Here is a 56876-nt window from a genome sequence, read left to right as displayed (position 1 = left end):
CATGAACACATCCTCTCAGTCGAGAGAACCCGTCCAAGATCCTTGATACACCTCAGCCTCCCCCCGCCCCCCACTGCGCAGTACCGGTGGGCATAGCAGCCCCGTCTGCATTCAAGTTCAAGATTCGACACCCCACATCGGTCCCAGAGGGCATACGAGTGTCTGATTAGGACACAATGCCGACGGCGTGCGAGAGGGGCAAGCTCCTCTACGGCTCGTCGTCGTAGTCATCATCACGACGGAGCCCGCGCTTGATCTCGACGTGCCTGCGAGCGAAACTGCGCACGTCCGGCTCGCTGGCCAGCATGTGAGCGGCGCAGTGGTGATTGCCCGTCTCGTGCGCCGCACTCACCAGGCGCGATGCCAGTTCGCCTCGGCTGGCTAGCGCAGCCCTAGTTTGCTCCTTGGCGCGTGCAAGAGCCGCCTTTAGCGCCGCTTCGGACCGCCGGACTGTGGCTAGCTCGTCTCGCAGCATCACCTCGTGCTCCTGCAAGCGAGAGAGTTGCTTTTCAGGAAGATTTCCCTGATGCGCACGGCACTGATCGCACAGAACGGGGACCGCGCCCGTGCTGTCCGATGCGATGTGCCACAAGCTACAACAATTGCAGTTGATGCGGATCTTGCCCCATGGCAGCCGCTCGTGCACAGCATCCTCATCGGGATTGGCATCAGGAATCTCGTTTCGCCAGCCCCAAAAACTCCCCGGAGGTCGCGGCGGCAGTGCCATCCCTCTGAGCCCTCCATTCAGCCCCGCGCGAAACACGCACAGCACAAAGACGGCTTTCCAGAGTAGCGCGCCGCCAAACGGGCGGCTATGGACCCACGCGACTCTCTAGATCAACGCCGGCAACCACCAGTCGCTCATACGCCTGCTGCCAGTCCGCGCACCGCTTGACCCCACACACCGGGCACACCCGCGACACCGGATCAATGCTGTGCGCGGCTAACACCCGCCGGTAGTACACGATCAGATCGTCAGACAACGGCGTAGGCACCTCGGCCGACGACCCGTTCACGCCCTACCGGTGGCGTGCGCGCGTCCTATCATGATCAGAACCCGGTGACAGCCGGGCTGCCGGCCTGGAGGCCGACCCACACCGGCTCGTTGCGCCAGTCGTCGAACATGATGCTGTCCCTGGGCATCTTGCCGCTCTTGAGGTGGGCCCGAACGTCACGGACATAGATCGCGTCGGTCTGTCCACTCTGGTCCGTAGTCGTCATCGGATTGATCAGACACTTCGCAAACTTGGCCATCGTGCCGCTTTCGGCCCACATAGCATCCAGCGCCCGTGTCGCGAGGTGGAGCAGCGCCAAGCCTGTCCACGGGTCGAAGTTGAGCGGCGAGTTGGCGTGAGCCGCGCCGTGTCCGGTGAAGTTCCGAAGAGCCACATACTCCTTCGTCGTCAGGACGCTCAGCGGCGTTGACTCCCGGCTGTTGAGGTCGAGCGCGTAGTCGAGCCCAGCTCTCAGCCGCGCGCCGGCCTGGCCGTGCCCGTCGCGATATCCGCCGACAGCGCGGCCGATCAGTTCCATTGCGGCTAGGACCTCGAATATCGCGCCGAGGTGGAGCTGACTGGCTCGCGCGAGGCCCGCCGTGGCGATCATCTCGCGCGCGAGCCCGATGGTGTAGTACGCCTTCGCCTCGAAGGCGCTGATTCCGTGCGCGCTGCCGATCGGGGTCCACTTAGGATCGTCGGTCGGGTCCAACGCCTGGACGTGCTGGCGAACGTAGTCAGTTCCGGTCACGGCTACCAGTTATACCGCGCGCGCGGCGCCCACCATCGACCAATTTCGGGAACAATCACATGCAGGACGTGGAGGCGTCGATCATTCAAGCGGAACCCCAGCCTTTCGCATGAGGTCCTTCGCGTACGCGGTCAGAAACAAGCCCAGCGAGCTATCAGCGACAGCACCGACCTTGCTCAGCACGCGCTTCAGCACCGACTTCACGACGCCCGCGTCGGGCTCCGCGCTCTCCAACTCGCCTTCGACGACATCGAGTTGACCGAGCAGGCGCGCCGAGTCAGCTTCATCCAACCCAAGCACCGGAAGCGCCTGCTTGATCGCTTTGATGAGCGACACCAGCTCATCACCCGCCACGCCCGTGCTCGTCGTCGCGGTCTGCGTGATCTCCCGGCTGTTCCACGCGACGTTGCTACCCGTCACGGGACCATGGAAGTTCACTGTGTTGTTTGCCGCTCCATGTTCAACATTGCGGACGTAGTCGGCCACCGACCCTCCAAACTGCTCCACACAGTCGACGCCTCGGTCGGTCAGGTGCAGACGCACGAGCGTGTTCAGTTGGCCTGTCCGTATCCCAGTGATCAAACGCTTGCGCGTGAGGTAGGGCAGTGCGGCGTCGATGTCGGCCGAGCCAAGCGCATCTCCTTCAAATTGAGCGTGCGGGCTGCTCAAAAGGCCGTCCACTGTCATCGCTCGATAGCCGGGCTGTGCGTATAGGAACTCCAGCACGGCCTTCCGTGCGGCAGCGTTGCGCAACGCCGGATTCTCGCGGCGCTTACGGATCTTCTCCACCTCCACGCGGCCAAGGTCCGTGATGGACACCCCGGACGTAGCGAGCCCGCCGAACGTCTCCATCAGTTCGACCAAGCCAAGTGAGTCCAGCGTCTTAAGGGCGCCCCGCCACAATTCCTCATCTGACGGGTCATAGTCGCTGCCGAGCACGTCACCTACATCGGGAATATCGCCGGGGTTCTCCGGTCTGTGGTCGTACAGCCGGTCCAGGATCAGCACCTGGCGGAGTTCCGCCTCGGTCACGTCCCACCTCCTATGACCGACCACGGTAGCGCAGCGTTACGACAAACTCGGCGCAGCTTGCTCGCTCGGTGCAACGCGGAGAGTCAGAATGTGGCCCCTGCCCCACGCGATGGACGCCAGCTCGTCGGCTGCGAGATCGGCGTCAGCGAAGTACACATTGTCCACGGTGGCCGATGCCAGCCGCTCGACCGGCTTGTGCGGCACGACCCGTACGCCTCATGTCCGCGAGCAACCCGCATCGGCCCCGGCGCGCGACTCCTGCCAGTCGGGCCAACCCTGGATAACGATGCGGATGTTTGCGGCCCGACTCGTCTCTCGGTCGCCCGACCGCGCGACCCGGCCGGCCATGATCCCATGGAATAGAGTCCCACTGGCAAGTTGTTGACGCGTCAGATACTTTTGATGGGTCACCACCCAGGAGGAAGCCATGCCAGCCGTCACCGCCGACACCTTGACGCTGCCGCGTACCCCGACGACCGACCCGGCCGTCGACCGGGACCGGCCCGTGGTCAGCGTCACTACCGCCCCCACCGGCTTCGAGGGCGAGGGCTTCCCGGTCCGCCGGGCGTTCGCGGGCGTCGACCTGCGCCTGCTCGACCCCTTCATCCACATGGACCAGATGGGCGAGGTGGAGTACGCGCCCGGCGAGCCGAAGGGCACCCCGTGGCACCCGCACCGCGGCTTCGAGACCGTCACGTACATGATCGACGGCGAGATGGCGCACTCGGACTCCAACGGTGGCGGTGGGCTGATCACCAACGGCGACACCCAGTGGATGACCGCGGGCAGTGGCCTGCTGCACATCGAGACGCCGCCGGAGGCGCTCGTCGCCAGCGGCGGCCTGTTCCACGGGTTCCAGCTGTGGGTCAACCTGCCGCGCTCGCTGAAGATGACCGCGCCGCGCTACCAGGATATCCGGGCCAGCAAGGTCTCGCTGCTCTCCTCGCCCGACGGCGGCACGCTGCTGCGCGTCATCGCCGGTGAGGTGGCCGGGCACCCCGGGCCGGGCGTGACCCACACGCCGATCTCGCTGGTGCACGCCACGCTGTTCCCCGGCGCGTCGCTGACGCTGCCGTGGCAGCCGGACTACAACGCGCTGGTCTACGTCATGTCCGGCAAGGGCAGCGTCGGCGCCAAGGGCCGGCCGATCCACATGGGACAGCTGGCGGTCTTCGGCGAGGGCGACACCATCACGGTGGCGGCCGACGCCGCGCAGGAGTCGCGCAGCCCGGGCATGGACATCCTCATCCTCGGCGGCAAGCCGATCCGCGAGCCGGTCGCCGCGTACGGGCCGTTCGTCATGAACACCCGCGCGGAGCTGCTGCAGGCGTACGAGGACTTCCAGGCCGGCCGGCTGGGCAGCATCCCGGCCGTGCACGGCGGCGGCCCGCAGGGCGAGATCGTCAACCCCTGACCTCCACGAATACGGCGGGAGCCGGTCGGGCACACCGACCGGTTCCCGCCGGCTACGCGGGAGTCCTCCTGGGTCTGCCGTTGCCGTTGCCGTTCCCGTTGCCATTGCCGTTCGTCGCGCCCGAGCCGCTGTTGCCGGCACCGCTGGTGGCGTTGTCGGCGCCGGAGTTCGCGCTGCTGGGTGGCGCCGGCATGCCGGTGGCGCCGGAACTGGCGGGTGCCTGCACGTCGCCGCTGCTCGTGGGCGGCGGAGCGTCGGGGGGCGGCGGTGTGCCGGACGGTCGCGGCGACGGGGGCACCGCGGCGCCCTGCAACTGGGCCGGGTTCAGCTCGGTGCCCTCTTCCGGCGGACGGAAGCTCATCATGATCAGTCGCAGGTAACTCTGGTCGTTGCGCCAGTCGACCTGACGGGTCACCCACGTGATCGCCGCGGTGCGGTCGCCCTCGAACCGGAAGGCGCGCACGAGACCGTGCAGGCGCTCGCCCGTACTGGATTCGAAGGTGAACTCAAGGTCGGCGGCCGCGTCGCGATAGCTGGCCACGCGCAGGCCTTCCCGCCGGTACCCGGGCAGTTCGGCGCTGAGGCTCGCCTCCCGCGTGCCCAGTGCCTCCAGCAGGTCGCCGGCCGGCCACGCCGTGTCCACGCCGACGACCCGGGCGCCGGAACGCTCCCGGAAGCACACGGTCGCGTCGCGCACCGCGTACGCCGAGCCGATCGGCGCGGCGATGCGCAGCCCGTTCGGCTCGCGGTGCCAGACCCAGCCGGGCGGCATCGCGTAGGTCTCCGCGACGGGCTCGGCGCCCTGCGCCGCCGCCGGCGGCCGGGTCGTGCGCGGCGCGGCGAACACCAGCCCGCACGGCCCGTTGTCCCAGACGGCCGGCGGGATGGGCGCCGCGGTGCTCGCCCCCGCCGGTCCGCCGCCGGGCCGGTCGCGGGTCTGCCAGGCCAGGGCGAGTACGGGCACCAGCAGCAGCGCGGCCGACAGGCTGGCCACCGCCGGCAACCGCCCCCGGCCGGAGCGCGGGTCCGGTGTGGCCCGCGACGGTTCGCTCTCCGGCGCGGACGTGGCGGCGCGCGGCGGCCGGACAGCGTCGAGGCCCTCCGGGTCAGAGGGCCGCACAGCGTCGAGGCCCTCCGGGTCGGAGGCGACGCCTTCCGGTCGCGCGACCCCCGCGCGGGCGCGCTGGAGCAGCGGCAGCCGGCGGCGCTTCGAGGAGCCGCCCGTGACGATGGCGCGCAGGCGGCGCTCGGCGTCGGCCGCGTCCATCCGGGCCCTGGGGTCGCGGCGCAGCAGGCCGGAGATGACCGGGCGCAGCGGGCCCGCGTTCGGGGCCGGGTCGGGCGGGTCGACCGCCAGCGCGGTCAGCGTCGCCATGGTCGTCGGTCGGGCGTACGGGGACCGGCCCTCGACCGCGGCGTGCAGCGTGGCGCCGAGCGACCACAGGTCCGTGCGCGCGTCGGAGGTCCCGTCGCGGGCGCGCTCGGGCGCGCAGTACAGCGCGGTGCCGACCACCAGGCCGGGTACGGTCAGCGCGCCCTCCGCGGACTCCAGGCGGGCGAGGCCGAAATCGGTGAGCACGACCCGCCCGTCCTCGGCGAGCAGCACGTTGCCGGGCTTCACGTCGCGGTGCAGCACCCCGGCGGCGTGCGCGGCCGTGAGGGCGCCGAGCATGGCGAGCCCGATCTCGGCGGCGCGGCGGGGATCGACCGGGCCCTCCGTGCGCAGCACGTCGTAGAGCGACCGGGACGGCACGTACTCCATGACGATCCACGGCCATGGCTCGGTGGGTACGACGTCGTAGATCTTCACGACGTTCGGATGGTTGAGGCGGGCCGCCGCGCGCGCCTCCCGCAACGTGCGGCGGCGCAGTTCGAGGGTCTCCTCGTCGGTCAGCCCGGGCGGTGGCACGACCTCCTTGACCGCGACGTCGCGGTGCAGCACCTCGTCGTGCGCGAGCCAGACCACGCCCATGCCGCCGCTGCCGAGCTGCCGCACGAGGCGGTAGCGTCCGGCGACCATACGCGGCGCGTCTGACATGTCCCCTACTGTGCCCCACTCTCCGCGCGATGTCTCCCGCAAGCCCGGCATCCTATTCATCATCGTTGATCCGGCGCAACGCGCACCGGATCGCGAAGTCGATCAGCGGGCGGGGGTCGCGAGACGCAGCGCGAGGGCCGGGCAGCGGCGGACCGCGCGCCGGGCGGAGCCCTCCAGCCACTCGGGGACGGCTGAGTCGGCGAACGCCGGGAAGCCGTTGCCGTCCAGGTGGATCAGCTCCGGCGCGACGGTCGCGCACAGGCCGTGGCCGTCACACCGGGCCCAGTCCACGGCGAGCTTGCGGCCGGCGAGGGCGCGGGGCACGGGCAGCACGCCGCGCACCAGGTTGCCGCACCCGCCACGGTGCAGGTGCGCCGCGACGTCGTCCGGGAAGGCGTCCAGTGTGGACAGGACGAACCTGGCCGTACCGTCGGGGTGGGCGCACGCGCCGCGGCCGTTGACCGCGGCGGCAACCCGGCGCACCGCGGCCATCGCGGCCTCGCCGCCCGTACCGTTGGCGAGCATGGCCAGGGCGTCGGCCAGGTCGGGCAGGCCGGTGCGGCAGGGACCGCACTGGCCCGCCGACTGGCCGGCGAGATACTGCGCGACCTGGGCCGCCTCGCCCAGCGGGCAGGAGCCCTCGCCCAGCGGCAGCACGATGCCGGCGCCCAGCGCGCCGCCGACCGCCTTCATGCCGGCCCGGGAGATCTCGGCGCGCAGGACGGCGTCCCGGCTGATCCACGCGCCGTGGTAGCCGCCGACGAGCACGCCGGGGCCGATCGTCGCGCCGCATAGCCGCAGCACGTCCATGAGCCGTACGCCCGTGGGGGTTTCGATGACGGCCGGGAACGCGGCCGCGCCGCCGACGGTGAGCAGGACCGTACCCGGCTCCTGCGAGGTGCCGACCGACGTGTAGCCCGCCGGACCGAGGCGCGCGGCGACGGCCAACTGGGCGAACGTCTCCGCGTTGGACAGCAGCGTCGGGCGGGAGTCCACGCCGCTCTCGGCGGCGAGCACCTTGCGACCCGGCGGGATCGGCGAGCGGCCGTTGACGCCGTTGACGAGGGCGCCGCTCTCCCCCGAGATGAACCGCTCCGGCTGGACGACCACCCGGGTGGGGATCGCCATGCGCCGCTCGCCGAGCGCCTGGCTCAGATAGTCGGCGCTGGCCTCGCCGTCGGCGACGCCGACCGTGATCGAGCGGGCGCCCAGGGCGTGCGCGGCGAGCAACGCGCCGTCGAGGATGAGGTGCGGCGCGCGGCTGAGCAGCATCCGGTCCTTCCAGCTGCCCGGCTCCCCCTCGGTGGCGTTGACGACCACGTGGCACTCGGTGCGCCGCCGGGCGGCCTGCTGCGCGACCGCGCGCAGCTTGGTGGCGAACGGGAAGCCCGCGCCGCCCCGGCCGGTCAGCTTGATGTCGGTGGCCAGCACCAGAAGGTCGTCGAGGCTCAGCGGCGGCAGCGGGCCGTGGACGGTGCGGTGCGTGTCGAAGTCCAGGCGCGGCAGCCGGTTGAGGCCGGCCGTCAGGCGCGCCGGCCCGACATTGCGTACGGGCGGGACGCTCATGACGCCGTCCCCATCAGTCCTTGCCCTTCATGTACGCCCAGAACGCCTCGTCGGAGATGCCCGACTCGTGACCCCGGCCGCGCCGGCGGCGCGACACCCGGCCGGCGCCGGCCGGGATGTTGGTCGCGGCCTGCGGCGCGCGGGGAGCTTGCCGGGGAACCACCGGCGCGGCGGGCGGTGGCTCGGGCACGCTCCGGGACGCGGGGGCCGATACGGGCCGGTTCGCCGGTGGCACCTGGGACCACTCGCCGGTCCGCGCCGCGCGGGCGAGGTCCGCACGGGCCGCCTGCGCGCCGCTCATCAACCCGGCGCCGCTGCGGGGCGCGGCGGCGCTGATGGGGGCGATGCGACTGACGGACCGCAGCCCGGTGCCGCTGGTCGGCCCGCCCGCGAACGCGGGCCCGCTCACCGGCGCGGCCGGCACCACGAACCCCGCACCGCTCCTCGGCGCGGCCTGCGCCGCGAACCCGGCGCCGCTACGGGGTGCCGCCTGCGGCGCGAACCCGGCCCCACTTCTCGGCGCCGCCTGCGCCGCGAACCCGGCGCCGCTTCTCGGCGCGGCCTGCGCCGGGCCCGCGCCGGCGCGGACGGTCGGGAAGGACCCCGAGGCCGCGTGCGCGCCACCGGACCGGGCGGGCGTCGTGGGCACGCCCACCATCCGCACGCCGCCCGTCGACGTGAGCGACCGGCCGCGCCGGCGGTGCCGCTCGACGAGGCGTACGACGACGACCGCCGCGCACGCAGCGCCGCACACGATGTAACTCACCGTGACCCAGGTGGCCGGGTGCCGGCCGGCCGTGAGCCCGTGCCAGGCCGAGACGAACCAGCACGCGTACGCCATCGAGTGCAGGATCCGCCACCGCACCGGGCGGCCCGTGCCCGCGAACCAGCCGCGCGCCACGCCGGTCACCACGACAAACAGCAGCAGGTACGCCGCGACGCTGCCGAGGGCGACCGCGACGACGTGCCCGGACTGCCACGTCAGGGCGTGCGTGGGGGCGACCACCTGCCCGACCGCGACCTCGTCGGAGGTGACCTTGATGATGATGTGCAGGGCCAGGGCGCCGACCGCCGCCGTGGACGCGGCCCGGTGTACGGCCTGCATCCGCAGTCGTTGCACGGGGGTGAGCGGGCCGCGCAGGGCGGCCACCAGGCCCGCCACCACCGCCCCGGTCAGCGCCAGCAGGGCCAGAACCCCGGCGTACCGGTCGGCCAGCACGTTGGCGTCGTGGGCCAGCGGTCCCGTCAGGCCGCGCGGCGCGATGATGAGGATGCCCATCACCACGCAACATGCCCCGAAACTGGCCGCGATCACCCGTCCCGCGCTTCTCCCGGCCACCACGTCTCCCTCGCCCGTCCGGCTGCATCGACGTCAGTCGTACGATAGCGACCGGTCCGCCGGACGGCTACCGCTACGGAGCGTGAACCTGACGCGAAACGGCGACGTAACCGCGTGAGGTGAGCATGGACCGGTGACAGCCGAGTGGGTGGACGTGATCGCCGGCGCCGAGGTGACGACCGCGCCCCGCGGCGTCGTCGTCGACGGCCACCATCTGGTGGTCGTCCGGCTCACCGAGGACGGTCCGCCGGTGGCCTTCGGCGGCCGGTGCCCGCACCGGCTGGTACCGCTCGCCGCCGGCGACGTCGTCGGCGGCCGGCTGCGCTGCGCCTACCACGGGTGGGAGTTCGGCGCGGACGGGTCCTGCCTGGAAATTCCATCCCTCGGGCCGGCGGCGACGGCGCCGCCACGCGCCGCGCTGGCCGCCGCGCGGTGCCGCGAGGAGGCCGGGCGGGTCCGCGTCCTCGCGGCGGACCTGGCCGCCCTGCCCGCGCAACCGGCGGCCGCGGCCCCCGACGGGGGTGGGCCGGGCGTGCTCACCAACGAGGACCCGGCGCTGGCCCGGGCCTGGCATCCGGTCGCGTTCGCCACCGAACTGGGATCCGCCGCCGAACCCAGCCGGGTGACCCTGCTCGGTCGGGAGTGGACCGTCTGGCGCGACGTCGCCGAGCTGCGCGCCGACCCCGTCCCGTACGGGCTGACGGTGCGCTGGGGACTGGTCTGGCTGGCGCCCGCCGAGCCGCTCGTGCCGCTGTTCACCGAGCCCGACGTGGAGGACGCCGCGTTCGTGGGCGCGTGGCTGCGCCCGGCCGCGACGCCGGCCCCGGCCGGGTTCGTCGCCGACAACTTCCTCGACGTGGCGCACTTCCCGTTCGTGCACGCCGGCACCTTCGGTGCCGGCGAGGAGAAGATCGTCGAGCCGTACGAGGTGGTGGCGGAGCCGGACGGATTCCGCAGCACCCAGGTGCAGTGGTTCGACAACCCGGAGGACCCCGGGGTGGCGGCCGGCCTGCGCCCCCTGCGCCAGCGCCGCCGCGCCACGTACGTCTACCGCGCGCCGTTCCAGCTGCTGCTGCGCCTGGAGGAACTCGACGCCGGGGCGGTCAAGACGATCCTGTTCGTCATGCGACCCGAGTCGCTGACCAGCACGGTCGTCTACACGAAGATGCTGCTGCGCGACATCGGCGGCGTCGCCCTGCCGGGCGGGGCGGTCGTGGCGAGCGAGGTGGCCTACGAGGAACGCGTCGTCGGCGAGGACCTCGCGCTGCAGGCTCAGCTGGGGCTCACGGGCCTGCCGCTGGTGCTGCGCGACGAGCTGCACGTGCGCGCCGACCGGCTCGGCGTCGCGCTGCGCCGCGCGCTGGCCGCGTTCGTCGAGTCCGCACAACGGTGACGCGAGCCTGAGCCGCTCAGGCGATCCGCACCCCGCGCGGCAGGGCCGCGACGGGGGCGCGCAGCCGGCGGATGGTCACCAGCACGGAGCCCACGCCCAGCAGCAGGTTCGCCGCCAGCCCGTACGGCCAGACCGCCGGCGCGTCGCGCCGGTCCACGCCCGGGCCGACCCGGGTGGACCGGATCGCGCCGTGCAGGTCCTTGAGCGGGTCCTGGTCGTATGCCACGTCGCCCTGATCGCGGGGGCGCTCGGGCGCCGTCGGGGACGCGTCGATGAGGACCACGAAGGGGTTCGGCGCCAGCACCCACCAGATGTTCTCGCTCGGGGACCGCTCGACGTAGGTGAAGGTGCCGCCGTCGCCCTCGTCGAGCACGACCGTGCGCTCCTGGGTGAACGCCGCGCCCATCAGGCCGTACAGGATGAGGGTGCCGACGCACAGGGCGAACACGGTCGCGTACGCCAGCATGGTCGACGTGACGCCCCGCACGACGAGGGACGACAGGGCCTGCGAGACCGCGCAGACGACGCCCAACAGCACGATCATGACCAGGTACACGACCGGGATGCGCCACGCGCCGACCCCGCCGTAGACGACCGGCCACACCGCGAACGGCAACGTGAGCAGCAACGCCCCGACGCCCACGCCCCAGCCGGCGAGCAGCTTGCCGACCGCGATCTCGGCCGGCCGCAGCCGGGTCACCTGCAGCACGGCGAGCGTGCCGCGCTCCCGGTCGCCGTTGACGCTCTGCGCCGTCAGCGCCGGCGACACGACCATGATGAGGCCGAACACGACGAGGACGAGCACGGTGAACAGCGCCGGGCCGATCGACGGCGGCTCGGTGGCGCCCTCGTAGATGGTGTCGTTGCTGGCCCGTAACGCCAGGTCGGTCAGCAGGGTGAAGACGCCCACAACGACGACCCAGGCGGCCAGCAGCCAACGCCACCGCCCCGTCCGGAGCCTGATCCGCAGCTCCTGCCGCGCGACCAGCAACACGGCCCGACCGCTCATCGGCGCTCCTTGTTCAGGGCCAGGTAGGCCGCCTCCAGCTGGCCGCCGATCGGGCCGAACGCGATCACCGGCACGCCGTCGCCGACGAGCGAGGCGAGCAGTGCGGCGGCGTCCACATCGGACATCGGCGGCAGGTCGCTGCCGGCGGCCGTGATGCCCAGCGGCGCGATGCCCCGCGCGGCCAGCGCGGTGGCCAGGGCCGCGTCGTCGAGTGCGCGTACCCGCCAGCCGCTGACCACGAACCGGGACACCCCGGCGATCTCCTCCTCGGAGACCGTGCGGCCCTCGGCCACGAAGACCACCCGGTCGGCCAGCTCCTCCAGCTCGGCGAGGATGTGGCTGGACACCAGGATCGCCACGCCGCTCGCGGCCAGCTCGCGCAGCAGGTCGCGCAGCTCCGACCGCGAGCGGGGGTCCAGCCCGGCGGCCGGCTCGTCGAGCAGCAGCACCCTCGGCTCGTGCACGAGCGCGCGGGCCAGGCCCAGCCGCTGCTTCTGGCCCCGCGATAGCACGTGCACCGGCTGGTCGGCGTGCTCGGCCAGGTGCACCCGGGCCAGCAGCGCCGCGACCCGGTCGGCCACGAGCGCCGGCTCGATCCGGTACGCCTCGGCGAAGAACGCGAGGTATTCCCGAGGGGTCAGTTGCTCGTAGACGCCGAGCGCGTCCGGCATCCAGCCGGTGCGGGAGCGCACGCCGTCGGGGTCGGCGACCGGGTCGAGCCCGGCCACCCGCACCTGCCCCGCGGTCGGGGTGAGCAGCGTCGCCAGGATGAGCAGCAGGGTGGTCTTGCCGGCGCCGTTGGGCCCGACCAGCGCCGTGATCCGCCCGTACGGGGCCGACAGGTCGATGCCGCGCAGCGCCTCGGCCGTCCCGAACCGGCGGGTGACGCCCCGCACCCAGATCCCCACGTCGCTGTCCGCGGAGGCTTGCACCATGACGTCGCCGTCGGGCTCTTCGGGCACCCGCAGAGCGTACCGGGCATCGTCAAGGCACATCCCGGATCGGGACGGCCACCCCTCGCGTGCTCGCGATGTTGCGCCGCCCGGCGTGCGTGTGCGCCGTGGAGACCTGTTTCTCCATGCGCCGCAACAGCATGCCGGCCTGGTGCGCGCAGGCCCCGACGGCCGCCGGCACGACCGGCAGCACCCAGTCGGCCACGAAGCCGTCCGCGCCCAGGTTCGCGATGAGGATGGCGGCGCACGCCATCCCGACGCCCTCGACGACGGCGCGCCACACCGCGCGCCTCGAGTGCGCGACGGCCGCCCGGCGCGCCGCGCGCCCGTCCACGTCCGGGAAGTCGGCGAGCGCGTGCGCGTCACGCCGGCCCAGGTTCAGTCCCGCCAACAGCGCCGTCGTGGACGTGCCGACCGTGGTGGCGGCCAGCACGCTGCGGGTCACGACGTACGCGACGGCGAACGCGACGCCGCCGCAGCCGAACGCGACGAGCGCCCGACGGTATTCCCTCGTATCGCCGGGGTACCAGTAGTACTTCGTCGTACTCTCCCCGAGTTGCTTGACGATCTGCCCCATGCCCGCCCGCCTTCCCCCTGGCGACGCACAACCGCTCCGATCGTCACACGCCGCGAAGACGCGGGTGGGCCAGTCGGCCAAGCTACCAACGAGTCCTTAAAGCAGCACGGTCGCGAAGGTGCCCGCCTGCCGGAAACCGCACCGGGCGTAGACCTGCCGGGCGGCGAAGTTGTAGTCGTTGACGTAGAGGCTCACGCTCGGCGCGACGCGGCGCAGCGAGTCGGCGATGACGGCCGCCATCCCGGCCGTGGCGAGGCCCTGCCCGCGCAGCTCCGGTGCGACCCACACGCCCTGCACCTGGGCGGTGTGGCGGGTCACGACCGCCAGCTCCGCCTTGAACACCACCCGGCCGTCGATGATGCGCGCGTACGCCCGGCGGCCGCGCACCAGCTCCATGACCCGTTCCCGGTAGTCGCGCTCGCCGTTGCCGAGCAGCGGGGAGACGCCGACCTCCTCGGTGTACATGGCCACCGAGGCCGGGAAGAGCACGTCGATCTCCTCCGGCCGGACGAGGCGTACCCCCGGGTCCGGGGCGACCGAGGCCGGAGCGCTCGTCGCGAGCAGCGGCTGGCACGCGCGGACCTCGCGGGCCGGACCCCACGAGTTCTCCAGCCGCCGCCACAGCTCCAGCACCGCGTCGGCGTCGCCGACGAGCGAGGAGCAGGTGCGCGGCGAGCGGCGGGCCAGGTCGGCGAAGGCGGCCACGGCGGCGGGGTTGGCCCGCACCGGGATCAGGTTGGCGCCGATCCAGCACAGCGACTCGAGCTGGCGGCGGGAGCCGTACCCGTAGATGCGCGCGTCCGCGCGCCACCAACCGATGCCGCCGCTGGCGATGCGTTCGGCGACCTGCGCGGCGGCGTACGGCTCCTCGTCGAGCAGGCGCTCCACCGCCGCGCGATCGGTCTCACCGATGCGGCGCGCCGCCACCGTCAACATAATGATTAGCCTGCCAGAACTGAGGTGTTTTCAGGAGCCGAAGGCGCGCAGCGCCGCTCCACCATACGGCGGCTCGCCCAGGCGACCACCGGCGGGACCGCCGCTCCGGTCGCGACGAACAGGACGGCCAGCAACACCCAGCCCAGCCGGCCCAGGCCGAGCACGACCGTGGTCAGCAGCAGGGGCGCCACGAGGTGCCCGAGTTGGAAACCCATGGCGTACGCGCCCTGGTACTGCCCCTGCGCGTGCTCCGGGGCGAGGCCGAAGGAGATGCCCCAGCCGGCCGCCGACTGGCGCAGCTCCCCCAGCACGTGCACGAGACTGCCGACGGCGAGGAGCGCGATGGCCATGCCTGTCGATACCCCGGCCGAGCCGGCGTAGAACAGGCAGGCGCCACCGATGAGCAGACCGCCGACGCGGGAGGCGCGCGCGGCCGCCGTGAGTTCCTCCGTGCCGCGCGACGCCCGTACCTGCAACAGCACCACCATGGTCGTGTTGATGAGCAGGGTCGCGGCGACCATCCAGGCCGGCGCGGAGGTGTGCGCGACGATCCAGAGGGGCAGGGCGATCTCGATGATGTCGAAATGGATGGACATGACGCCGTCCAGCAGCGTGCAGGCCAGGAACGGGCGGTCGCGCAGCGCCACGAGGCGCGGGGCGCCGGGCTCGTGCGGCACGGGCGGCACGCGCGGCAGCCGTACGCACAGGGCCGCCGCGATCAGGTAGCTCAGGGCGTCGCCCGCGATGAGCGCGAGGTACCAGGCAGGTCTGTCCACCGCGAGACCGACGCCCGCGGCGGCGGCGCCCAGCGACAGGCCCAGGTTCGTCGTGGCGCGCAGGAACGCGCGCGTGCGCACCCGCTGCTCGGCCGGGATGGCGCCGGCGATGAGGGCGCCGCGCGCGCCGCGGGTCCCGGCGTCGGCGACCGCCGACAGCACGGCCACGACGAGGAACGCGGGGAACGACCGGACGGCGAGCAGCGCGCCGGCGCACGCGGCCTGGCCGAGGAGGAACCCGACCTGCATGCCGCGCGGACCGATGCGGTCGGCCAGGTAGCCCATCGGGGCGGCGGCCACGAACGTGACCAGCGCGGCGGCTGTGAGCGCGATGCCGATCTGGCCGAAGGACAACCCGATGACCTTGTGCAGGTACAGCGCGCTGATGGTGCCCCACAACCCGTTGCCGAGGGTGTTGACGAAGGTCGCGAGGGTCAGGGTGCGCGCGACGCCGTGGTCGGGCAGCAGGCGGGCCACGTGGAGGGCGGTTCTCGTACTCATCGTGAACTAACTTAACAGTACGAACGTACTGTTTGGCAACAGGGTTGTCAGCGATACGTTGACGATATATCGTCAACGTATCAACGAACGATCGGAGATAGTCATGAGAGACTTCATCAGGACGCCCCGGACCGAGCACGGCTTCGAACGGGGCTGCGGGCGGGGCCACCGACATCACGGAATGGAGCACGGCATGGAACGCGGCTTCGGCGGCTGGGAGCGCGGCGGCCCGCACGGTCGCGGCGGCGGCCGGGGACGGGGGCGCGGCGGTCGCCGGGTCAACGTCCGGGCGACCGTGCTGGCGCTGCTCACGGAGCGCGCGATGCACGGGTACGAGATGATCCAGGAGCTGGAGTCGCGCACCGGCGGGGTGTGGCGGCCGAGCCCGGGTTCGATCTACCCGACCCTGCAACTCCTGGAGGACGAGGGCCTCATCGTCAGCGAGGAGGCCGAGGGCCGCAAGCGGTTCACCCTCACCGAGGCGGGCCGCGCCGAGGCAGGCCGCGCCGAGGGTCCGGCACCGTGGGAGGCGTTCGGGGCCGACGAGGTGGCGCAGGCGCGCGACTTCCGGGAGGCGACCGCGGGCATCATGCACGCGCTGCGCCAGGTCGGCTTCGCCGGCACGGACGAGCAGCGCGCCCGCGCGCTCGACGTGCTCAACGAGACGCGCCGCAAGCTCTACGCGATCCTCGCGGAGAGCTGATGGTCAGGCGACGGCGGGGGATGGTGAGCCATCCCCCGCCGTCCGTGCGTCTAGTGCACCGTGACGATCGGGCCGGGGACCAGGTCGCGCAGCTCCTCGGGCAGGTCGACACCCATCTGGTCGGCCAGGCGCAGGGCCTCCTCGACCAGGGTCTCGACGATCTGCGACTCCGGCACGGTCTTGATGACCTCGCCCTTGACGAAGATCTGGCCCTTGCCGTTGCCGGACGCCACGCCCAGGTCGGCCTCGCGGGCCTCCCCCGGGCCGTTCACGACACAGCCCATGACGGCGACGCGCAGCGGGGCGGGGAACCCCTCCAGCGCCGAGGTGACCTGCTCGGCGAGCGTGTAGACGTCGACCTGGGCGCGCCCGCACGACGGGCAGGAGACGATCTCCAGGCCCCGCTCGCGCAGGCCGAGGGACTCCAGGATCGCGGTGCCGACCTTGACCTCCTCGACCGGCGGGGCGGACAGCGACACGCGGATGGTGTCGCCGATGCCCTCGGCGAGCAGGGCGCCGAACGCCACGGACGACTTGATCGTGCCCTGGAACGCCGGTCCCGCCTCCGTGACCCCGAGGTGCAGCGGGTAGTCGCAGGCCTGGGCGAGCTGCCGGTACGCCTGGATCATCACCACCGGGTCGTTGTGCTTGACCGAGATCTTGATGTCGCGGAACCCGTGCTCCTCGAACAGGGAGCACTCCCACAGCGCCGACTCGACCAGGGCCTCCGGGGTGGCCTTGCCGTACTTCTGCAGCAGGCGCTTGTCGAGCGAGCCGGCGTTGACGCCGATGCGGATCGGCACGCCCGCGTCGCCCGCGGCCCTGGCGATCTCGCCGACCTTGTCGTCGAACTGACGGATGTTGCCCGGGTTCACCCGCACGGCGGCGCAGCCCGCGTCGATGGCGGCGAAGACGTACTTGGGCTGGAAGTGAATGTCCGCGATCACCGGGATCTGCGACTTCTTCGCGATCGCCGGCAGCGCCTCCACGTCGTCCTGCGACGGCACCGCCACCCGTACGATCTGGCAACCCGAGGCCGTGAGCTGCGCGATCTGTTGCAGCGTCGCGTTGACGTCGGCGGTCAGGGTCGTGGTCATCGACTGCACCGACACCGGCGCGCCGCCGCCGACCGGCACCGGGCCCACCATGATCCGGCGGCTCTTGCGGCGCGGGGCCAGCGACTCCCCGGGCAGGGAGTGGACGGTCGGCATTCCGAGACTGACTGCGCTCACGTGGCTCACCTTGGGAAGAGGGTCACGGGGTTGACGATGTCGGCGCCCACCGTGAGGAGGGTGATCGCGCCGAAGACAAGGATGACCGCGTAGGTCAGCGGCATCAACTTCATGTAATTCACCCGACCCGGATCCGGCCGCTTGATCAGCCGGTAGATCCAGGAGCGCACCTTCTCGAACCAGATGATCGCCAGGTGACCGCCGTCGAGCGGCAGCAGCGGCAGCAGGTTGAAGATGCCGACGAAGAAGTTGAAGCCGATGAACAGGCTGAAGAAGACGCTCCACAGGCCGTGCTCCACGGCCTCGCCGCCCAGCCGGCTCACGCCGACGACGCTGACCGGGGTGTCCTGGTCGCGCTCGCCGCCCGTGATCGCGGTCCACAGCTTCGGGACCTTCTCAGGGAACTTCTTCAGCGCGGTGAACGTGCCGGTGACCAGGTCGCCGGTGCGGTCGGCGGTCGCGCCCATGGCGGCCACCGGGCCGTAGGTCACCGTGTAGGGCACTGTCGCGTTCAGGCTGACGCCGACGGCGGAGACGGCCCGCGCCGGGCCGGCCTTGCCGTCCTCGTCGAGCGCGGGGCGCTGCACCGTGACCGGGGAGACCTTGAGCTCGACCGGGGCGCCGGAGCGCTGCACCGTGACCGCGGCGGCCTGCCCGGCGGGCAGGGCCTGGATGGTGTCGATCGCGTCGCCCCAGGTGTTCACCGGGGTCCCGTTGATCGACGTGATCCGGTCGCCGTCGGCGAAGCCGGCCGCGGCGGCGGGGCTGCGCGGGTCACTCGCGATGCAGTCGGCCCGGTCGGGCGCGGCGATCGCGCACTCCTCGAGGTTGATGACCGCGGGCTGGGAGAGCTGGCCCTTCGGCAGGTCCGGGTTGGGCAGGCCCGAGATCATCGCCATGAGCCAGATGCCGACGACGGCGAGGATCAGGTGGGTGGCCGAGCCGGCGACCAGCACGATGGTGCGCTGCCACACGGGCCGGCGCCACATGGCCCGGTGCTCGTCCTCCGGCCGGACGTCCTCGTCGTGCGGCGTCATGCCGACGATCTTGACGTAGCCGCCGAGCGGGATGCCCTTGAGCCCGTACTCCGTCTCGCCGCGACGGAACGACCACAGCTTCGGCCCGAATCCCGCGAAGTACTCCGTGACCTTCATCCCGAAGGCCTTCGCCGTCAGCATGTGCCCGGCCTCGTGCAGGCACACGGAGATGAAGATGACCAGGGCAAAGGCCACCAAACCGGCCAGGTAGGCCACTATCGGGCTCCTTCCGGGGCCGCGACCAGCTCGCGCGCCCGCTCGCGTGCCCACGTCTCCGCTGTGAGCACCTCCTCGACGGTACCTGGTTCGTCATAATCGGGAGCTTCGGCGAGCACCCGTTCCACCGTCTCGACGATCCCCAGGAACGGCAGCCTGCCCGCCGTGAAGGCCGCCACACACTCCTCGTTGGCCGCGTTGAAGATCGCCGGCCGGCACCGCCCGGCCTCCCCCGCCCGCTTCGCCAGCTCCACGGCCGGGAACGCCTCGTTGTCCAGCGGCCGCAGCTCCCAGTTGTGCGCCAGTGTCCAGTCGACCGGCGACGCCGCTCCGGGCACCCGGTCGGGCCAGCCGAGCGCGAGCGCGATCGGCAGCCGCATGTCCGGCGGGCTGCACTGCGCCATCGTCGACCCGTCCACGAACTCCACCAGCGAATGGATCACCGACTGCGGGTGGACCATGACCTCGATCCGGTCGTACGGGACGCCGTACAGCTCGTGCGCCTCGATGACCTCCAGCGCCTTGTTCACCATCGTCGCCGAGTTGATCGTGACGACCGGTCCCATGTCCCACGTCGGATGCTTGAGCGCCTCCTCCACGGTGACTGCGGCCAGTTCCTCGCGCCGGCGCCCCCGGAAGGCCCCGCCGCTGGCCGTCAGGATCAGCCGCCGGACCTCCGATGCCGCGCCGGAGCGCAGGCACTGGGCGAGCGCGGAGTGCTCCGAGTCCACCGGGACGATCTGCCCCGGCCGCTGGGTGGCCGCCCTGACCAGCGGGCCGCCGGCCACGAGCGACTCCTTGTTGGCCAGGGCGAGCGTACGTCCGGAAGCCAGCGCCGCCAGCGTGGGCGCGAGTCCGAGCGAACCCACCACCCCGTTGAGCACCACGTCGCACGGCCACTCGGCCAGCTCGGTCATCGCCTGCGGCCCGGCCAGGATCTTGGGAATCCGGAACCCGCCCTTGGCGTAACCCCGCCTGGCCGCCTCGGCGTAGAACGCGAGCTGCAGGTCCTGCGCCGTCGACGCCCGGGCCACCCCGACGACCTCGACCCCCAGCTCGAGCGCCTGGCCGGCGAGCAACTCGACCTGGCCCCCGCCCGCGCCGATGCCGACCACCCGGAACCGGTCCGGGTTGCGCCGGACGATGTCGATGGCCTGCGTACCGATGGACCCCGTGGAACCCAGCAGCACAATGTCGCGGACGGTCACGCCGCCATTCTTACCTACCCTCGTGAAGATCCGGTGCCCACGCCCACCCCGCGCCGGCCGCCACCCCGCGACGCCCGTGGACGCGTCGACCTTTTCGCCAAAGTCACGACTATGGCGAAAGGGCGGCCCTCCCACCCCGCCAAAGTCACGACAATGGCGACACCAGCGCCCCACCCGCCGCCAAAGTCACGACAATGGCGGACAAGCACCCGCCCCACCCCGCCAAAGTCACGACAATGGCGACACCAGCACCCCCACCCGCCGCCAAAGTCACGACAATGGCGAACAAGCACCCGCCCCACCCCGCCAAAGTCACGACAATGGCGACACCAGCACCCCCACCCGCCGCCAAAGTCACGACAATGGCGAACAAGCACCCAGCCCACCCCGCCAAAGTCACGACAATGGCGACACCAGCACCCCCACCCCGCCAAAGTCACGACAATGGCGGACGAGAGCGCCGCTGGAACTCAGCCGGTGGTCGAGGTGGGGGCCGACAGGCGGAAGGCCTCCAGCTCGACGCCGTACCAGCGGTCCGTGCGGCCGAGTTCCGTCATGCCCAGGCGGCGGCACACCGCGATCGACGGGGCGTTGTCCGGGCGGACGACCGCGTAGATCTCCTTCAGGCCGGCGGCGAACCCGTGGGCCAGGGCGCCGCGGGCCGCCTCCGTCGCGTACCCGTTGCCCCAGGAGTCGGGGTGGAAGTGCCACCCGACCTCGATCTCGTCGGGGTGGTCCGGCAGCGGGACGAGCAGCACCGTGCCCGCCACGACGCCGGTGTCGCGCACCTCGACGGCCCACACGCCGTACGGTCCGGCGGCCCGGGCGGCCCACCGGTCGACGACCGCCGGGGCCTCGTCGGGGGACGTCATCGGCCGGGGTACCGAGCCGAGCCAGCGCGCGACCTCCCAGCGGGAGTACGTGTCGTAGAGCCGGGCCAGGTCCGCCTCGTCGTGCGTCCACGGGCGGACGTCGAGGCGCTCGGTGCTGAAGACGGTCATGTGCGGGCGTTCTCCTTCGGCCGGGCGGCGCGCTGCCGGGGGACGGCGACCTTCGGTCCGGCCTCGCTGATGCCGTACCGCCGGTAGAGCCCGCCGAACGGGCCGGCCCACCAGTTCCAGTTGCCGAGCAGGCGCATGAGCGCCGGCACGAGCAGCGTACGGACGATCGCCGCGTCCACCGCCACGGCCACGACCGTACCGACGCCGAGCATCTTGATGGTCGCCGCGCCCCCGGTGGCGAAGCCGGCCACGACGACGATGAGCAGCAGGGCGGCGGCCGTGATGATGCCGCCGGTGCGCTGCAGGCCCCGGGCCACGGCCAGGCGGTTGTCGCCGGTGGCGTCCCACTCCTCGCGCACGCGCGACAGCAGGAACACCTCGTAGTCGGTCGACAGGCCGAACAACAGGGCGAACATGAGGATCAGGTTCGCCGGTTCCAGGTAGCCCGTGGAGGTGAACCCGAGCAGGTTCGCGAGGTGGCCGTCCTGGAAGATCCAGACGACGACGCCGAACGAGGCGCCGATCGACACCACGTTCATGAGGATGGCCTTGAGCGGCAGCACCAGCGAGCCGAACGCCAGGAACAACAGGATGAACGTGGCACCCATGACGTAGAGGGCCATGGCGGGCAGGCGGTCGCCGAGGGCGTCGAGCAGGTCGGCGTCGTAGGTCGGGCGGCCCGCGACGTGCGAGGTGGCGCCGGCCGGCGGGTCGATGGCGCGCACCCGCAGGGCGATCTCCCGGGCGCGTTCGCCGGTCGGGTCGGCGTCGAGCTTGACCGCGATGAGGGTGTTCTTGTCGTCGGACTTGACGACCATCGAGGTCGCGACGCCGGGAACGGCGCGGATGGCGTCGAAGAAGGCGGTCACGTCCGCTGCGGACGCGTGGTTCTCCAGCGCCACGAGCAGCGGGGCGGCGTTGGCGTTCGGGAACTCCGTGGCGAGCCGCTCGGCGACCATCCGGCTGGGGGTGCCCTCGGGCAGGGTGCGCTCGTCGAAGCCGCCGAACCTGGCCCCCGCGAAGGGCAGCGCGAGCAGCACGAGGACGACCGTCACGACGAGCGCGTAGATCACCGGCCGGCGCATGACGCTGCTGGCCAGGCGGGCCCAGCCGCCCTCGTCGCCGGCCGACGCGCGACGCAGGCGCGGCAGCGGTACCCGTACCAGATCGATCTTCGGACCCAGGACGGCCAGCAGCGCGGGCAGGGCGGTGAGTGCCGCGAGCATCGCGACCACCACGGCGGCCATGCCGCCGTACGCCATGGAGCGCAGGAAGCCCAGCGGGAAGAGCAGCAGGCTGGACAGGGCGAGGGTGACGACCAGGCCGGACACGGCGACCGTGCGGCCGGCGGTGGCCAGGGTGCGCTCGACCGCCTCGGCGGTGCCGCGGCCGGCGGCCAGCTCCTCCCGGAACCGGCTGACCACGAACAGGGCGTAGTCGATGCCCATGCCCAGGCCGATCATCGTGATGACGTTCGCCGCGAACACGGAGACCTCGGTGAAGCTCGTCAGCACCTTCGTGACGGTGAGCCCGCCCAGGATCGACACGACGCCGACGAGGATCGGCGTCGACGCCGCGACGAGACCCCGGAAGATCAGGATCATGAGGACGAACAGGATGGGCAGCGAGATGATCTCGGCGCGGGTGATGTCCTTCGCGACCTGCTCGTTCGCGTCGCGCACGAACGGCACCAGGCCGCCGGCCTGCGTCTGCAGGCCCGGCACGGCGAGCAGCGGTTCGATCTGCTCGTACGCCGCGGCCTGCGCGTCCGAGTCCGACGGCGGCGCCTTGAGCCGGATGGACACGCCCAGCGAGTGCCAGTCGGGGGCGACGAGGGCCTGGCCGGTGGCGTCGTACGGGGAGGCGACGTTCGCGACCTCGGGATGGGCCCGCAGCGTGGCGATCACGTCGGTGACCGGGCCCTGGAAGCCCGGCTGATCGACCGTGAGCGTCTCCGAGCGGTAGAGCACCACCACGTCGGTGTCCTGCCGGCCCCACAGCTGCACGATGCGCTCCTGGGCCTTCGCCGAAGGGCTGCCGGCGTCCTCGAAGCCGCCGCCCGTCAGCGACCCGAACACGGACGCCCCCCACGTCGCGCCGACGCCGATCAACGCCACCGTCGCGACGAGCACCACCCAGCGGAACCGGACGACGAACCGCCCCCACCACGCGAACATGACAAGCCTTTCGATCCGTGACCGGATCCAACTGTAGGGTCTGCCCCCGGCGAGGCCAGAAATCCGTCTACGCTGACCGGCTATGACGAGCCAAAGCCCTGGTCAGCTCCCCGCCAGCGCGGACGTGGTGATCATCGGATCGGGCCACAACGGCCTGGTGTCGGCCATCCTGCTGGCCCGGGCGGGCCTGTCCGTCGTCGTCCTGGAGGCCGCCGACGTCATCGGCGGGGCCACCCGCACGGAGCGGCCGTTCCCGAAAGTTCCGGGCCTCGGCCACTCCACCGGCTCGTACCTGCTGGGTCTCATGCCGCCCGAGCTTGTCGACACGCTGGGCGTCACGCTGCCGACGCTGCGGCGCGACCCGCACTACTTCCTGCCCACGCCCGGGCCGGTGGGCTCGCCGTACCTGCTGTTCGGCTCGGACCGGGCAGCGACCCGCGCGCAGCTGGAGCGGTTCTTCTCGCCGGCGGACATCAGGGCCGACGACGCGATGCAGGCCGAGCTGGCGGCGCTGCGCGCCGACCTGGCGCCCGCGTGGCTCGCCGAGCCGCTGACCGTCGAGGAGACCGCGTCCCGGTTCGTGCGACCCGCCCTGCGGGACGTTTTCGTGGACCTGGTCCGCGGGTCCGTCGCCGCCTACCTGGAGCGCTTCGACTTCCGCTCCGAACTGCTCGTCTCCATGTACGCCGTCACCGACGGCCTGTCCGGGCTCAACGCCGGCCCCGACGACCCCGGCACCGGGCACAACTTCCTGGTCCACAACATGTGCCGGCTGCCCGGCTCCGACGGCACCTGGATGATCGTGCGCGGCGGCATGGGGGTGGTGTCGGCCACGTTCGCGGACGCGGCCCGCGCGGCGGGAGCGTCCATCTTCACGGGTACGCCCGTGAGCGCGGTGACCGTGTCCGGCGGCGCGGTCGCCGGTGTCGTCACGGCGTCGGGCGACTCGATCCGCTCGTCCGTGGTGCTGGGCGCCTGCGACCCGTACGCGCTGATGCGGCTCGTGCCGGCCGGCGCCCTGCCCGCCGAGCTGCCCGCCCGGATGGCCGACGTGCGGCGCACCGGCACGACCCTCAAGGTGAACCTGGCGCTGAGCTCGTTGCCGCGGTTCTCCTGCCTGCCCGCCGAGGCGGCCAGCCCGTTCGGGTCGACCGTGCACCTGCTGCCCGGCTCCGCCTCCCTGCTGGACTCCTCCTCGGCCGCCTCCCCGATGACCGGGCTGCGCGCCATGTGGGCCGACGTGCAGGCCGGCCGGCTGCCCGACGAGCCGACCATCGAGTGGTACCTGCACACGACCGTCGACCCGTCCCTGCACGACGAGGCGGGCCACCACTCCTCCGCGCTGTTCGTCCAGTCCGTCCCGTACTCCCCCACGGACGCGCCGTGGGACGTCCTGCTGCCGGACTACGTGACCAGGCTGCTGGAGATCTGCGACCGGTACGCGCCGGGGACCAGCGACCTGGTGGCCGACGCCATGCCGCTGACCCCGCCCGGCATCGAGGAGCACTTCGGCATCACCGGCGGGCACATCCACCACGTCGACAACACGGTCTCGTTCACCGACCGCATGCCGTACGCCACCGGCCTCGACGGCCTCTACGCCGGCAGCGCCGGCTGCCACCCGGCCGGCTCGGTCATCGGCGCGGCGGGCCACAACGCGGCCCGCCGCATCCTCGCGGACCTGGGCCGCTAGCGCCGCTGCCCGCCCCGCCCCGCGGTGGCGGGCGCGGCGCGCGGAGCCGGGTGCCGCGCGGCGGGGCGACGCGCCGGCCGTAGGCGTGGCGGCGCGCCGGGACGGCCGCGTAGCAGCAGGTCGCGGCGGGCGTGTTCGGTAACCTCCGCACAGATCATCCCGTTTGTCGGAATGGTGCCCCTGCCCCGATCCGGATGGGAGTGATCATGGTCAACCCGGAGTTCCGCCGCCGGCTGCGTCACGTTGTGTTGCTGGTGCTCGCCTGGGTCCTGCTCGTGCCGGGGTACGGCGAACCTGGCGCGGTGCCGTCACCGGCCGCCGCCGCGACGAGCCTGAACACGGCCGGGCTCACCGTCCTCGCGAGAAACGTCCTCATCCGCCCGGACGGGACCCGTCGGACCCTCACCCTGCCCGGCGGCGCGACCGCCGCGTTCGCGGCGCAGGTGCCCGGCGGGTGGGTCGTCGAGGGGCAGGCCGACCGGGTGCGCTCCCTGTACTTCGTGGCGCCCACCGGAGAGCCGCGCCGCATCGGCTACGTCCGCGGTACGTGGGACGTCACGCCCAACGGGCGCACGCTCGTGGCGGTCGGCGTGACCGCCGCCCCGGCCACGGGGGCGCTGGACCCGACCGTGAGCACGTACGACCTGCCGTCGCTGCGCCGTACCGCCCAGCAGCGCTTCGCGGGCGGCAGCGGGCCGATCATCGCCGGCACCACGAACGACCGGGTGCTGCTGCGCCAGGGGTACCCGACGCCGCGTACGGCGCTCGCCGCGACCTGGAACCTGCGCACGAACACGCTGCGCGCCACGACGGCGCCCGCGTGGGTGTGGAGCCTCGGCGGGACGGGAACGGTCCTGCGCCGGGTCGACCAGCTCGACGCGAGCAAGCGGGTCGTGGGCTCCTGCGTCGACGCGGTCGACGCGACGAGCGGTGCCATCCCGCTCGGGATGACCGGCACGTGCACGGCGGTGGCCCGCAACACCCACGGCGGGCTGCTGTCGCCGGACGCGCGGTGGGCGGCGCTGGCCGTGTCGACCGCCGCGAACACGCCGCCGGCCATCCAGCTCGTCCAGGTCGCCGACCTGCGCGCCGGCCGGTGGCGGCCCGTGGCGCTGGGCGCGGGCAAGTTCGTGCAGTTCTGGGACACGCCCACGAGCATGATCGTGGCGACGATCGCGGGAACGAACGTCACCCAGCAGCGCTGCGATACGTCCGCGCGCTGCACGACACTGCGGCTGCCGCCCGTCGCGGCCGGCGACGTGGCCGTTCTGGTGCCACGCTTCGGCTGACGCCGGCGCGGCCGTTCGTCAGGAGCCGGTCCCGGGCTGTGCCGCCGGGGCCGGCTCCTGCGTACGGTGGGCCCGCAGCTGGTGGCCCGTGCTCGTCAGGCAGCGGCCCGACTCCAGGTCGAACTTCCACCCGTGCAGCTGGCAGGTCAGCGTGCCGTCGTCGACGATGCCGAACCGGGTCAGGTCGGCCTTCAGGTGCGGGCAGCGGCGCTGGATGTCCCACGAGGTGCCGGTGGCCGGGTCGGTGAGCGTGATGTCCTCGGCGTCGACCGTGCGCTCGTGCTCGTCGTACCAGCCCTCGGCGTACTGCAACCGCTCCTCGGACAGGCACTTGAAGAACGCGTAGACGAACTCGTTGTACTGCCCCACGCGGGCGGCCGAGAAGCGGCACGACAGGAACAGCGAGTTGACCCAGTCGACCTCACCGATGAACAGCAGGTGCTCGACCAGGCGGCGCTCCATCCGGAAGCGGTAGCGCACCTTCTCGTCGGCGTAGTGGCGCACCTGCTTGCCCGGGAAGTCCACCACGATCGACTCGATGACCGGGCCCGGCGTACCGTCGGCGGAGGGCACGTCGAGCAGGTCCATGCGCACCGGGCCGCCGACACCCTTGGCGAGGTAGACCGACTCCTCCAGCAGCGGCTCGACGCGGGCCTTCAGCTGGCCCAGCACGTCGACCTCGGGGTGCGACCACGACGCCTTGGCGGCCTCGATCACGGGGCGCTGGCGCTGCGCGTACTCCTTGAGGTGTTGTTCCTTGTTGGCGAAGAACTCGTCCAGGTCGGCGACGGGGTGCTGGACCGCGCAGTCGGTGGCGCTCAGCTCGGCGGTGCTGCCCGGCAGGAGCACGACGCCGTTGGTGCCGCCGACCTTCGCGTACTCGGACAGGAACACCGACTGGTCCGGGAAGATGTTGCCCTCATCCCCGAAGATGTCGTTGAACTGCCACAACGCGTCGTCGAGGAAGCACGGCGGGCCCGCGATCGGGAAGACGTGCGAGGCCTTCAGGTCGTCGATGTAGCGCCAGGTGCGGTCGAACTGCCGCTCGCGCTTCTGCTTGCCGAACGCGGTCTTCGCGGCCTGCGGCAGCTCGTAGACCATCGGGTACCAGATCGCGCCGGAGAACTGCAGCAGGTGCGCGTGCACGTGGCCGAGGTCGGCGAAGATCTGCAGGTCGGTGGGGCGGGCGTCGTTCTGGTTGAGCAGCCGCACGCCGTCGTGCTCGACCCACAGGCTGGAGTCGCCGATGGGGCCGTCCGTGGGGCTGGTCAGCGCCTGGATCATCACCTTGAGGCCGCCGTCCAGCTCGACCACCTCGTTGGTGACCGTCCGCAGGAAGCTCGTGAAGCCCAGCTCGCGCAGCTCGTCCTCAAGCTCGCTCGTCGGGTACTCCGGCAGCAGGACGGTGGCCTTCTTGTTGACGAAGCGCTTGAGGTGCTCGGCGTCGAAGTGGTCGCGGTGCAGGTGGCTCACGTAGAGGTAGTCGCAGTCGCCCAGGTGCTCCCAGTCGAGCTGGGAGTTGTCGGGGAACGGGAACCAGGAGGCGAAGTACGCGGGGTTGACCCACGGGTCGCACAGGATGCTCCCCGCGGCCGTGTCGATCCGCATGCTCGCGTGCCCCGTGCCCGTGATCCGCACCCTCGGCTCCCTTCCGTAGACGCCCGTTCAGACGCTACCTGAGGCGCCACGGGCACACCGTGGCGCGTCGCGCCCGGACGGCGTGCCACACTATCCTCGACGCCGACGATCATTAGAAGGGACGCACCCGTGGCAGGCAACGAGCCGGTGACCTCACCCGATCAGCACAAGCCGACCAACGTGAAGCTCGCCCGCATCGGCGGCATCATCACGATCGCCGCCCTGTTGCTGATGCTCATCGGCAACCACGAGGGCGCCATCGAGGAGATCTGGCTGATCGGCACCGCGGCCGCCCTCGCGCTCCTCATGGTCGTTGACTGGCTGCTGCGCAAGAACGGCCTCAACTCCGACTGACCGTGTGACATAACGAAAAGGGCGGGAGCGCGTCGCGCTCCCGCCCTTTTCGGCGTTCGTCTAGCGGATCAGATCGCGGATCTGGCGCAGGGCCTGCTCGACCTCGGCCTCGAAGTAGCCGCCGGGGACGAGGCTGAACTGGTTGGGATCCAGCTCCGACTCGGCGATCGGGGTGCCGGAGCGGCCCGACAGCGACGCGATGATGGCGTCGAAGAGGCGGTTGACCTGGCTCGCGTCGTACCCGCTGCCGAAGCGGCGCGGCGTGAACCCGCGGCGCATCTCGTCGATGCGCTGCACCTCGGGGTTCAGCGTGTCGACCGCCCCGCCGCCGTAGGCGCCGTTGTTGGCGTACGCGCCCTCGTAGCCGCTGTTGCCGTTCGGGTACCCGCCGTTGCCGCCGCCGTAGGCGCCGTTGCCGGTGTACCGGTTGTTGAAGTCGGCCGACATGTGGATCTCGCTGGTCATGTCCGGGCGCCCGTGCCGGTTCGGCATCGGGAAGTCCGGGCGGCCGGCGAAGGAGTCCATGCCCGCCGGGCGGCCGGCGAACGAGTCGTCCGGACGGCCCGCGAAGGAGTCCATGCCGCCGGGACGGCCCGCGAACGAGTCGTCGGGACGGCCGGTGCCGAACGAGTCCATCCCGACCGGGCGACCGGCGAACGAGTCGTCCGGGCGACCGGCGAAGGAGTCCATGCCCGCCGGGCGGCCGGCGAACGAGTCGTCGGGACGGCCCGTGAAGGATTCGAGGCCCGCCGGGCGGCCGGCGAACGAGTCGTCCGGACGGCCCGCGAACGAGTCGTAGTCGTGCCGGGAGGGCTCGTCGTAGTCGTGGCGCGAGGCGGGCGCCGGGACGTCGAACTCCCGGGCGGCCGGCGGCTGGTCGAACTCGCGCCGCTGCGGCGGCTGCTGCTGGAACTCGCCGCTGCCGAAGTTCGGCGTGAACGAGGCCGTGTCGTCGAAGCGCGGGAAGCTCTGACCGCCCGCGGCCGGCGACATCGGCACCTGGGGCATGGGCGGGGGCGTCATGCCGCTGATCGGGCCCATCGGCGGCTGCCCGCCCGACATGGGCCGCGGCGGCGAGACCGGGTCGCCGTACGGCGGGCCGGAGATGGGGCCCACCATCCCCGGGGGCAGGGTGCGGTCCGGCGGGTACGGCCGCTCGCCACTCATCGGCACGCCGGGGGGCGGGGCGCCGTACGGCGGGCGGTCCATCGGACCGCCGGACATGGGCTGGCCGGACATCGGCTGGCCGGGCATGGGCTGACCAGGTATGGGCTGGCCGGGCATGGGCGGAACGCTCATCGGCGGGCCGGACATCGGCTGGCCGGGCATCGGCGGGCCGGACATGGGCTGCCCCGGCATGGGTTGGCCGGGCATCATCTGGCCGGGCATCGGCTGGCCCGCGAGCGGGCGGTCCATGGGCCCGTCCATCGGCCCGCCGTTGAGCGGGCGCTGCGGCAACGGGGAGCCCTGCATCTGCGCCATGGCGGGCGCGCCGGCCATGGGCGGTGGGCCCATGGGCCCACCCGGCAGGCTGGCGCCGACCGGGCGCATCGGCATCGGCTGCGCCATGCGCTGCTCCTCGCGCAGCGCGGCGAAGCGGTCCTCGCGCATGGGCGCGGGACGCGAGTCGACGGGACGGGCGAAGCCGCCGCGCTCCTCCATGTCGGCGAGCTGCCGCTCCACGCGGTCGAGGTGCAGGTCGACCTGCCACTCGTCGTATCCGCCGAAGCGGACCCGAAAGACGACGTCGTGCACCTCACCGGCTGTGACCGGCGCGCCGATGGGGTCACCCGCCAGCGTCGCCTCTACGCGGTCGAGGAAGGAATCCACCTCGTCGACCTTGTAGCCACGCCGGAGAGCGCGACGCCTAAACCGCTGACCCTCACTCACTGTGCCACCCTCCGTTCGCGACTGCGGTGCTGCCGCGCTCAGTCTTCGCGCTCACGGTGCTTGTAGAAGCTGCAAGCTGGCCACACGCGCCGTCAATTTCCCGGCCCCGGGTGTCCCGAACAGTAGTCGGAACTCCCGCGGCGCGCAGCCTCCGGACGAACTCCCGCTCGACCGGCTTGGGGCTCGCGTCCCACCGCGACCCCGGGGTGGGGTTCAGCGGGATGAGGTTCACGTGCGCCAACCGGCCCGCAAGGAGCTTGCCCAGAAGGTCAGCCCGCCACGGATGGTCGTTGACATTTTTGATCATCGCGTACTCGATGGAGACGCGTCGGCCCGTACGCGCTGCGTAATCCCAGGCCGCATCCAAGACTTCGGCTACCTTCCAGCGTTGGTTCACCGGCACAAGCTCGTCGCGCAGATCATCATCTGGCGCATGTAGCGAGACCGCAAGGGTCACGGAGAGATCCTCTTCCGTCAACCGTCGGATAGCCGGCACCAGCCCGACCGTCGAAACCGTGATGTGGCGCTGCGACAGGCCCAGACCCTCCGGCGGCGGCGCCGTGAGCCGGCGCACCGCCTCGATCACCCGGGGATAGTTGGCAAGTGGTTCGCCCATCCCCATGAAAACGACATGGGACAGTCGCGCGGGCGCGCCCGTGAGTGCCCCGGACGCGGCCGTGCCGGCGAACCAGACGACCTGGTCGACGATCTCGGCCGTGCTCAGGTTGCGGGTGAGCCCCGCCTGGCCGGTCGCGCAGAACGGGCACGCCATGCCGCAGCCAGCCTGGGACGACACGCAGACGGTCACCCGATCGGGGTACCCCATCAGCACGCTCTCGACCAGTGAACCGTCGTGCAACCGCCACAGCGTCTTGCGGGTCGCGCCGTCGTCGGTCGACATCTCCCGTACGGGCGTGAGCAGCCGCGGCATCATCGCGTCGACTAGGCGCTCGCGCGCGGCGGCCGGGATGTCCGTCATCTGCGCGGGGTCGCGCGCCAGCCGGTCGAAGTAGTGCGTGGACAGCTGCGCCGCCCGGAAGCCGCGCTCGCCGAGCTCCGCGACGGCCGCCTTGCGGCCGGCGAGGTCGAGGTCCGCGAGGTGGCGCGGGGGCAGCGACGCGCGGCGGCGCGCGGGGGCCGCCGGCTCGGCGGTGCCCCGGGCCAGCATCACGCCGCTGTCGGGCGTAGCGCGGGAAATTTGGATCACGGGCAGGGTCGTCATGACGTAACCAGTGTCCCACGTCCACGGAAGTTCGCATCCGGGCGTGTTGGACGCCGCCTCACGATGCCGGCACCAACAGCAGGAACAGGACGTACGCCGCCGGCGCCGCGAAAAGGATCGAGTCGAGCCGGTCCATGAGGCCACCATGCCCGGGAAGCAGGTTGCTCATGTCCTTGATCTTCAGGTCCCGCTTGAGCATGGATTCGGCCAGGTCCCCGAGCACGGCCGCCGCCGACACGCCCAGCCCGAACAGCGCTCCCTGCAGCAGGGCGGCGTCGAACAGGAAGAACAGCAGCAGCGCGCAGCCCACCGAGGTCGCGATGAGGGAACCGGCGAAGCCCTCCCACGACTTCTTGGGGCTCACCGACGGTGCCATCGCGTGCTTGCCGAAGAACACGCCCGCGATGTAGCCACCCGTGTCCGACAGCACCACCGCGGCCAGTGCGGTGACGACCCGCAGGTGGCCGTCGTCGGGCACCGCGAGCAGCACCGCGAAGCCCGCCAGGAACGGCACGTAGACCGCGACAAGAGTGGCTGATGTCACATCGCGCTCGTAGCCGTCCGGGCCCTCGGCGAGTCGCCAGACGAACACCGCGAGGATCGTGACGATCAGCCCGAAGGTGAGCGCGTCCGCGCCGCCCCACCAGGCCAGCCCGGACATGAGTACGCCGCCGGCGAGCAGTGGGAACAGCGGCGCCTTGGCGCCCGACCCGCGCAGCGCGCGGACCATCTCCCAGATGCCCACCCCGACCGCGACCGCGACCAGGCCCAGGAACCCGGGCCGCCAGATGAACAGGGAGACGAGGACCGCGGCGCCCAGCCCCACCCCGACGCCGATGGCGGCGGGCAGGTTGCGCCCGGCCCGGCCACCCTTGGCGGGCGCGGCAGCCGCGCCCGGCTCAGCCGCGCGGTCGCCAGCCACGCGAGCGTCAGCCGCCCGGTCGCCGGCCGCGCGGTCGTCGGCCACCGCGTAGTCGGCCGTCCCATAGTCGGCCGTCCCGTACTCCGGCGCGCCATGGTCCGCCGCGCCGTCGTTGTACGCGCCACGGCGGGCGCCACCACGGGGTACGCCGCCGCGCGGTCCCCCGGACACGGGGCCGCCGGAGGACGGACCGCCCGAGGACGGGCCGCCGGATGCCGGGGCGCCGCTCACCGGGCCGCCCGCCCGCCGACCCGTCAGCACCTCGCCGGACGCGTCCGGGGCGCCGGAGCCGGGCCACGACGGGCCTGAGCCGGACCCGCCGGTGTCGGACCACAGGTCCGCCGAGCCGCCCGAGGTGTCCTGGCCCGTGCGGCCGTATCCCCCGTCGGAGGGCCGGTAACCACCGGGATGCAGGTTGCCGTAGTCGTCCTCGGCGTAGCGGTACACCGGGCGCTGCGGACGACCGTCCGCCGACTGGGCTGGCCACTCCGGCGGGGCCGGCTGGCCGGCCCAGTTCGCGCGGTCGTCGTGTTCGGCGGGATCGAGGTATGACATCAGACCTCGAGCAGCTCGGCTTCCTTGTGCTTGAGGATCTCGTCGATGTGCGTCACGTACCGGTGGGTGAGGTCGTCGAGCTCCTTCTCGGCCCGTCGCCCGTCGTCCTCGCCGGCCTCGCCGTCCTTGACGATCCGGTCGAGCTCCTCCTTGGCCTTGCGACGCACGTTGCGGATGGCGACCTTCGAGTCCTCGCCCTTGCCGCGCGCCACCTTGATCATCTCGCGGCGTCGCTCCTCGGTCATGGGCGGCAGCACCAGACGGATCTGGTTGCCCTCGTTGTTGGGGTTCACGCCAAGGTCCGAGTCGCGCAGCGCCTTCTCGATGCTCTTCAGCTGCGACGGGTCGTGAGCCTTGATGATCACCATGCGCGGCTCCGGGATGGCGATCGTCGCCATCTGGGGCAGCGGCGTCGGCGCGCCGTAGTAGTCGATGACGATGCGGCCGAACATCGCCGGCGTGGCGCGGCCCGTACGGATGGTCGCGAACTCTTCCTTCGCGAACTCGACCGCACGCTCCATCTTCTCTTCAGCCTCGAAGAGTGTCTCCTCGATCACCTGATCCGTCGCCTCCCTCGGGCCCCGTGCCACGCCTGCTGTCTAAGTACCCGCTTACGCGGTGATCAATGTGCCGATTTTCTCACCACTCACCGCGCGGATGATGGTGTCGTCGCCCTCCGCCCCGAAAACCAGCATGGGCAGCTTGTTCTCGTTGCACAGGCTGAACGCGGCCGCGTCCACCACCCGCAGGCCCTGCCGCAGCGCCTCACCGAAGGTGTAGGTGTCGAGCTTGCGGGCCGTCGGATCGGTGCGGGGATCGGCGGTGTACACCCCATCAACGCCGTTCTTGCTCATCAGCACCACGTCCGCGTGGATCTCCAGCGCGCGCTGGGCGGAGACCGTGTCCGTGGAGAAGTACGGCATGCCGGCGCCGGCGCCGAAGATGACGACGCGGCCCTTCTCCAGGTGACGGATGGCGCGCCGGGGGATGTACGGCTCGGCGACCTGGGCCATCGAGATCGCGGTCTGCACCCGCGTGTCGATGCCCTCCTTCTCCAGGAAGTCCTGCAGGGCCAGGCAGTTCATGACGGTCGCGAGCATGCCCATGTAGTCGGCGCGCGGCCGGTCCATGCCCCGGCGCTGCAGCTCCGCGCCGCGGAAGAAGTTGCCGCCGCCGACGACGACCGCGACCTGGACGCCGCGACGCACGACCGTGGCGATCTGCCGGGAGATCGACTGGACCACGTCCGGGTCCACGCCGATGGCCCCGCCGCCGAACACCTCGCCGGAGAGCTTCAGCACCACCCGTCGCGGCCGCAGCCCACCCTCGGCCGGCTGCGCCGCCGCCGGGATCGCCTCAGTCACCGTCTCCGTCATCCGCCAGCTCCCTCGCGCCGTAGCCCAGTCTCGTCGTCCCGCCGCGCCGCCCGCTCACCGGGTACGGCAAGGGGGTCGCCGTGCGTACCATCCCACACCGACGACCCCCTATCACGCGCACCGCCGCTCGGGCGGCACAGTCAAATTCAGGCCTGACCGACCTCGAAGCGGACGAACTTCGTGATCTCGATGCCCGCCTCCGCGATGACCTGCTTCACGGTCTTCTTGTTGTCCGTGACGGACGACTGCTCGACGAGCACGTAGTCCTTGAAGAAGCCACCCAGGCGACCCTCGACGATGCGCGCCAGCGCGGCCTCCGGCTTGCCCTCCTCGCGGGCGGTCTGCTCGGCGATGCGGCGCTCCGACTCGACGACGTCGGCCGGCACCTCCTCGCGGGTCAGGTACTTCGGGCGCATGGCCGCGATCTGCATCGCGATGCCGCGCGCGTCCGCGTCGGCGGCCTCGTCGCTCTTGCCGGTGTAGGCGACCGCGACGCCCACCTGCGGCGGCAGGTCGGGGCTCTTGCGGTGCATGTACACGGCGATCGTGCCGTCGAGGGTCGCGACCCGGTTCACGACGATCTTCTCGCCGATCTTGGCGGCGGCGGCCTCCAGCGTGTCGGCGACCGAGCGGCCATCCTCCAGCGTCGAGGCGAGCAGCGCCGCGACGTCGGCCGGGCGGGTGGCGTCCGCGTGGGCGACCAGGGTCTGGCCCAGCTCCACGAAGTCAGCGGACTTGGCCACGAAGTCGGTCTCGCAGTTGAGCTCCAGCAGCGCGGTGCCGGAGTGCGCGACCAGGCCGTTCGCGGTGGTGCGGCCGGCCCGCTTGCCGACGTCCTTGGCGCCCTTGATGCGCAGCAGCTCGACGGCCTTGTCGAAGTCGCCGTCGGACTCCTCCAGCGCCTTCTTGCTGTCCATCATGCCGGCGCCCGTGAGGTCGCGGAGCTTCTTGACGTCTGCGGCGGTGATGTTCGCCATGTTCTCTCTCGCTCGTCTTCCGGCGGCCGGAGAGTCTCCGGCCGGAGAGCTTGGTCGGCCGGTCGTCCGGCCGCGCTGCTTCTGTGCGGCCCGCCTCTTAAAGACGGAAGATCATTTGGTACGGGCGCAAGCCCGGTGTTCCGGCCGGCCGCGCAGGCGTCGGCCGGCCGGAACGCGGCTCAGCTCTCGGTGCTCGCGGGCGCGCCAGCGGCCGGCTCGGCCGGCACGTCACCGGCGGGCTGCAGCAGCTCGCGCTCCCACTCGGCCAGCGGCTCGTCGCTGCCGACCGCGCCCGGCTCCGGCTTGGCCTCGGCGGCCCCGCCGCGCAGCGCCTTGCCCGAGCGGGCGATGAGGCCCTCCGCGACCGCGTCGGCGACCACCCGGGTCAGCAGCGCGGCCGAGCGGATCGCGTCGTCGTTGCCCGGGATCGGGAAGTCGACCTCGTCCGGGTCGCAGTTCGTGTCGAGCACGGCGATGACCGGGATGCCCAGCTTGCGCGACTCGTCGACGGCGATGTGCTCCTTCTTGGTGTCGACGATCCACACCGCGGCGGGGAGCTTCTGCATGTCCCGGAGACCACCGAGGGTCTTGGTCAGCTTCTCCTTCTCGCGGGACAGCTGCAGGGTCTCCTTCTTGGTGTACCCCGCGGCCGCGCCCGTCAGCTCGATCGACTCGAGTTCCTTCATGCGCTGCAGCCGCTTGTGCACCGTCTGGAAGTTGGTGAGCATGCCGCCCAGCCAGCGGTGGTTCACGTAGGGCATGCCGACGCGCGAGGCCTGCTCGGAGATCGCCTCCTGGGCCTGCTTCTTCGTGCCCACGAAGAGGATCGACCCGCCCTCGGCGACCGTGTTCTTGACGTAGTCGAACGCCTTGTCGATGTAGTCGAGCGTCTGGCGCAGGTCGATGATGTAGATGCCGTTGCGCTCGGTGAAGATGAAGCGCTTCATCTTCGGGTTCCACCGGCGGGTCTGGTGCCCGAAGTGAACGCCGCTCTCGAGCAGCTGGCGCATGGTGACAACAGCCATGGGTTCTCCCAGGTCCTGGTTTGCCGCGCCCGGCCGGGTGGCCGTGCGCCCTGGCGCCCGGTCGTCGGCCACGGTGAGCCCGATCACGGATCGGGACCAGGAGGGCCGCCGCCTCACGAAGGTGAAGAGGGCACGCGAGGTCGACCACGCGAGGTGGTCGCCATCCCCGAGTGTACGGCAGACGGCCCGATCGGCCGAACTCGGCTAGCCGAGGGCCAGCGCCGCGCCCAGGACGAACACGAGGCCCACCAGCAGGTACGCCAGCGGCGGCTTGGCCCACAGGCGGAAGCCGTGCGTCTCGGCGCTGTGCGCCGCCCCGGTCACCAGGCCGTAGAGGCCCAGCACCAGCAACGGCAGCGCGGACAGCGCCAGCGCGCCGGAGAGCACCCCCGGCAGGATGAATGTCGGCCCGAATGCCGAGATCATGAGGCCCCGGAAGATCAGGAGCCCGAACACCACGGCCACGACGGTCAGGCCGATGGCGACGGCGGGCCGGCGGGCCCGGTAGACCGTCTCGGTGGCCGGCCGGATCGGGGCCACGACCGGACTCGGGCTCACGGTCACGTCCGCGGCCACCAGCTCGTGCGGCGCGGTCAGGTCCGTGCGGGGCCCCGGCTGGGTGGGGATATGCGCGCCGAAGCCGGCCGGCGGGCCGGACGGGCCCGACGCGCCGCCGAAGCCGGCCGACGAGCCGGGCGCGTCGCCGTACCCGGCCGGCGAACCCGGTGCCCCCGCCGGGGAACCGCCGTAGCCGGACGACGAGCCGCCGTAACCGGCCGGCGCGCCCGACCCGGGCGGCGCGGCGGGCGGGTTCAGGCCGGCGGGCGGCGGCCCGGCCGGCACGCCGATGATCGGCCCGGAGTTCGAGGGGTACGTCGCGGGCGGGCGGGAGTTGGTCGCCTGGCTCGCCACGGCCTGGGCGGCCTGGAAACGGGCCGCCTCCTCGGGGGTGAACAACGGCGACCCGGTCGGATCGGGGGCGGCGCGGCGCGCACGCGACTGCCCCGAGTACGAACCGGAGCCGTCACGGGGCGGGGCGAACTCGTCCGACTCGTCGTATCCACGCTCGTCGTACCCCCGCGAGCCGTACCCCCCGCTGGTGCCACGGTCGCCGGGATACCAGCGGTTGTCACTGTCATCGGGGTAACTGCGCCGTCCGTCCACGGCCCGACGTTAGGCGACCGATCGACATCTCGCCACACCAGGGTGAATATTGCCGTCTTTCGATGCCATCCGCGCATGTCCGATCACATGTGACGCCAACCACTGCGCCCAGCGGGCGGTCGGCGCACGCTCCGCTGGTGTCCACCGACCTCGCCCCCCTCGCGGAGACCTTCGCCGAGTACGCCCGCGACGACTTCGCCGGCATGTCACCGCTCTACGTGAGGCTGTCGAGGGCCTGCGCACAGCGACCGCGGCTCGGCGCCGCCCTGCTCGCCGCCCCACCGACCCAGCGCCGCCCGCTGCTGTTCTTCGCGGCGGTGCAGTACCTGCTGCGTACCCGCGCGCAGGGTCACCCGCTCGCGCGCTACCTGCCCGTACTCCATGGGGAAAAGCCTGCCGACGACGGCCTCGCGCCGGCCCTCGCGGATCTCGTAAGTGATCATCACGACGCGCTGGCGGAGCTCTGCGCGGCGCGCACCACGCAGACGAACGAGGCGGGACGGGCGGCCTACCTGTGGCCGGCGCTGGGCCGTCTCGCGGCGGCGTTCGGCGACCGCCCGCTGCACCTCATCGAGCTCGGGACGTCGGCGGGACTCCTGCTGATGCCCGACCGCTACGCCTACCGCTACCCCGAGGCGTACGGCCGACCGGACGCGCCCGAACCGCTCATCATGGCCTGTGACCTGCGTTCGGGCCCGTCCCCGGCGTTCGCCACGGCGGCGGGCACGCCCGCCCGGATCGCCGGACGGGTCGGCGTCGACCTGCGCCCGATCGAGGCCGGCGACGCGGACGCGGTCACCTGGCTGCGCTCCTGCGTGTGGCCGGAGCAGACGCAGCGGCTGGCCCGGCTGGACGCGGCACTCGCGGAGGCGGCGGCGGTCCGGCCGCGGCTCGTGGCGGGTGACCTCGTCGACGCGCTTCCCCGGGTGCTCTCCTCGGTCGGCGCGGACGCGGTGCCGGTGGTGTTCGCCTCCCACGCGCTCACGTATCTGTCGCCCGTACGGCGAGCTGAGCTGGTGGGTGTCCTGGCCGCCACGGGCGCCCAGCGGGACCTGGCGATGATCGTCAACGAGAGCGACCCGTGCGGCGTCGACCTGTTCGCCGCCACGGCGTCGAGGCGCGCGACGGCCGCTCGCAGGTCAGCGACCCTGGCCACAGCCACGTGGGTGAGGGGCCGCCCATCGGTGGAGGAGCTGGGTACCGCCGGCCCGCACGGCGCATGGCTGGACTGGTCACCACACTCCTTGGCGCCGGCCAGCCACCTCCGCGCCGGGTGAGGTGCGCACCTGGGCGGTCACCCACGCTGCCCGCGCCTGGTTGTGGCGGGGAGGCGCTACCCTCGGGGGCCGGACGCGCCGGTCAGGGGCGTCAGCGGGGAAATGGAAGGGCAGATGGACGGGATCACCACCACGTTTCTCGTCATCGGCGGCCTCGGGGTCGTCGTGCTGGCGGTCTCCCTCTTCCTCGGCGACGTGCTGCACCTCGGCCACCCTGACCTGGACGGGCCGTTCTCGCTGCCCGCCGTGGCCGGCTTCGTGGGCGCGTTCGGCTTCGCCGGCGCGATCGCGGCCGACCTCGTCGGCGGCTCGGTCGGCACGCTCGGCGGCGTGCTGGCCGCCGTTGTCGCCGGCGGCGTCGCGGCCGTACCGACGGCGTGGCTCGCGATCAAGCTGGCCCGCGCGGCGAGCCGGATGCGTACCGACGCGACGCCCACGCGCGGCGACCTCGTGGGGCACATCGGCGTGGTCGTCACCCCGATCACCCCCGGCGGGTACGGGGAGGTGCGCATTCACCTGGGCGGTCAGCCCGTGAAGCTGAACGCCCGCGCCGACCGGCCCGTCGCCCTGGGCGCGCAGGTGTTCGTCGTCGAGGCGATCAGCGACACCAGCGTCGTCGTCGAGGAGACGACCGCCCTCCCCGCCTCCTGACCCATCCCACCATCCCGGAAAAGAGAGTCGATGCAACCTATCTTCATCGCCATCGGCGGGGGCGTGCTCCTCGTCGTACTCCTCGTGATCTTTGTGTTGAGCCGGATCAAGGTCGCCGGTCCGAACGAAGCGTTCATCGTCACCGGTCGCAAGGGCAAGGCCGTGCAGTCCGCCGAGGGCGTCCGGTCGACGGACCTGTCCGGCCAGAAGGTCGTCATGGGCGCGTCCGTGTTCGTGGTGCCGGTCGTGCAGAAGTTGCAGTCGCTGGACCTGTCGAGCCGCCGCATCCACGTGGAGATCCAGGGGGCGGTGAGCAAGCAGGGCATCCGCGTCAACCTGCAGGGCGTGGCGATCGTGAAGGTGGGCGGCACGGAGAACGCGATCCGGGCGGCCGCGCAGCGGTTCCTGGGCCAGCAGGCCGGCATCGACCAGTTCACCTCGGAGGTGCTCGCGGGCGCGCTGCGCTCCATCGTGGGCCGGCTGACGATCGAGGAGATCATCCGCGACCGCACGGCGTTCGCGTCGGCCGTGGCCGAGGAGGCCGAGCACTCGCTGACCAACCAGGGCCTCGTGCTGGACACCTTCCAGTTGCAGGACATCCTGGCGGAGGGCTCCTACCTGCAGGACCTGGGCCGGCCGGAGGCCGCGCGGGTGCTCAAGGAGGCGTCGATCGCCGAGGCGCGCGCCCGGCAGGCCGCCGAGCAGGAGCGGCTGCTGGCCGAGGAGGCCATCGCCGTGGCGAACCGGAACCTCGCCCTCAAACAGGCCGCCATCCAGGCCGAGATCGACGCCGCCAAGGCCACGTCGGCGGCGGCCGGCCCGCTGGCCGAGGCCGAGCGCCAGCAGGTCATCCTCGCCGAGCAGCAGAAGGTCGCCGAGCGCAACGCGGAGCTCAAGGAGCGCCAGCTCGACACGGAGGTCCGCAAGCCGGCCGACGCCGCGCGGTACAAAGTGGAGCAGGAGGCCGAGGCGGCCCGCAACGCGGCCGTCCTGGAGGCCGACGCGAAGCGGCAGGCCACCATCGCCGCCGCACAGGCGAAGGCCGAGCAGGACCGGCTCACCGGTGAGGGCGAGCGCGCCCGCCGCGCGGCCCTGGCCGAGGCGAACGCGATCGAGGGCGCCAAGGAGGGCGAGGCGGAGCAGAAGCGGCGTACCGCGATCGCGGAGGCCACCGAGCGCGAGGGCGCCGCCGAGGCGGCCGCCATCCTGGCCTGCGGCCAGGCGGAGGCGGAAGCCATGGGCAGGAAGGCCGAGGCGTTCAACGCGTACGGTGAGGCCGCCATCCTGGAGATGCTCGTCAAGGTCCTGCCGCAGGTCGTCGCGGCCGCGTCGGCTCCGATGGGCTCGATCGACAAAATGACCGTCATCTCGACCGACGGGGCGTCGTCGCTGACGAAGAGCGTGTCCACGAACGTGGCACAGGGCCTGCAACTGGGCTCGGACCTGACCGGCATCGACCTGGTCGGCCTGCTGGCCCGACTGGGCGGCACGGCGGGCGAGTCGGTCGCGGCGAAGAACGGCAGCTCTGCCGCCATCGAAAGCTGACGTGACTGCGGTGGTGTCCGCATGATCGCGGACACCACCGCGAACGTCATTGAGCCAGTTACCGAGCTGGGTGACGGTTACTCAGGCGGGTGAGTGGACGCTCAGGAGCCGCACGGAAGTGTGGCTTGGCATTGATGTCGACGTTCGGGCTCCGGGTTTCCGCTAAGCGGCTGAGGCATTTGGCGCTTGCCAGTCGGTAGTGTCGCGGTCGTCCCGCACTGCGTTCAGCTGACCGAATTGGTGCTCTTGATGGACCAGGTTGAGATCTCTTTGCAGGTCGCGTGCTCCGGCCTCGACGCCGAAGGCGTGGCTGATCTGACCGCCGAACTGCGACGGGAGATCCTCAATACCGATATATCTAGTGCTGTGCCGTCTGCTGGCGGCAAGGCTCCGGGAGGGGCCAAGTCCGGTGGCCTGATTGAGATCGGCGGGTTGGCTATCACGCTTGCGCCCGTGGTCGTGGAGAGCTTGATCGGCGTCATTTCGTCCTGGTTGAGTCGTCAACCGAACGACGTTCAGATCGAGATCGACGGGAACCGTTTCCAGGGCAGAGTGTCCGAATCGGAGCGTGCCGATCTGGTGGCAGCGTATCTGCGCAGGGTGGAAAGCGGCTCATGACGGGAGTGCGTCCACGGCGCCGAGCATTGCTGATCGGCTGCGGTAGCTTTGTCGACCCCGGTCTGGCGCAGCTGCGGTCACCCCGGTGCGATGTCGAGGAGCTGCGCCGAGTCTTGGGGAAGGTCGGGTACGGCGAGGTGCCGGTTGAACTCGACTGCACCGCGCGGCAGGCGCAGCGTGCCGTGGAAGGGTTTCTGCTACAGGCACGCGTCGACGACGCACTGAACACCGTCTACTTCTCAACTCATGGCCTGCAAGACAGACAGGGCAAGCTCTACTTTGCCTTCTCGGATACCGAGAAGCAGTATCTGAGCGCAACCGCCGTGGCCGCAGAGTGGGTACGCGACCGGATCCTCGACAGCCGGTCAAAGGCAACCCTAGTCCTGGTCGACTGTTGCTTCAGTGGCGGGTTCATCTCAGGAATGCAGGCCCGGTCCGCTGGCGCCGAGGTCGATGTAGACGTCTTGGTGCGGGACGTGCCGCAGGGCAGTGGGGTCGCGGTACTGACCGCCTCTGGCGAGCGGGAGGTGAGCTTCGAGGACATCAACTCGGTAGACGTGCGTCCCTCGTACTTCACCGAAGCAGTGGTGGCCGGCATCGGGACCGGCGCCGCAGACCTGAATCACGACGGCCGGATCACAGTGGATGAGCTGTACGAGTACGTATATCACCACGTGGTGAGCGGGCCATCGCCGCAACGTCCACGCAAGCTCGGGATGGGCGAAGGATCACTGGTCATAGCCGAGACGGCAATGGTTTCGGTACCAGCAGTTCCGACGGGAAGCCCGAGTCCTCGAACCGCTGCCCCCGTACTTCATGCACGGGGAGTCCTCGGCTATGCGGCGTTCGACGGTCAGTGGATCGTCATCGGCAAGGACGGCATCGGATCTGTCCTCAAAGGCGAACTGCGGTTGCACGTCAGTGAACTTGCCGGCGTGGCATTCAAACCAGCGACAAGCTGGCATTACGGATACCTGCAGGTGATCCCGAAAGGCACCCAGCCGTTGCCCACAAGACAGTTCGGGCCGAACGCGGGAAGACCTCCGATCGAGGACGCTGCCTCAGTATCGTTCGCCCGGGCAGCAAATCACGACATGCTGCAGATCCGCGAGGCGATCGAGGCAGCCATTGGCGGCCCGCACGGCGGTTTTCGAACACCACCGCGTAGAAGGAGTGCCTGGGCGGGGCTCGGACGTGCCCTGTTCTGGATGCTAGGCGTGCTGGCGGTGCTTGCCGAAGTCGTCGTCGTCGCAGTGACCGTCACAGACAACTGGGACGACCACAGCACCGGAACCGCGGTGGTAGGAAATCTGCTCTCCGGCATTGCCGTTCTCCTAGTCGGCCGTGTCCTGTACGTGAATCACCGCAGGTAGTGCCGCATTCGACAGCGTCGCGCCGCATCACGAGAGGCCGCAGTGTGCTGGTCCCCGCCGGAGTGCCACTCGGTCCGAATCGCTACCGCAAGGGCCGAGGATCACGTCGGTGGTGGTGAAGCCCCACGGAAGCCACCTACGCTCCGCGAGGAAGTTCATGCAATCAGTTCGATTAAGGAACGCGTAACCGCATGGCCGACGAGATCAAGTACGAGTACAAGACCGTGCGGACAGTTCGTGGCACCGATGGCATGGTGATCTCGAAGATGCAGAAGGACGGCTGGGAGCTCGTGGAACAGGCCCAGGGCACGCTTCGGTCCACCCTCAACTTCCGTCGGCCGAGAAAGCCGATCCCGCGGCTCCTGATCGGCGCGGCGGCAGCTGTTCTCGTTCTGATCGTTGTCATCGGTGTTGCCAACGCAATCAGCGCCGGTGGCGAGAAGAAGGACGAGCCAGATCAGACGGCTGCTGCTGCAAGAGAAGAGCATTCCGCAACGCCACCTCCAGCCGTACCCGAGTCGGCCGCCACTGACGTGATTACGCCCCAGAACAACCCGGAGTTCGCAGCGCTACTGAAGGCGGATTATTGCGACGACGCTAACCTGGACTTGCGACCAAATACGAGGGTCAGATCGTCGCGTTCAACGGTTCGATCATGAAGATGACGCCTCACGGCGACTACAAGACCCGCTACGACTTCCTCCTAGGCCCAGGCGACAAGGGACCGAGGACGGCAGTTGGCCCGGCCTTCAAGTTCGAGGATGTGAACATCCTCGACCTGAAGCTGACAGGTAAGAAGATCCCCACCAGCGTGGGCGAAGGAGATAAGTTCCGCTTCGTCGCGGAGGTGGGCAAATTCAACGCGGACCAGTGTCTCTTCTTCCTCGATCCGGTGTCGACGGAAGTCCGGTAGTCAGTGTTGGCTGCCCCTTCATTCCCAGCCCGAGACAAGCTGCCATCAGCGCGGCCCGAACCTCACGACATCGAGCGAGGACGGACGGGCTTCGTCCGATGACATCCACAGTTGCAGTAGCAGGGTGATGGAGTGTGGCGACCCAGCGGCCGCCACACTCCATCAGTACGTCAGCAGGTGGGTTCGCCCGACTGGGCCGGGACCGCGACCGCCTGCCACGCCGCCTTCGTCGCGTTGAAGGTGGCGCAGTTGCCCGGGGTCAGGTTCTTCGCCGCGTTGAGCGTGGCCACGCGCACCCGGCCGTACGTCCAGTTGGACGTCTTGGCCAGCATGGCGTTGTAGTAGACCTTGCCGGCCGTCTGGATGCCCACGCCGGTCACGGACGACGGGCCGCCCGAACAGATCGGGCTCGCCGGGCCGCCGGACGGGTTGTTGCCCTTCGCCAGCAGGTAGAACCAGTGGTTGAGCGGGCCGGCCGCCGCGTGCACCTCGGTGCTCGGGATCGCCGACGAGTAGCAGTTGGGGTCGCCGGCCAGCGACGGGTTGTACATGTAGCGGATCGGGCCGGAGCCGGTCAGGTTGACCTCCTCGCCGACGGTGAAGTCCGGCGGGTCGTTGGGGTTGTTGGCGTACGCCTCGGTCAGCGCCCCGAAGATGTCGCCGGTGGCCTCGTTGAGGCCGCCGTTCTCCCTGGAGCTGCCCGCGCCGCCGGGTGTGGTCTGGAAGATGGCGTGGCCGAACTCGTGGGCGACCACGTCGATCGAGGTGGCCTGGCGGGTGTTGCTGGAGGCGCGACCGAAGTTGGTGTAGCTGCCGTTCCAGTACGCGTTGACCTGGTTGAGGCCGACGCGGGCCGGGTAGCCGCCGCCGCTGCCGTTGATGCCGTTGCGGCCGAGCCAGGAGGACAGCATGTCCCATTCCTTCTGCACGGCGTAGAGCACGTCGACGCAGGCGGTCTCCAGGTTGGTGCCGGAGCCGTTGCCCCAGACCGCGTCCGTACCGGTGTAGGTGGCGCCGTTCTGGCCGCCGCAGCGGATGCCGGGCCGGGTCGGGTCGCTCATCGAGTACGACGTGCCGGAGCCGGCCGTCGAGATGGTGACCGTCCCGACGTAGTAGCTGTTGCCGGTGGCCTCCCGCACGAGGTCGTACGAGTCGACGACCGCGCCGGTCGTGGCGTCGACGAAGACGTGCTGCACGCTGGCGACGTTGCCGGCCTTGGCGCCGGCGACGACGGTCTCCCAGACCAGGCGGGGCGTTCCCCAGGCCAGGACGGCCAGACGCGGGGTGGAAGCCTCGTCGACCTTGATGAGCCTGGCGCGCGAGGCGGCCAGGGCCTTGGCGGCCGGCACGGTGGCGGTCGTGCCGACGGCGATGACGGAGTCCTGCGCGACGGCCGTGTTCAGTACGGTGCCGGCGGCGTCGGTGACGACGACCGCGTCGCCGCCGATGACGGGCAGGCCGCGGTACGTGCGCTCGTACGCGACGTACTGCAGGCCGTCGGTGCCGGCGTGGACGCCCTGGCGGACGAGGGCGTCGCCGGGGCCGCGCCGGAGGGCGGGCGCGCCGGCCGCGACGAGGATGGCAGCGACGGCCGCGGCGGCGCCGGCGGGGTCGGGGCGTTCCTGGGCGGGCTTGGCGGTGGCCGGCGCGCTGAGCGCGACCGAGGCGGTCACGGCGGCCAGCGCGGTTACTGCGATGGTGCGTTTCACCGGGGTCTCCTTCCACGGCCGTCCTTATGGGACGGGTGGCTGCGACATGCATTGATGTCGATGACCGTAGAGGTGACCGCGGGTTTCGGAAAAGGCGGGAAAACCCTCGACTACGGCGGGCCGGTGGAATCGCGGACGGCGAGGGTGGGCTCGAACCGGACCTCCGCGTGGTGGTGGTCGTCGCCGCCCTCGTCCAGCAGCATCCGCGCGGCCGCGCGGCCCAGCTCGCGCACCGGCGTACGCACGCTGGTCAGCGCCGGGTGCAGGAGCGCGGCGAAGTCCAGGTCGTCATAGCCGACGACGGAGACGTCCCCGGGCACGCGGCGACCCCGCCGGACGAGACCGCGGATGACGCCCACCGCGGCGAGATCGTTGGCGCAGGCGATCGCGGTCGGGGGGTCGGCCCGGTCGAGGAGCTCGTCGACGATCCGGTCGGCGTCCTCGACGAGCCGCGCCGCGGGCGACGTGCGGACCTCGACGAGCGCGGTGGCCGGGTCGAGGCCGGCGGTGCGCAGCGCGGCCCGGAAGCCGTCGAGCCGGTCGATGGCGGGAACGGCCTCGACGGCGGTGCGCACGTACGCCAGCCGGCGGTGGCCCAGCGCGATCAGGTGGGCGGCGACGAGCTGGCCGCCGAGCCGGTGGTCGATGGTGACCGAGCAGACGCTGTCACAGTCCTCGGGGCCGTCGACGAGGACGACCGGGGTGCCGCGCCGGCTGACGTCGAGAATGCCGCCGACGTCCGGGCTGTTCGGGGTGATGAGGATGCCGCGCACGGCCTGCTCCTCAAGCAGGCGCAGGACGCGGGCCTCGGTTTCGGGCCGCACGTCCGTGCTGCAGGTCAGGGTCACGCAGCCGGCGTCGGCGAGCCCGTCTTCGATGCCCCGGTTGAGGACGGCGTAGAACGGGTTGCCCTGGTCCAGGGTCACGACGCCGACCAGTTGGGAGGGCAGGCCGCGCAGCTGGCGGGCAGGGCCGCTGCGGACGAAGCCGACCTCGGTCATCACCTCCTGGACACGCCGGCGGGTGTCGGCGGCGACGAGGCGGGGGTTGTTCAGCACGTTGGCGACCGTGCTGACCGACACCCCAGCGAGCTGCGCCACCTGCCGCATGCCGCCACGGCGCGGCCTGCCCGCCCGTGTCATCGATGAACCTCCCTGGAAGTCGGTTCACGATACCCGCAGGCCACCTGGGTAACTATTGGCACAGAACCCGATCGAGGACCCAGGGGTGACGCCTCGCCGATATGCTATTTTTAATTGATCATGGATGACGGTTGTAGTAGTACCCAGCCGGGCTCGGCCCGGCTCTCACGTCGGTTCACCTCATGTTGATCGCGATCGGGTTGCTGGCGATTGTCGCCCTGACCGTGGCCACGGGCTATTTCGTGGCGCAGGAGTTCTCCTTCGTCGCGGTGGACCGTGGCAAGCTGCGCACGATGGCCGAGGGCGGGGACGCCGCGGCCGGCCGGGCCCTCGCGGTCACCTCCCGGCTCTCGTTCATGCTCTCCGGCGCCCAGCTGGGCATCACGGTCACCGCGCTGCTGACCGGGTACGTCGCCGAGCCGTACCTCGGTGAAGGGCTCGCGGAGCTGCTCGGGCTCGCGGGCGTGCCCCGCGCGGCCAGCCTGTCGATCTCGGTGGCTTTCGCCCTGCTGCTGGCCACCGCGATCCAGATGGTGCTCGGCGAGCTTGCCCCGAAGAACCTCGCCATCGCCCGGCCGGAGGCGCTGTCGCGGGCGCTGGCCCGGTCCACGCTGATCTACATGGCGCTCGCCGGGCCGCTCATCCGCCTGTTCGACGCCACGTCCAACCGGCTGCTGCGCCTGGTCGGCATCGAGCCGATCGAGGAGCTGCCGCACGGGGCGACCGCCGAGGACCTCGACCGCATCATCGAGTCGTCCCTCGCGCAGGGGGTTCTCGACCGGGACACCTCCCGGCTGCTGGGGCGCGGCCTGCATTTCCGTGCCCGTACGGCCGACGAGATCATGATCCCGCGCGTCGACGTGATCACCGTCGGGGCCCGAACGCCGGCCAGCCGCATCGTGGAACTGCTGGACACCGGCCACACCCGGTTCCCGGTCGTCGGCACGAGCGTGGACGACCTCATCGGCGTCGTGTCGATCAACGAGGTGCGCGACCTGCCGCCGGAGCGCCGGGCGACGACCGCCGTGGCCGACATCGCGCCCGAGCCGCTGCTCGTCCCCGGAACGGCGACGCTGCCCCTGGTCCTCGAACGCCTGCGCGCCGAGCGGCGCCAGATGGCGTGCGTCATGGACGAGTACGGGGGCTTCGCGGGCGTGCTCACTCTTGAGGATGTCGCGGAGGAACTCGTGGGCGACATCCGTGACGAGGACGACCACGCCGCTCCCGCCCCGGTGCGCGACGCGGACGGCTCGTGGGTGGTTCCGGGCCGCTGGCGGCTTGACGAGATCGCGGAGGTTACCGCGGTACGCCTGCCCGACAGCGACCGCTACGACACCCTCGCCGGGCTGATCATGGCCCGGCTGGGTCGCGTGGCCGCGCCCGGCGACCGGGTGACCGTGGCCCTGCCGGCCGGCGTGGACGCCGACGGTCAGCCGCAGTGGGCGGGCCAGGCCGCGCTGGTCGTGGAGCAGACGCGCAGGCGGGTTCCCCACCTGGTACGCCTGAAGGTGGACCCGTCATGACCGGCTGGGTGTTGTTGATCTCGGTCGTCCTGCTGGCGCTGAACGGCTTCTTCGTGGCGGCCGAGTTCGCGCTCGTGGCCGCCAAGCGGCACCGGCTCGAACAGGCCGCCGCGGCCGGCAGCAAGGCCGCCGCAGCGGCGGTGGCCGGCAGCCGCGAGCTGTCCATGATGCTGGCCGGCGCGCAGCTCGGCATCACGCTGTGCACCCTCGGCCTGGGCGCGCTCGCCAAGCCGGAGGTCGCGCACCTGCTCGGCCCGGTGCTGGACGCGGTGGGCCTGCCGGAGGACGCCGCGTACGTGGTGGCGTTCATCCTCGCTGTCGCCGTCGTGGGCTTCCTGCACGTGGTCGTCGGCGAGATGGCGCCCAAGTCGTGGGCCATCTCCCACCCGGAGGACTCGGCGTTGCTGGTGGCGCGACCGTTCCGGGCGTTCACCCGGCTGAGCCGGCCGGTCCTGGTGGCACTCAACGGCGTGGCCAACGCCTGCCTGCGGCTGGTGAAGGTGACGCCGCAGGACGAGCTGGCGCAGGCACACGGGCCCCAGGAGCTGCGGCTGCTGCTGGACTCCTCCCGCGAGCACGGCACGCTGCCCGTCGCCGAGCACGAACTCCTCACCGCCATGCTGAAGATCCAGCAGACGACCGTTGGCCAGATCATGGTCGGTCTCCCGGACATGGTGCGGGTTCCCGCGACGGCCACCGCCGCCGAGATCGAGAGCGTGAGCCGCTCGTCCGGCCGCTCCCGGCTGTTCGTGACAAACGCGGCCGGGCGCATCGTGGGGCTCGTGCATGTGCGTGACGCGGTGCGCGCGACCACCGCCGGGCAGGCGACCACCGCGGCCGCGCTGATGAGCCCGCCGTTAGCGGTGCCCGCACGCACGCCGGTGGCGCGCGCGGTGCGCGCCATGCGGGAGGCGCGGGCGCAGCTGGCCGAGGTCGTCGACGCCGACGGCCGGCCGGTGGGCGCGATCGCGCTGGAGGACCTGCTCGAACAGCTCATCGGCCAGTTCGACGACGAGACGGACCCGCTGGGCGCGGTTATCCACAGGTCTTTTGTGGAGGGTGGTGCCCCGCCCATCGTGGGGGTATGACATCGGTACGGGCTGCGGTCGGTGGCTACGGGGAGCGGGTGGCGGTCCGCCTGCTCGCGGCGCGGGGCATGGTGGTGCTCGACCGCAACTGGCGCGACGGCCGCCGGGGCGAGCTGGACATCGTCGCCCGCGACGGTGACACGCTGGTCTTCTGCGAGGTGAAGACCCGCCGCGGCACGGCGTTCGGGACGCCCGCCGCGGCGGTCACGCCCGCCAAGATGCGACGCCTGCGGCAGCTCGCGGCCGCGTGGCTCGCCGCGCATCCGGGAACGGGCGGCGCCGACCTCCGCTTCGACGTGGTCGCGGTCTGCCCGCAGCGCTCCGGCCCGGCACTCACCGAACACCTGCGAGGGGTCGGCTGACCGGCTGTCAAGTGCGGGCGGGGTTGTCCACACGGCCCTCCGTTGTCCACAGATCATGGGTACGGACGCCCGCGGGCGGGCCGGGCCGACCACTGTGGACGGCATGACTCACGACATCGGGGCCGGGTGATGGGCTACGCCCGGGTGTGCGCCGTCGGGCTGGTCGGGCTCGCGGGGCACCTGGTCACCGTCGAGGCCGACCTGTCCGCGGGCCTGCCGGGGCTGACCCTGTCCGGCCTGCCGGACACCGCGCTGCACGAGGCCCGCGACCGGGTCCGGGCCGCCATGGTCAACTCCGGCGAGGCGTGGCCCAACCGGCGCATCATCGTCAACCTGCTGCCCGCCACGCTGCCCAAGCACGGCTCGTCGTTCGACCTGGCGATCGCGTTGGCGCTGCTCGTGGGCGCCGGTCGCCTGCCGCAGACCGCCCTCGACGGGGTGGTCGTGCTGGGCGAACTCGGCCTCGACGGCACCGTGCGGGCCGTGCGCGGGGTGCTGCCCGCGATGGTGGCCGCCCAACGCGAGGGCGTGCGCCGCTTCATCGTGCCCACCGCGAACCTGGCCGAGGCGGCGCTCGTGCCCGACGTCACCGTCCACGGCACGGACGCGCTGCACCAGGTCATCCGCTTCATCCGCGACGGCGAACCGCTCGCCGCGCCGGCGGCTCCCCCACCGGTACCGGAGGCGGTCGGGCTTGACCTGGCCGACGTCGCCGGCCAGTCACGGGGACGTCGAGCGCTGGAGGTGGCCGCCGCCGGCGGGCACCACCTGCTGCTGCACGGGCCGCCCGGGGCGGGCAAGACGATGCTGGCGCAGCGGCTCCCCACGATCCTGCCGCCGCTCACCGACGCCCAGGCCCTGGAAGTCACCGCCGTGCGGTCGATCGCCGGTCAACTGGCGCCCACGGCGACGCTGGTCCGCCAGCCGCCGTTCGAGGCGCCCCACCACTCGGCGACGGCCGCCGCGCTTGTCGGCGGCGGCAGCGGGCTGGCCCGGCCGGGCGCTCTGTCGTTAGCCCACAACGGTGTTCTCTTTTTAGATGAAGCGCCCGAATTCTCCTCCCGCGTGCTCGACGCGTTGCGCCAACCCCTGGAGGAGGGCCGCATCTCGCTGGCGCGCAGCCGGGGCGCCACGGTCTATCCGGCGCGGGTTCAGCTGGTGCTCGCGGCCAACCCGTGCCCGTGCGCCAACGCGGCCGGCGAGTGCCAGTGCTCCCGGGTCGCCAAGCGCCGCTACCTCAACCGGCTCTCCGGGCCCCTGCTCGACCGCATCGACCTGCGGGTCACCCTGTTTCCGATCAAGCCCGCGCAGCTGTTCGCCGAGGGCGACGAGATCGAGACGTCGGCGACGGTCGCGCAACGGGTCGCGCAGGCGCGGGCGGTGGCCGCCGACCGGTGGGCGGCCGAGGGCTGGGCCACCAACAGCGCGGTGCCGGGCGCGGCCCTGCGCCGTCGGCCGTGGCGGTTGCCCGTCGCCGCCACCAGGGACCTCATGCGGGCCCTCGACCGTGGCGCGCTGTCGGCGCGTGGGCACGATCGCGTGCTGCGCGCGGCGTGGACGCTCGCCGACCTGGCCGGCCGCGCCTCGCCACGCGCGTACGAGGTGAACGAGGCCATGCAACTGCGGATCGGCGAGGGGGCGTCATGACACACGAGGACGAGCTGCGGGCGACCCGGCTGGCGTATATCGCGCTGGCGCACCTGGTCGAGCCCGGGCGCCGGGACCTGGGCGTGCTGGTCCGGCAGGTGGGCCCGACAGTCGCGCTGCGCGACCTGGTCGCCGGCAACGTCGGCGACGACCTGCGGCAGGTGGTCGCGCCCCGGCTGGCGACGATCGCGCCGCGCGGGCGCTTCGCGGAGGCGCTGCTGCACGCGGCGCGGGCCACCGTCGACGCGGAGCGGCTCGGGGTGGAGCTGCTCACCCCGGTCGACGACGGCTGGCCGCATCAGCTCGACGACCTGGTCCGGCTCAGCGTCGAGGGCCGCGGGACGGTCGACCGGCACACCGACCCGCCGCTGTGCCTGTGGGTGCGGGGCGCCGAACCCCTCGCCGACGCCTGCGACCGGTCGGTGGCGATGATCGGCGCCCGCGCCGCGACCGCGTACGGCGAGCACATGGCCACCGAGCTGGCCTTCGGGCTCGCGCAGCGCGGCTGGACGGTGGTTTCCGGTGGCGCGTTCGGCATCGACGCCGCCGCGCACCGGGGCGCGCTGGCCGCCGGCGGCGTGACGGTCGCGATCCTGGCGTGCGGCGTCGACCGGCCCTACCCGGTGAGCCTGTCGGGGATGTTCGAGCGGATCGTCGACGCGGGCGGGCTGCTGCTCAGCGAGTGGCCGCCCGGCAGCGACCCGCACCGCGCCCGCTTCCTCGTCCGCAACCGGGTCATCGCCGCGCTGACGCGGGGCACCGTCATGGTGGAGGCCGGGGCCCGCAGCGGTGCCCGGTTCACGCTGCACCGGGCCATGCGGCTGGGCCGGCCCGCCCTCGTGGTGCCGGGCCCGGCCACCTCCGCGTCGTCCGTCGGCTGCCATGAGGAGGCCCGCGAGGAGGGGGTCCGGCTGGTCGCCACCGTCGCCGACATCGTCGAGGACGTCGGTCGCATCGGCCTCGACCTGGCCAGCCCGCGGCGCGCCCCGGAGCGGGACGCGGACGTCCTCACGGACCTGCAGGCGCAGGTCCTCGACGGCGTGCGCCAGCGGGCCGCCCGCACGGCCGAGGAGGTCGCCGCCGCGGCGGGCGTGTCCTCCCGCGACGCCCGCGCGACACTGCCCGCGCTGGCGGAGCTGGGCTTCGTCGTCGCCTCGCCCGACGGCCGCTACCGCCTCGCCCGACGCGTGAACCCGGACGGTGTGGCAACTTGACCGGACGGTGGCGCACGCCGCACCGTCGGCTGGTGAGCCACCCCACGGAGCACAACAGCACCCGAGCCCGCCACGCCGACCTGACCGACGCCGCCCGCGACGCGGTGGACGAGTTCGCCCGGCACCTGGCGGCCGAACGCAACCGGTCGGCGCACACCGTCCGGGCGTACGTGGCCGACGTGGTCGGGCTGCTCACCTTCGCCGGCCAGCGGGGCATCGACGGCCTGACGGTCGCGCTGCTGCGCCGCTGGCTGGCCGACCTGCGGGCCGGCGGGGTCGCGCCCGCGACGCTGGCCCGCCGGTCGGCCTCGGCCCGGACGTTCACCGCCTGGGCGCACCGGGTGGGCCGCCTCGATCACGACCCGGGCGCCGCGCTGGCCAGCCCCAAGGCCCGCCGTACCCTGCCCGACGTGCTGCGCGCCGACCAGGCCGTGACCCTCGTGACCGCGCCGGCGACCCGGCCGGCCGTCGCCGACGACGCCGTACGGGTACGGGACGCGGCCGTGCTGGAGCTGCTCTACGCCACCGGCATCCGGGTCAGCGAGCTGTGCGCGCTCGACATCCGCGACGTCGACCACGGCCGGCGGGTGGTGCGCGTGCTCGGCAAGGGCGGCAGGGAACGCACCGTCCCGTACGGGCTGCCGGCGCAGCGCGCCCTCGACGCGTGGCTGGCCGACGGACGGCCGTTGCTGGCGGGACCGGCCAGCGGGTCCGCCCTGCTGCTCGGGGTGCGGGGCGGGCGGCTGCAGCCCACCTCCGTACGCACGGTGGTGGCGACCTGGGCGCGGGCCGCCGGGTTGGGACACCTGTCGCCGCACGGGCTGCGGCACAGCGCCGCCACCCACCTGCTCGACGGCGGCGCCGACCTGCGCTCCGTGCAGGAACTGCTCGGCCACGCGTCGCTGGGCAGCACCCAGCTCTACACCCACGTCTCGGTCGAGCGCCTGCGCCGCGCGGTCAACCAGGCCCACCCCCGCGCCTGACCATCGAGCTGTGAACCGGGGCGGGACCTGTACGGTTCACTGCTCCAGCGGCTTGAGCCGTAGGCGGGGCGGGCCCAGCAGGGTCAGCGGGTTCAGGTAGGTGTCGGCGCGGCGGGCGCCCCAGTGCAGGCACGCCGGGGCGGGGCAGCCGGCGTGGCCGGCCGCGAGGACGCCGATCGGGGCACCGGCCGCAACCTCGTCGCCGACCGCCACCAACGGGCGCACCGGCTCGTACGTCGTCCTGATGCCGCCCGGGTGGGCCACGCTCACCACCCCGCGCCCGGCAAGGTCGCCGGCGAAGGCCACGACGCCCGGGGCCGCCGCGAACACCCGGTCGCCCGGCCTGGCAGCGAGGTCGACACCGCGGTGGCCGGGCAGCCACGGCTGAGGTGGCGGGTCGAACGCCCGCGTCACGACCGGCGAGCCGCCCAGCGGCCACCGGAACCAGCTCACGGGGTCGGGGGCAGCGGCCAACGGACGGCGGGCGGCGCCAGGTGAGACATCGGCGGTGTGGGAGAGGCCGGGCGCCGCGGGCAGCGCCACGCCGAGGATGATCAGGGGCGGGACGGCGAGCCGCCGCAACAGCGGGGCGGCCCCGCGTGGGCGGCCGGTCGGCGGGGCGGCCCGTCCAGGGCCGCGGCGGAACGAGGGCAGGCGCATGCCCACAGCCTGGCGGGCGGCACGGTCGCCGCGCTTCCCCGCGCCGGCATCTGTGGATGGCGGGAGCCCGTGTGGAAAACCCCGGTCAGGTGCCGAAGCCGCCCTCGGCGGGCAGGGAGATGTCGGGCTTCTCCAGCTCCTCGACGTTGACGTCCTTGAAGGTCATTACGCGGACATTCTTCACGAACCGGGCGGGACGGTACATATCCCAGACCCAGGCGTCGTGCATCTCCACTTCGAAGTAGACCTCGCCATCCACGTTGCGCACGTGCAGTTCCACCTGGTTGGCGAGGTAGAAGCGGCGCTCCGTCTCCACCACGTAGGAGAACTGGCGGACGATGTCGCGGTACTCCCGGTAGAGCTGCAGCTCCATCTCGGTCTCGTACTTTTCGAGATCTTCGGTGCTCATCGACCTGTGCCCCTGGCCCTCATCACGAACCGCCCTTCCTACCGTCCTCATTCTCGCCCACGAGCACGCGCCCGGCGCTCGCGGCGACGGCCGCCACGCCGACCGTACCGCGCCTGGCCGCTCCACCCACGCCCACCGCCGCGACATTCGCGTACGAGAAACGGTGATGCTCGCAGGCACCATGCGCATCCAGCGCCGCAGCGTGCTCCGCGGTCGCATAACCCTTGTGCACGGCGAACCCGTACGCCGGAAATTCCCGGTCCAGCTCAACCATCATCCGGTCCCGGGTCACCTTAGCGAGCACGCTCGCCGCGGCGACGCAGGCGGCCACCTGATCACCTTTCCACACCGCGAGGCCGGGCACGCCCAGGCCGTCGACGCGGAAACCGTCGGTGAGGACATAATCCGGGCGTACCGCCAGGCCGGCAAGGGCCCGCCGCATCCCGACGAGGTTGCTCACGTGCAGGCCGCGGGCGTCGACCTCGGCCGGCGGGATGACGATCACGGCGGTGGCGAGCGCACGGGCCATGACCTCGTCGTACACCCGCTCGCGGGCGGCGGGGGTGAGCAGCTTGGAGTCGGCCAGGCCGGGCACCTCGCCCCGGCGGCCCTCCGGCAGGATCGCGGCGGCCACCACGAGCGGGCCGGCGCAGGCCCCGCGGCCCGCCTCGTCGGCCCCGGCCACCAGGCCGAAGCCCCGCCGCTGCAGGGCGCGCTCCAGCGCGTAGAGCCCGCCATCCCGGCGGATCACCGTACGCGACGGCGGCAGCATCACGCCTCCAGGATCTCCCGCAGCACGTCGGCCAGCTCCGCCGGGTAGTACCGCTCGTCGGTGGCGGCCAGCTCGGCGACCGACCACCAGCCGTAATTGTCAATGTACGCGGACTCGATCTCGTCGAACCCGGCGCGGCTGAACGTCCAGGAGGCCTCGGGCGCGTGGGCCACGAAGAACTCCTGCTCCTGCTCGTACCACTCCCCCGCGAATGGGAACTCCGTCACCTGGCGCCACACCGGCCCGGTCAGCTCGGCCGCGGCCAGCGCGAGCCCGGTCTCCTCGCGCAGCTCGCGCACGGCCGCGTCGCGGAAGCTCTCGCCGTCGCCGAGGCCGCCGCCGACCGTGAACCAGTACGTGTGATTGGGCCGGTGAGGGTCACATCCGTGCAGGAGGAGCACCCGTCCGGCGGCGTCGAGCAGCAGGACGCGCGCAGCCCGGCGCCGGGTCCGCTCGCTACGCTCGCTCACGATCGCACAGCCTAGCCGGCCGCCCCGACAGCGACAGCTGTCAACCGCCCGCGGGCGCCGGGATCCCGTCGAATGTGGACGGAACCGTCAACCACGTCGCCGAGGTGAACGGCCAGAACAGCACGAACGCCCGTCCCACGACCGATTCGATCGGGATGGTGGACGCCGTGGCGTCGCCGTTGGTGCGTTTCCACAGCTCGTGCGAGTCGCCGGAGTGCGACCGGTGATCACCCATGACCCACAGGCGTCCGGGCGGGACCACCACATCGAACTTCGTGTCGCTCGGCTCGTCGGTGCCCTGGGCGTCCGAGTACAGGTACGGCGTCTCGTCGAGCGCCTTGCCGTTGACCGTGATCCGGTTCTGCGCGTCGCAGCACACGATGTGGTCGCCGGGCTCGCCGATGACCCGCTTGATGAAGTCTTCCTCGTTCGGGTCGGAGCGCCACTGCATCGGCGCCTTGAACACGATGATCTCGCCCCGGTGAGGGTCGCGGAAGTTGTAGACCAGCTTGTTGACGAGCACCCGGTCGTTGATGTTGAGGGTGTTCTCCATCGACTCGGACGGGATGAAGAACGTCTGTAGGACGAAGGCCCGCACCACGATGGCGACGACGATGGCGACGCCGAGCAGGATGGGCAGCTCGCGCCAGAAGGGCGTACGGGGCTTGGCGGCGGGTTGCTCGTCAATCACCATGGCAGCCTACGACCTCGCGTCCGATAGATACGTGCCGAACGCGCCGATATCGCCAAAGACGCGAGAATCGGCAAACCGAATACCCCGAACGCGGTGGTGTCGACGCTCGGCAGCGGACCCGCGGGCGCCGCGAACGTGTCGGGGACGTTCGCGAAGGTGTCCGGCGTCTCCAGCACCCCCCAGTGTTTCTTGGGCCACACCACGAGGAAGGCCCGGCCGATGACGTCCTTGATCGCCACCGTGCCGCTGCACCGCGAGTCCGAGGAGATCAACCGATGGTCGCCCATCACGAACAGCTGGCCGGGCGGCACCTGGATCTCGTCGATGTTGCGCACCATGCAGGAGTGCTGCTGATTCGGGTCGACCAGCTGCGACGGCTCGTAGACGTAGGGCTCGTCGATCGGCTGGCCGTTGACGACGACCCGTCCCTGGTCGTCACAACAGGAGATCTTGTCACCCGGCAGCCCGATGACCCGCTTGATGAAGTCCTTCTCCTGGGGCTGGCTCAGGCCGATGAGGTCGCTGAGCACCTGCCCGAGCCGGCCGAGTTTCGTGGTCGGCTGCTCGATCGGCGTCTCGTGCTTCCAGCCGCCGTCGCCCTTGAAAACGATGATCTCGCCGCGCTTGATGCCGCGCACCCCGTAGACGACCTTGTTGACCAGCACCCGGTCGTCGATGGCGAGCGTGTTCTCCATGGAGCCGGACGGGATGTAGAAGGCCTGCACGAGGAAGGTGCGGATGAGCACCGCGAGGCAGAACGCCACGACGAGCAGCAGGGGCAGTTCCAGGAACAGCGGCATGGGGCCCCGGCTGCGCGGCCGCTTCGACGGCGGCTCGCGACGCGCGGCGTGCCGGCCGTCCTCGTCG

Annotated in this window: 51 protein-coding genes and 1 pseudogene; 19 read left to right on the top strand and 33 right to left on the bottom strand. The window is 71.8% G+C overall.

The features are described 5' to 3' along the window. Positions 1 to 208: 208 nt before the first annotated feature. The 3 genes from ABD191_RS16160 to ABD191_RS16150 all read right to left on the bottom strand — a co-directional run bounded on the left by ABD191_RS16160 (position 209) and on the right by ABD191_RS16150 (position 2778). Positions 209 to 727 (bottom strand): hypothetical protein, encoded by a 519-nt coding sequence (locus ABD191_RS16160; protein WP_344082361.1) that lies wholly within the window; start codon positions 725 to 727, stop codon positions 209 to 211. Between the two features lie 323 nt (positions 728 to 1050). Further along, positions 1051 to 1746, bottom strand: a complete 696-nt coding sequence (locus tag ABD191_RS16155; RefSeq protein ID WP_344082359.1) for a hypothetical protein — start codon at positions 1744 to 1746, stop codon at positions 1051 to 1053. A gap of 81 nt (positions 1747 to 1827) precedes the next feature. Beyond that, positions 1828 to 2778 carry an aldehyde dehydrogenase family protein gene (locus ABD191_RS16150; RefSeq protein ID WP_344082357.1) on the bottom strand — a complete coding sequence of 317 codons (951 nt, stop codon included), beginning with the start codon at positions 2776 to 2778 and terminating at the stop codon, positions 1828 to 1830. Positions 2779 to 3205: 427 nt separating this feature from the next. On the opposite strand from ABD191_RS16150, the gene ABD191_RS16145 reads away from it, so the two are divergent. Beyond that, on the top strand, positions 3206 to 4192 hold the full coding sequence (locus ABD191_RS16145) for a pirin family protein (protein ID WP_344082355.1): 987 nt from the start codon (positions 3206 to 3208) through the stop codon (positions 4190 to 4192). Between the two features lie 52 nt (positions 4193 to 4244). Here ABD191_RS16145 and ABD191_RS16140 read toward each other — a convergent pair whose 3' ends face one another. From ABD191_RS16140 to ABD191_RS16130, 3 genes are all read right to left on the bottom strand, one after another. Then, positions 4245 to 6230, bottom strand: coding sequence for a serine/threonine-protein kinase (locus ABD191_RS16140; protein ID WP_344082353.1), 1986 nt, complete (start codon positions 6228 to 6230; stop codon positions 4245 to 4247). 102 nt (positions 6231 to 6332) lie between these two features. After that, on the bottom strand, positions 6333 to 7796 hold the full coding sequence (locus ABD191_RS16135; protein ID WP_344082351.1) for an NADH-ubiquinone oxidoreductase-F iron-sulfur binding region domain-containing protein: 1464 nt from the start codon (positions 7794 to 7796) through the stop codon (positions 6333 to 6335). Between the two features lie 13 nt (positions 7797 to 7809). Then, entirely contained in the window at positions 7810 to 9135 is a 1326-nt protein-coding gene (locus ABD191_RS16130) for a hypothetical protein (protein ID WP_344082349.1), read from the bottom strand. A gap of 133 nt (positions 9136 to 9268) precedes the next feature. On the opposite strand from ABD191_RS16130, the gene ABD191_RS16125 reads away from it, so the two are divergent. Continuing rightward, a complete protein-coding gene (locus ABD191_RS16125; protein ID WP_344082347.1) occupies positions 9269 to 10528 on the top strand; it encodes a Rieske 2Fe-2S domain-containing protein in 1260 nt (419 codons plus the stop codon). 16 nt (positions 10529 to 10544) lie between these two features. On the opposite strand, the gene ABD191_RS16120 is transcribed toward ABD191_RS16125, so the two are convergent. From ABD191_RS16120 to ABD191_RS16100, 5 genes are all read right to left on the bottom strand, one after another. Further along, positions 10545 to 11537, bottom strand: a complete 993-nt coding sequence (locus tag ABD191_RS16120) for an ABC transporter permease (RefSeq protein ID WP_344082345.1) — start codon at positions 11535 to 11537, stop codon at positions 10545 to 10547. Next, a complete protein-coding gene (locus tag ABD191_RS16115) occupies positions 11534 to 12499 on the bottom strand; it encodes an ABC transporter ATP-binding protein (RefSeq protein WP_344082343.1) in 966 nt (321 codons plus the stop codon). Before ABD191_RS16115 ends, ABD191_RS16120 begins: the two co-directional genes overlap by 4 nt. 22 nt (positions 12500 to 12521) lie before the next feature. Further along, complete coding sequence (locus ABD191_RS16110; RefSeq protein WP_344082341.1) at positions 12522 to 13067, bottom strand: hypothetical protein; 546 nt, start codon at positions 13065 to 13067, stop codon at positions 12522 to 12524. Between the two features lie 96 nt (positions 13068 to 13163). Further along, the gene (locus ABD191_RS16105; protein WP_344082339.1) at positions 13164 to 14003 is read right to left on the bottom strand and encodes a GNAT family N-acetyltransferase; all 840 of its coding nucleotides are present in this window, start codon (positions 14001 to 14003) and stop codon (positions 13164 to 13166) included. 5 nt (positions 14004 to 14008) lie between these two features. Then, positions 14009 to 15280, bottom strand: a complete 1272-nt coding sequence (locus ABD191_RS16100; RefSeq protein ID WP_344082337.1) for an MFS transporter — start codon at positions 15278 to 15280, stop codon at positions 14009 to 14011. A gap of 193 nt (positions 15281 to 15473) precedes the next feature. Here ABD191_RS16100 and ABD191_RS16095 point away from each other — a divergent pair, with 193 nt between their 5' ends. Further along, positions 15474 to 15983, top strand: a complete 510-nt coding sequence (locus tag ABD191_RS16095; protein ID WP_344082335.1) for a PadR family transcriptional regulator — start codon at positions 15474 to 15476, stop codon at positions 15981 to 15983. A 50-nt stretch (positions 15984 to 16033) separates the two neighbouring features. On the opposite strand, the gene ispG is transcribed toward ABD191_RS16095, so the two are convergent. From ispG to ABD191_RS16070, 5 genes are all read right to left on the bottom strand, one after another. After that, complete coding sequence (gene ispG, locus ABD191_RS16090) at positions 16034 to 17215, bottom strand: flavodoxin-dependent (E)-4-hydroxy-3-methylbut-2-enyl-diphosphate synthase (protein ID WP_344082333.1); 1182 nt, start codon at positions 17213 to 17215, stop codon at positions 16034 to 16036. 5 nt (positions 17216 to 17220) lie between these two features. Further along, complete coding sequence (locus ABD191_RS16085) at positions 17221 to 18468, bottom strand: M50 family metallopeptidase (RefSeq protein ID WP_344082331.1); 1248 nt, start codon at positions 18466 to 18468, stop codon at positions 17221 to 17223. Then, positions 18468 to 19658, bottom strand: a complete 1191-nt coding sequence (dxr, locus tag ABD191_RS16080) for a 1-deoxy-D-xylulose-5-phosphate reductoisomerase (protein WP_344082373.1) — start codon at positions 19656 to 19658, stop codon at positions 18468 to 18470. Before dxr ends, ABD191_RS16085 begins: the two co-directional genes overlap by 1 nt. A gap of 488 nt (positions 19659 to 20146) precedes the next feature. Beyond that, on the bottom strand, positions 20147 to 20677 hold the full coding sequence (locus ABD191_RS16075; protein ID WP_344082329.1) for a GNAT family N-acetyltransferase: 531 nt from the start codon (positions 20675 to 20677) through the stop codon (positions 20147 to 20149). Beyond that, positions 20674 to 22854, bottom strand: coding sequence for an MMPL family transporter (locus tag ABD191_RS16070; protein WP_344082327.1), 2181 nt, complete (start codon positions 22852 to 22854; stop codon positions 20674 to 20676). Before ABD191_RS16070 ends, ABD191_RS16075 begins: the two co-directional genes overlap by 4 nt. Before the next feature lie 82 nt (positions 22855 to 22936). Between ABD191_RS16070 and ABD191_RS16065 the strand changes: the two genes are divergently transcribed. Then, on the top strand, positions 22937 to 24547 hold the full coding sequence (locus ABD191_RS16065; protein WP_344082325.1) for a phytoene desaturase family protein: 1611 nt from the start codon (positions 22937 to 22939) through the stop codon (positions 24545 to 24547). Between the two features lie 206 nt (positions 24548 to 24753). Further along, entirely contained in the window at positions 24754 to 25836 is a 1083-nt protein-coding gene (locus ABD191_RS16060) for a hypothetical protein (protein WP_344082323.1), read from the top strand. Between the two features lie 18 nt (positions 25837 to 25854). Here the strand turns inward: ABD191_RS16060 and ABD191_RS16055 are convergent, their stop codons facing one another. Beyond that, a complete protein-coding gene (locus ABD191_RS16055; RefSeq protein ID WP_344082321.1) occupies positions 25855 to 27474 on the bottom strand; it encodes a Rieske 2Fe-2S domain-containing protein in 1620 nt (539 codons plus the stop codon). 129 nt (positions 27475 to 27603) lie between these two features. Between ABD191_RS16055 and ABD191_RS16050 the strand changes: the two genes are divergently transcribed. Further along, positions 27604 to 27828: a DUF2631 domain-containing protein gene (locus ABD191_RS16050; protein ID WP_344082319.1), complete on the top strand. Its 225-nt coding sequence runs from the start codon at positions 27604 to 27606 to the stop codon at positions 27826 to 27828. A gap of 1416 nt (positions 27829 to 29244) precedes the next feature. On the opposite strand, the pseudogene ABD191_RS29275 reads toward ABD191_RS16050, so the two are convergent. The 8 genes and pseudogenes from ABD191_RS29275 to ABD191_RS16010 form a co-directional block, all read right to left on the bottom strand. Further along, positions 29245 to 29718, bottom strand: a pseudogene (locus tag ABD191_RS29275) (DivIVA domain-containing protein); the annotation flags it as partial. After that, positions 29711 to 30886, bottom strand: coding sequence for a dual-specificity RNA methyltransferase RlmN (gene rlmN, locus ABD191_RS16040; RefSeq protein ID WP_344082371.1), 1176 nt, complete (start codon positions 30884 to 30886; stop codon positions 29711 to 29713). The pseudogene ABD191_RS29275 and the gene rlmN, both read right to left, overlap by 8 nt. Before the next feature lie 112 nt (positions 30887 to 30998). After that, a complete protein-coding gene (locus ABD191_RS16035) occupies positions 30999 to 32276 on the bottom strand; it encodes a phosphatidate cytidylyltransferase (protein WP_425560730.1) in 1278 nt (425 codons plus the stop codon). Between the two features lie 140 nt (positions 32277 to 32416). Continuing rightward, positions 32417 to 32974, bottom strand: coding sequence for a ribosome recycling factor (frr, locus tag ABD191_RS16030; RefSeq protein ID WP_344082313.1), 558 nt, complete (start codon positions 32972 to 32974; stop codon positions 32417 to 32419). A 54-nt stretch (positions 32975 to 33028) separates the two neighbouring features. Next, the gene (gene pyrH, locus ABD191_RS16025) at positions 33029 to 33721 is read right to left on the bottom strand and encodes a UMP kinase (RefSeq protein WP_344082369.1); all 693 of its coding nucleotides are present in this window, start codon (positions 33719 to 33721) and stop codon (positions 33029 to 33031) included. A 218-nt stretch (positions 33722 to 33939) separates the two neighbouring features. Next, the gene (tsf, locus tag ABD191_RS16020) at positions 33940 to 34770 is read right to left on the bottom strand and encodes a translation elongation factor Ts (protein WP_344082311.1); all 831 of its coding nucleotides are present in this window, start codon (positions 34768 to 34770) and stop codon (positions 33940 to 33942) included. A gap of 179 nt (positions 34771 to 34949) precedes the next feature. Then, the gene (rpsB, locus tag ABD191_RS16015) at positions 34950 to 35795 is read right to left on the bottom strand and encodes a 30S ribosomal protein S2 (RefSeq protein ID WP_344082309.1); all 846 of its coding nucleotides are present in this window, start codon (positions 35793 to 35795) and stop codon (positions 34950 to 34952) included. Positions 35796 to 35999: 204 nt separating this feature from the next. Continuing rightward, positions 36000 to 36959: a hypothetical protein gene (locus ABD191_RS16010; protein ID WP_344082307.1), complete on the bottom strand. Its 960-nt coding sequence runs from the start codon at positions 36957 to 36959 to the stop codon at positions 36000 to 36002. Between the two features lie 137 nt (positions 36960 to 37096). On the opposite strand from ABD191_RS16010, the gene ABD191_RS16005 reads away from it, so the two are divergent. From ABD191_RS16005 to ABD191_RS15975, 7 genes are all read left to right on the top strand, one after another. After that, positions 37097 to 38236, top strand: a complete 1140-nt coding sequence (locus ABD191_RS16005; RefSeq protein ID WP_344082305.1) for a DUF2332 domain-containing protein — start codon at positions 37097 to 37099, stop codon at positions 38234 to 38236. 114 nt (positions 38237 to 38350) lie between these two features. After that, the gene (locus tag ABD191_RS16000; protein WP_344082303.1) at positions 38351 to 38887 is read left to right on the top strand and encodes an NfeD family protein; all 537 of its coding nucleotides are present in this window, start codon (positions 38351 to 38353) and stop codon (positions 38885 to 38887) included. Between the two features lie 30 nt (positions 38888 to 38917). Continuing rightward, on the top strand, positions 38918 to 40432 hold the full coding sequence (locus ABD191_RS15995) for a flotillin family protein (RefSeq protein WP_344082301.1): 1515 nt from the start codon (positions 38918 to 38920) through the stop codon (positions 40430 to 40432). Positions 40433 to 40681: 249 nt separating this feature from the next. After that, positions 40682 to 41050 carry a hypothetical protein gene (locus tag ABD191_RS15990; RefSeq protein ID WP_344082299.1) on the top strand — a complete coding sequence of 123 codons (369 nt, stop codon included), beginning with the start codon at positions 40682 to 40684 and terminating at the stop codon, positions 41048 to 41050. After that, entirely contained in the window at positions 41047 to 42423 is a 1377-nt protein-coding gene (locus tag ABD191_RS15985; RefSeq protein WP_344082297.1) for a caspase, EACC1-associated type, read from the top strand. The genes ABD191_RS15990 and ABD191_RS15985 overlap by 4 nt, the downstream gene beginning before the upstream one ends. A 191-nt stretch (positions 42424 to 42614) precedes the next feature. After that, the gene (locus tag ABD191_RS15980; protein ID WP_344082295.1) at positions 42615 to 43082 is read left to right on the top strand and encodes a hypothetical protein; all 468 of its coding nucleotides are present in this window, start codon (positions 42615 to 42617) and stop codon (positions 43080 to 43082) included. Next, positions 43079 to 43336 carry a DUF4839 domain-containing protein gene (locus ABD191_RS15975; protein WP_344082293.1) on the top strand — a complete coding sequence of 86 codons (258 nt, stop codon included), beginning with the start codon at positions 43079 to 43081 and terminating at the stop codon, positions 43334 to 43336. Before ABD191_RS15980 ends, ABD191_RS15975 begins: the two co-directional genes overlap by 4 nt. Before the next feature lie 170 nt (positions 43337 to 43506). On the opposite strand, the gene ABD191_RS15970 is transcribed toward ABD191_RS15975, so the two are convergent. Both ABD191_RS15970 and ABD191_RS15965 read right to left on the bottom strand, forming a co-directional pair. Continuing rightward, a complete protein-coding gene (locus ABD191_RS15970; RefSeq protein ID WP_344082291.1) occupies positions 43507 to 45045 on the bottom strand; it encodes a M4 family metallopeptidase in 1539 nt (512 codons plus the stop codon). Between the two features lie 110 nt (positions 45046 to 45155). Then, positions 45156 to 46187: a LacI family DNA-binding transcriptional regulator gene (locus ABD191_RS15965; protein ID WP_344082289.1), complete on the bottom strand. Its 1032-nt coding sequence runs from the start codon at positions 46185 to 46187 to the stop codon at positions 45156 to 45158. Positions 46188 to 46369: 182 nt separating this feature from the next. Between ABD191_RS15965 and ABD191_RS15960 the strand changes: the two genes are divergently transcribed. The 6 genes from ABD191_RS15960 (at position 46370) to ABD191_RS15935 (ending at position 53004) form a co-directional block, all read left to right on the top strand. After that, positions 46370 to 47710, top strand: a complete 1341-nt coding sequence (locus ABD191_RS15960) for a hemolysin family protein (protein WP_344082287.1) — start codon at positions 46370 to 46372, stop codon at positions 47708 to 47710. Then, positions 47707 to 48798: a hemolysin family protein gene (locus ABD191_RS15955; RefSeq protein WP_344082285.1), complete on the top strand. Its 1092-nt coding sequence runs from the start codon at positions 47707 to 47709 to the stop codon at positions 48796 to 48798. The genes ABD191_RS15960 and ABD191_RS15955 overlap by 4 nt, the downstream gene beginning before the upstream one ends. Further along, positions 48795 to 49160, top strand: a complete 366-nt coding sequence (locus tag ABD191_RS15950; protein ID WP_344082283.1) for a YraN family protein — start codon at positions 48795 to 48797, stop codon at positions 49158 to 49160. The genes ABD191_RS15955 and ABD191_RS15950 overlap by 4 nt, the downstream gene beginning before the upstream one ends. 129 nt (positions 49161 to 49289) lie before the next feature. Next, complete coding sequence (locus ABD191_RS15945; protein WP_344082281.1) at positions 49290 to 50807, top strand: YifB family Mg chelatase-like AAA ATPase; 1518 nt, start codon at positions 49290 to 49292, stop codon at positions 50805 to 50807. Continuing rightward, complete coding sequence (gene dprA, locus ABD191_RS15940) at positions 50804 to 52021, top strand: DNA-processing protein DprA (RefSeq protein ID WP_344082279.1); 1218 nt, start codon at positions 50804 to 50806, stop codon at positions 52019 to 52021. The genes ABD191_RS15945 and dprA overlap by 4 nt, the downstream gene beginning before the upstream one ends. A 32-nt stretch (positions 52022 to 52053) precedes the next feature. After that, a complete protein-coding gene (locus ABD191_RS15935; protein WP_344082277.1) occupies positions 52054 to 53004 on the top strand; it encodes a tyrosine recombinase XerC in 951 nt (316 codons plus the stop codon). A 36-nt stretch (positions 53005 to 53040) separates the two neighbouring features. On the opposite strand, the gene ABD191_RS15930 is transcribed toward ABD191_RS15935, so the two are convergent. From ABD191_RS15930 to lepB (ABD191_RS15905), 6 genes are all read right to left on the bottom strand, one after another. Next, positions 53041 to 53664 (bottom strand): M23 family metallopeptidase, encoded by a 624-nt coding sequence (locus tag ABD191_RS15930; RefSeq protein WP_344082275.1) that lies wholly within the window; start codon positions 53662 to 53664, stop codon positions 53041 to 53043. Positions 53665 to 53749: 85 nt separating this feature from the next. Further along, on the bottom strand, positions 53750 to 54073 hold the full coding sequence (locus ABD191_RS15925) for a DUF2469 domain-containing protein (RefSeq protein WP_344082273.1): 324 nt from the start codon (positions 54071 to 54073) through the stop codon (positions 53750 to 53752). A 22-nt stretch (positions 54074 to 54095) separates the two neighbouring features. Then, a complete protein-coding gene (locus ABD191_RS15920) occupies positions 54096 to 54845 on the bottom strand; it encodes a ribonuclease HII (RefSeq protein ID WP_344082367.1) in 750 nt (249 codons plus the stop codon). After that, complete coding sequence (locus ABD191_RS15915) at positions 54845 to 55315, bottom strand: NUDIX hydrolase (protein WP_344082271.1); 471 nt, start codon at positions 55313 to 55315, stop codon at positions 54845 to 54847. Before ABD191_RS15915 ends, ABD191_RS15920 begins: the two co-directional genes overlap by 1 nt. A 40-nt stretch (positions 55316 to 55355) precedes the next feature. Next, entirely contained in the window at positions 55356 to 56006 is a 651-nt protein-coding gene (gene lepB / locus ABD191_RS15910) for a signal peptidase I (protein ID WP_344082269.1), read from the bottom strand. Further along, entirely contained in the window at positions 56003 to 56809 is an 807-nt protein-coding gene (gene lepB / locus ABD191_RS15905; protein ID WP_344082365.1) for a signal peptidase I, read from the bottom strand. Before lepB (ABD191_RS15905) ends, lepB (ABD191_RS15910) begins: the two co-directional genes overlap by 4 nt. Between the last annotated feature and the right edge of the window lie 67 nt (positions 56810 to 56876).

This window comes from Luedemannella helvata, from assembly GCF_039528415.1.
GTDB classification, from domain to species: domain Bacteria; phylum Actinomycetota; class Actinomycetes; order Mycobacteriales; family Micromonosporaceae; genus Luedemannella; species Luedemannella helvata.
The sequence above is the reverse complement of the archived record's forward strand: the minus strand, read 5'-3'. Positions and strand labels throughout refer to the sequence as shown.

Excerpts from the sequence above, each read along its gene's own strand:
- ABD191_RS16160 (WP_344082361.1), bottom strand. The coding sequence starts at position 727 with ATGGCACTGCCGCCGCGACCTCCGGGGAGTTTTTGGGGCTGGCGAAAC.
- ABD191_RS16145 (WP_344082355.1), top strand. The coding sequence starts at position 3,206 with ATGCCAGCCGTCACCGCCGACACCTTGACGCTGCCGCGTACCCCGACG.
- ABD191_RS16140 (WP_344082353.1), bottom strand. The coding sequence starts at position 6,230 with ATGTCAGACGCGCCGCGTATGGTCGCCGGACGCTACCGCCTCGTGCGG.
- ABD191_RS16135 (WP_344082351.1), bottom strand. The coding sequence starts at position 7,796 with ATGAGCGTCCCGCCCGTACGCAATGTCGGGCCGGCGCGCCTGACGGCC.
- ABD191_RS16120 (WP_344082345.1), bottom strand. The coding sequence starts at position 11,537 with ATGAGCGGTCGGGCCGTGTTGCTGGTCGCGCGGCAGGAGCTGCGGATC.
- ABD191_RS16110 (WP_344082341.1), bottom strand. The coding sequence starts at position 13,067 with ATGGGGCAGATCGTCAAGCAACTCGGGGAGAGTACGACGAAGTACTAC.
- ABD191_RS16105 (WP_344082339.1), bottom strand. The coding sequence starts at position 14,003 with ATGTTGACGGTGGCGGCGCGCCGCATCGGTGAGACCGATCGCGCGGCG.
- ABD191_RS16100 (WP_344082337.1), bottom strand. The coding sequence starts at position 15,280 with ATGAGTACGAGAACCGCCCTCCACGTGGCCCGCCTGCTGCCCGACCAC.
- ABD191_RS16095 (WP_344082335.1), top strand. The coding sequence starts at position 15,474 with ATGGAACGCGGCTTCGGCGGCTGGGAGCGCGGCGGCCCGCACGGTCGC.
- ABD191_RS16075 (WP_344082329.1), bottom strand. The coding sequence starts at position 20,677 with ATGACCGTCTTCAGCACCGAGCGCCTCGACGTCCGCCCGTGGACGCAC.
- ABD191_RS16070 (WP_344082327.1), bottom strand. The coding sequence starts at position 22,854 with ATGTTCGCGTGGTGGGGGCGGTTCGTCGTCCGGTTCCGCTGGGTGGTG.
- ABD191_RS16065 (WP_344082325.1), top strand. The coding sequence starts at position 22,937 with ATGACGAGCCAAAGCCCTGGTCAGCTCCCCGCCAGCGCGGACGTGGTG.
- ABD191_RS16060 (WP_344082323.1), top strand. The coding sequence starts at position 24,754 with ATGGTCAACCCGGAGTTCCGCCGCCGGCTGCGTCACGTTGTGTTGCTG.
- rlmN (WP_344082371.1), bottom strand. The coding sequence starts at position 30,886 with ATGCTGGCCCGGGGCACCGCCGAGCCGGCGGCCCCCGCGCGCCGCCGC.
- tsf (WP_344082311.1), bottom strand. The coding sequence starts at position 34,770 with ATGGCGAACATCACCGCCGCAGACGTCAAGAAGCTCCGCGACCTCACG.
- rpsB (WP_344082309.1), bottom strand. The coding sequence starts at position 35,795 with ATGGCTGTTGTCACCATGCGCCAGCTGCTCGAGAGCGGCGTTCACTTC.
- ABD191_RS16000 (WP_344082303.1), top strand. The coding sequence starts at position 38,351 with ATGGACGGGATCACCACCACGTTTCTCGTCATCGGCGGCCTCGGGGTC.
- ABD191_RS15995 (WP_344082301.1), top strand. The coding sequence starts at position 38,918 with ATGCAACCTATCTTCATCGCCATCGGCGGGGGCGTGCTCCTCGTCGTA.
- ABD191_RS15990 (WP_344082299.1), top strand. The coding sequence starts at position 40,682 with ATGGACCAGGTTGAGATCTCTTTGCAGGTCGCGTGCTCCGGCCTCGAC.
- ABD191_RS15985 (WP_344082297.1), top strand. The coding sequence starts at position 41,047 with ATGACGGGAGTGCGTCCACGGCGCCGAGCATTGCTGATCGGCTGCGGT.
- ABD191_RS15980 (WP_344082295.1), top strand. The coding sequence starts at position 42,615 with ATGGCCGACGAGATCAAGTACGAGTACAAGACCGTGCGGACAGTTCGT.
- ABD191_RS15975 (WP_344082293.1), top strand. The coding sequence starts at position 43,079 with ATGAAGATGACGCCTCACGGCGACTACAAGACCCGCTACGACTTCCTC.
- ABD191_RS15965 (WP_344082289.1), bottom strand. The coding sequence starts at position 46,187 with ATGACACGGGCGGGCAGGCCGCGCCGTGGCGGCATGCGGCAGGTGGCG.
- ABD191_RS15960 (WP_344082287.1), top strand. The coding sequence starts at position 46,370 with ATGTTGATCGCGATCGGGTTGCTGGCGATTGTCGCCCTGACCGTGGCC.
- ABD191_RS15955 (WP_344082285.1), top strand. The coding sequence starts at position 47,707 with ATGACCGGCTGGGTGTTGTTGATCTCGGTCGTCCTGCTGGCGCTGAAC.
- ABD191_RS15950 (WP_344082283.1), top strand. The coding sequence starts at position 48,795 with ATGACATCGGTACGGGCTGCGGTCGGTGGCTACGGGGAGCGGGTGGCG.
- ABD191_RS15945 (WP_344082281.1), top strand. The coding sequence starts at position 49,290 with ATGGGCTACGCCCGGGTGTGCGCCGTCGGGCTGGTCGGGCTCGCGGGG.
- dprA (WP_344082279.1), top strand. The coding sequence starts at position 50,804 with ATGACACACGAGGACGAGCTGCGGGCGACCCGGCTGGCGTATATCGCG.
- ABD191_RS15930 (WP_344082275.1), bottom strand. The coding sequence starts at position 53,664 with ATGCGCCTGCCCTCGTTCCGCCGCGGCCCTGGACGGGCCGCCCCGCCG.
- ABD191_RS15925 (WP_344082273.1), bottom strand. The coding sequence starts at position 54,073 with ATGAGCACCGAAGATCTCGAAAAGTACGAGACCGAGATGGAGCTGCAG.
- ABD191_RS15920 (WP_344082367.1), bottom strand. The coding sequence starts at position 54,845 with ATGCTGCCGCCGTCGCGTACGGTGATCCGCCGGGATGGCGGGCTCTAC.
- lepB (WP_344082365.1), bottom strand. The coding sequence starts at position 56,809 with ATGCCGCTGTTCCTGGAACTGCCCCTGCTGCTCGTCGTGGCGTTCTGC.